This is a genomic window from Sphingomonas kyeonggiensis (genome assembly GCF_014196745.1).
Lineage (GTDB): Bacteria > Pseudomonadota > Alphaproteobacteria > Sphingomonadales > Sphingomonadaceae > Sphingomonas > Sphingomonas kyeonggiensis.
Genome location: NZ_JACIEH010000001.1, coordinates 1,867,081 through 1,924,751, shown reverse-complemented (window position 1 = coordinate 1,924,751; position 57,671 = coordinate 1,867,081). Strand labels below are relative to the sequence as shown.

Sequence of the window (57,671 nt, the reverse complement as noted above, 5' to 3'; positions counted from 1 at the left end):
CCGACCGATACCGGGAAGGCGCCGTTGCCACTGGCTGCCGCGGAACCGGCGAGTGCCAGCGTGCTCCCGCCGAACGAGCCCGCGCCACTTGCGGCGCCCGAAGCGGTACCCGAGACATCGGCCGTGCCCGGCACGGCATTGCGGGCGCGCGAGACGGTGTTGCCGGCTACGTCGCGGGTCCGCCCGACGGCATCGCCCGCGGTATCGCGGACGCGGTCGGTAGCGCCGCCGGCGCGATCACGGACATTGGAGACCGCATCGCGGGTGCGGCCGACGGTGCTGCCGGCGGTGTCGCGCACAGCGTCGGTACCGATCAGCTGCGCATCCGCGCTGCCGCCGGCATTGCCCGAAGCGGATCCGCTGCCGCCGATGGTGCGGTCGCCGATCCGCGAGCTGTTGGCCACGGTGGAGTCGAGCGCGCTGTCGTTCGATGCCTTCACATGACCCTTGCGGGTATCGACATTCTTTTCGGTGCGCGACGAGCCGCGCAGGCTGCCGGTGGTGTCGCTGGTGCTGGGCAGGCGCCGCATCGGGCTGTCGATCGTGCTGCCGAGCGTGCCCATGCCCGAGCCGCCGAGACCGCCGCCCAGGCCGCCACCGCCGCCCAGGCCGCCACCGCCGCCGAGGATCTGCGCCGAAGCCGGAGCCGCCGCGAGCGCGATGGCGAGGAAGACGCTGGTGCCGAGAAACTTGATCATTTCCATTCTCCCAAAAATGCACTGACATCAGGAGAACGGTGGCCGGATCGCGTTTAATCCCGGGGCGCCGGAAAAATTTCAGGCGCGCCATTTTCTATAGGAAAATCAGTCTATTGTGCGGGGGTTCGGCACGCTTCGCAGAGCACGCCGCGGCCATAGAGCCTGTCCGGACCGCGCGATCCGGCGTCGCGCGCCTGGCTGTCTACCCTGGCCATTGCGGCACGTAGCCCTGGGGAATCCGGCGCCGAGTAGAAGCGCGCGATCGTCGCCGCGACGAAGGGCGCTGCGAAGGAGGTTCCGCGCACGCGCATGGTGCGTCCGTTCGACGCCATCGCCAGCATGTCGGCGCCGGGGGCCGCATAGTCGAGATGGGTCGCGCGGCCGGACTCGATCAGCACCCGGCCACGGCCATCGATGCCGGTCACCGCGACCACGCCGGGATAGGAAGCCGGATAGGCCGGAGGCGCGGCGGGCCCGTTATTGCCCACCGCGGCGACGATCACCGTGCCGCGCGCCTGCGCCGCTGCGATCACCTTGCCCAGCACCGGGTTGGGCGGCCCGACCAGGCTGATCGTCACCACGCTCACCCGGTTCTGGACCATCCAGCCGATCGCCCGTGCGATCGCGGTCGCGTTGCCGCCGGCGGGATCGCTGCCATAGACATCGGCCGAAGCGATGCGGGCGCCGGGCAGTCCGCCACGCACCGTGCCCGCGCCCGCGATCAACGAGGCGACGGCGGTGCCATGGTCGTTGGCCCTGGGAGCACCGCTGGCGAAGCCGGATGCCAGCGCGGCGCCCCCCACGCCCCCGTCGATCACGCCGACCATGGGACCATTGCCGGGTGCGGGCGGTGCCGGCCGGCCGGGGACTGCGCCGCTCGGCATGTGGAGCTGGTCGGCGCTGACATCCTTGCCGCCTAGCTTGCGCAATTCCCGGATCGCCTGGCCGAGCGAACGGCCGCGCGGCACCGAGAGACGGACGAAACCGACGCCCAGCACATCCTCGCGGGCGATCACGCGATAGCCCTTCGCCATGGCCTTCTCGATCAGGGCTCCGTCGGGATCATCGACCGTCACTTCCCCGGCACGCGCGGGAAAGCCGTCCGGATCGAGCGCGATGCGATCGGGATTGTCGCGGACCAGCTGTGCTGCGGCGGTCTGGCGGATATCCTCGAGCCTTTGCGCGACATTGCCGGTCACCCGCTCGAGATCCTGGCCGACCCGGTCCAGCACCGGTCCCGGAGACAGGGGCAGGGACGGCAGCGTCGGCGCGAGCTGGGCATGCGCGGGCAGTGCCGTCGCCAGCGCAATCAGCCCGATCCAGTGCCATTTGCCGCGCATCGCGGTACCCTTCTTGCACAAAATGCAGTTCATGTGGATTAAACGCCGGACGCCATCCGTTTCATCCACGGACAAGAGGAATTGGGCTTGGCGGCTTTCGAGGATGACCTGCTGGCGCTGCTGCCGCGACTAAGGCGGTTCGCCCGTGCGCTTGCCCGCGATGCTGCCGATGCCGACGATCTGTGCCAGGTGGCGCTGGAAAAGGCGCTACTCGGGCGCGCGTCGTGGCAGCCCGGCACACGAATGGACAGTTGGATGTACCGGATCATGCGCAACAGCTGGATCGATACGACGCGCAGCCGGGCACGTGCGGCGCAGACCTTCGTCGATGCCGAAGCCGGGCTCGGCGTGGGTGCCGATGGCGGGGCCGAGGCGCGCATTGCGCTCAGCGAGGTCGACGTCGCCCTGCACACACTGCCGGACGAGCAGCGTGAAGCGGTGGCGCTCGTGCTGATCGAGGGGCTCGCCTACAAGGAAGCGGCGGAAATCCTCGATGTGCCGATGGGCACGCTCACCTCGCGGCTGGTACGCGGCCGACAGGCGCTGATGGCGCAATTGGGAGAGGCGGCATGAGCATCGATCCCGAAATGCTGATGGCCTACGCCGATGGCGAGCTGGGCCCGATCGAGGCCAAGCGTGTCGAGCGGGCCATTGCCGAGGATCCCGCGCTTGCCGAGGAGGTCGCCCGGCACCGCGCGCTGCGTACCCGGCTGGCCGGACATTTCGCGCCGGTGGCGGAAGAGCCGGTCCCGGACCGGCTGGCCGCCATGCTGCGTCCAAAGGTGATCGAGCTACCGGTGCGCAAGCGGGCCGCGAGCATTCCCACATGGACGCGGTGGGGTGCGGCGGTGGCAGCGTCGCTCGTACTGGGCCTCGCGATCGGCCATGGCCTGCAGGACGAGGGCATGGTGCGGACTGAGGCCGGGCAGCTCTATGCCGCCGGCGCGCTTGCCGATGCGCTCGACAGCCAGCTTGCCGCAAACCAGGGCGCGGTCCGAGTGGCGGTCACCTTCCGCAATGCCGAGGGGCGCTATTGCCGTGTCTTCACCGCCAGGGCAGCGGACGGCATCGCCTGCCACGATCCGCAGGGCTGGCTACTGCGGCAGACCCATGCGGCTGGGACTGCGGCAAGGACCGATTATGTGCAGGCGGGCTCCGCCGATGCGCGCGTGATGGCGGCCGCGCAGGAGATGATGGCAGGCGATCCGCTGGATGCGGATGCGGAAGCGAAAGCGCGCGCTTCCGGATGGAGATAGGCGGCCGGTTGCGGCGCGCGCGCAGAGATTCTCAGTTGAGTACGGCGGTGAAGAGGCCCTGGCCCGAACTCTGGCTGGAAACATTGAGGAAGAGATCGAAGCTGCCCTTCGTTGCATGCGAGACCTGGAAGGTCTTGCCGCCGACCGAAGCCACGGTCGCGTTCGTCTGGAACTTCGCGAGAAAGGGTTCATGCCGGGCGAGCGTGGAGGGGCGGGTGACGTCCGCGATCCGCTCCAGGCTGGACAGGACGGCTGAAACCTTCCCGGAATCCGTCGTGATCAGGAAGGAGGATCCGACCAGCTTGTCCCACTCGCTGGCCTCCGAGGCGATCAGCGGGCTGCTGGACGGGGTGGCGTTGGCCGTCGGCGTTACTGCGCCTCCGGTGCTCGATGTGGATCCGCCGCCACTGCACCCGGCGACTCCGGCACTGGCGGCAACCGCCAATCCTCCGGCAACAAAGCTACGACGCGAGCTGTAAGTCATGGTTTGCGCTTTTTCTGCGGCAGGCCGCAGCGCCACCACGCGCACGGCCTTTCCCCCGAAATGGTCCTTTAGCATTTCGTTTCGGTTTCTGCACGTTGTGAATCGCGAGAGGCCGGGCCGCATCGTACCGCATTGGCGCGGCGGTCGAGGCATGCCTATAGGGCTTCCGATAACGGGTGCCGCGCAGGGTAGGGAGTTCAACGATGACGTCAGATGCCGGTTCGGCGGTTCCGCAGCATCCGCCCGTTCCGCTCCGGCTCCGCGACTTCGAAGGACGGATAGGCTCGCCTTTCGACATCGCGTGCCAGGGGGAAGCCCAGCAACTGGTGCTGATGGCGGCACGGGAATTGCCCGGATCTCCACGCGAGGAGGGGGGATTTCGACTGGAGTTCCGCGGGCCGCCCGAGCCGAGATTGCCCCAGGCGATCTACCCCTTCCAGATCGACGGGGTGGCGCATGACATCTTCATCGTGCCCATAGGCTTCGCGATCGATGGCCTGCTCTATGAGGCGGTGTTCTTCTAGGCCGGAGACGAGGGGCGCGGCACGCCGTGCTCCATCAGGTCGTAGACGTCCTTGTCCTCGGCCACGACGAAGCCGAGCCGCTGATAGAGGCGCCGGGCCGGATTGAACTTCTCGACATGGATCGAGACGCCCTTGCCCAGGGTGGCGGCGTGGTCGATCACGTCGCGCAGGATCGCCTCGCCGATGCCCTGGCCGCGTGCCGCGGGCATCAGGGAAATATCCACGATACGGATTTCGAGCGGCCACGCGTCGAGATAGAGCCTTCCGATCGGTTCACCGCCCCGTTCGACGATCAACCGCTCGGCATCGGGATAATAGGTCTGATAGTGATGGTGCTGGGCGCGGTGCTGCTGCGTCAGAAAGGCCAGCTTCTGGTCTTCCGGCCACCCGGTTCGCGCCAGCTCTTCCGCGCGGGTCGAGGAATAGAGCGCCTCGATGAACTCGAAGTCTTCCGCCGCGAATGGACGATAGCCGATGCCGAAACGCGCGGCGGCGTGCAGGGGTGGGGGCATGGCGGCTATCGCGATGGTCAGGGGCGCGGCGGGAAGATGCCCTGCAGGCAGATGCAGAAATTCAGCGTCAGATAAGGCTGCATGTTGTTGTGGGACTGATCGCCGCCCACCGGCGCCAGGGCATTGGTAGACATCGGCACCAGGTTCGTGCCGGTCTGGGTCTGGTAGAGCGCGCCGCCGGCAGTGGTGCCGAGCGCCGCGTTGTTGGTGAGCGTTCCCTGAGTCGCGTTGTTCCCGGCCGCCTGCAGCGCGTGGGCGTGAGAGGGAATATCGGACTGGAGCAGGGTTACCCGATCCGAACCTCCCTGTTCGGCGAACACGCGCTGCGACAAGCCCGGGCCCTGGCCAGGGTGCATCGCTGCGCGGCCTTGCATGTCTGGCAGGGAGAAGGTCACTTTGCCGTCGCCACCATAGAAGGTGCCCAGCAGCGAGAAGAGCGCGGTGTTCTGCGAAATGGGCATCAGCTGGCCATTGCAGAACGCCCAGCTCCTGGGTGCGAAATTGAACGGAAAGATCCGGATCTCGGCGACGAAAGGGTCAGACATCTTGGCTTCCTGTCAATTCTGGCTCGGGAAGACGCCGAACAGCGAGATGATGTAGTTCACGCAGAGATAGGGCTGCATGTTGCTGTGCGGCTGGCTGCCGCCGATCGATGAGATCGAGTTCGGTGCCATCGCAAGGCTCGGCGTGTTGCCGGTGTAGAGCCGGGCGAGGGTCGAGCTGGCCAGCACATTGTTCTCGGGAGTCGATTGCGACCCATTGCCCGCCGATCCGAGCAGCGCATGCGTATGCGACGGGATCTGGCTCGGACTCAGCGTGACTTCCTCGGCACCGGCCTTGTCGGCGATCTGGTAGGTCATCAGACCGGTGCCCGTACCCATGTGCAGGGCGACCCGGCCCCGCAGGTCGGGCAGACCGAAGGTGCTCTGCCCGTCGCCACCGTAAGTGGTCCCGATCAGGTTGAAGAGTGTCTCATTCTCCGAGATGGGCAGGAGCTGCCCCTCGCAGAAACTCCATCCCAATGGCGCAAAGGTCCCTGCGAAAATGCGAAGCTCGCCGACATAAGGCATGGCAGTTCCTCAGTTCTGGGACGGGAAAATGCCCTGAAGGGCGATACAATAGACAAGCACCTGGAAAGGCATCCTGTTTTCATGTGCCTGGCTTCCGCCAATGCTGGACACCGTCGCGGGATTGAGCGTGACCGCCGTTGGGGCGAAGCTGGCGGAATAAGGGTTTCCGGCCTCGGCCGCGAGCACGCGCCCGACGCTGCTGACGTTGGCCCTGTTCGCGTCGCCTGCCACATAGGAGGCGTATAGCTGGTGCGTGTGGGTCGGCATTTCGCTGATCGAGAGCGTATGTGCCTCCTCACCGTCCCGCTGGCCCAGGAAATAGCCATCGCCGGAATGAATCGGCACGCGTCCCCGCAGATCGGGCAGGGCGAAGTTCACCCGGCCGTCGCCGCCATAGGTGGTGCCCAGCAGCGAGAACAGCGCCTGGTTCTGATTGATCGGCAGAAGCTGGCCGTTGCAGAGCGCCCAACCCTTTGGCGCGAAATTGAACGATATCAGCCGAATCTCGCCCATGAATGGATCTGACAACGCCCGTCTCCCCGAAATCCCTTGCGCGGCCTAACCGAAATGGATGGAACTGGCCATAGCCTAGCGTTTCGCTCCTGTTATAGATTGCGGGCCAGCGGTCCCATTCTGCGACTCTCCCTTGAGGCATCGGCGCCGCGGTGGTAGCCGTTGCCGAGGCGTCACGACCCGTATTCGAAGCATTGGCATTTCTGCCAGCTCCGGGCGTGCGCCGATCGGGGGAGAATGTCCGTGCAGAAGCTCAATCGTGGCCGTGGCCGCCTGCTGCTGTCCACCTGCCTTAGCGGCGTGGCGCTGGCCTGGGCGCCGGGCGCACAGGCCCAGGCGCAGGACAAGGCCCCGACTTGGAAGCCCCGCGCCGAAGTCGATGCGCGCGCCGCCGACGGCAGCAGCCAGGTCTCCTTCGAGCTCTTCGCTCCCGTCGCGCAGAACGACAGCAACCTGCTCTTCGTCGCTGGGCGGGTCGGCACCGACGAGCGCTATGACCGCAACGGATCGGTAACGATCGGCGGGCGCGGCAAGATCGGCGAGGACGTGGCGATCGGCGTCAACGCCGGTGTCGACTTCTACAAGACCGACATCACCTCGCGCGACCAGACCGCAGTCTCGTTCGGCCTCGAGGGCTTCACCTCGGTCTTCGACCTGCACGTCAATTATCGCCTGCCGGTGAACAACCGGCGCACGATCGGCTATCTCGATCCCAATTCCAGCCCGGCGGGGACGCTCTCGGTCGAGAACAACCGGCTGATCGAGCGCAAGCGCGGCTGGCGGCTGGAGGAAGTGCCGCTCGCCGGCGCCAATGCCGAGATCGGCGCGACTGCCGCGCTGAGCAAGGACCTCAGCCTGCGCGGCTCGCTCAGCGGCTTCGACTATCGCGACGATGCGGCGAGCAAGGCCTATCGCGGCGTGCGCGGCGGACTCGAGCTCGGTATCGAGGACCCGCTGGGCACCGGCGGGCGCTTCTCGGTCGGCGCCGAGCTGCAGAACGACAATCGCTGGGGCACCCAGGCGCGCGGCACCGTGCGCCTGTCGATCCCGATCGGCCGCGGCGCGCGCGATCGCAGCGCGGGCACCAGCGGCCTCGATCGCCAGATGGGCGAGCGCCTGCGCCGCGACTACGTCACGCCCTCGGGCACGCGCTACACCGACCTGACCAGCACCGGCTTCGCGATCGACGCGCGCACCGGCGTGGCGTTTGGCGGGGTCTATTTCACCAGCGGTTCCGGCACCGCCGGCGCCGCGGGCACCAGCACCGCCACGACCACGCTGGGCGACGCCGTCACCCGTGCGGGCGCGAACGGCATCGTCGTCGCGCTCGGCAATGCCGGCACCATCGCGAGCGGCGGGGTCACGCTCGCCACCAACCAGTATCTGGTCGGCGGCGCGAGCAGCGTCAGCGTGCGCCATTCGGACGGCTCGGTCAGCGGGTTCAGCTTCGGCGGCACCAATGGCACGATCACCGGCAGCAATGCCGGCGGCGCGGCGATCACGCTGGGCCAGGGATCGGTGGTGCGCGACGTGACCGTGCGCGGTGCGGGCTCGGGCATCCTGGCGAACGGCGTGGGCGGCTTCGCGCTCGAGCGCGTGGTGATCGAGAACACCGGCGCGGCGGGGCTGACGCTCACCAACACCACCGGATCGGTGGTGGTCGATGGCCTGACCGTGCGCGGAGGCGCGGGTGCGGGCGTGGTCATCAATGGCGGCAGCAACGTCACGCTGCGCAACTCGATCATCGGCGGTGGCGCGGGCGCGATCGACATCAACGATGCCGGCGGCAACCTGACGACTACGCTTTCCAGCCTGACCCTGTCGGCGACCGGCGGCACCGTGCTCGACATCGATGGATCTGGCGCCGGCACGGTTACCGTGGCGGGCCTGTCGGGCATCAACATCACCGGCGGCAATGGCGAGACCGGCGGTTTCGCGGCGCGCAACGTCACCTTCGATGCCAGCGCAACCGCGGGCATCCAGGCGGTCAATGCCGGCGCGATGCAGGTCGGCACCACCACGGCGCGCGTGGGCGGCGCCGGTGTCACCCTGACGGATGTCGACGGTGCGCTGAGCTTCGCCAATCTGAATATCGCCAACAATGGCGGCACCGGCCTGACGGTCAACAACACCAAGACCGGCACCTTCACGCTGAGCACGGCGGCCGGCACCACCGACACCACCGCGGGCGCGGCACTCAACCTCGATCCGCTGCTGATCGACCTGACCTTCTCCAGCGTGCGCTCGACCGGTGCGGCCGGCGCGGCGATCGTCCTCGACAATGTCCAGGGCGCGGGCACCGGCGGCAATGCGCTGACGATCGGCGCGCTAACGATACTCAATAGCGGCCAGCAGGGCCTGTTCATCACCGGCGGCTCCACCGGGCTGGTCACGATCGGTGGCGGTTCGATCACCAACAGCGGCGGCGCTTCCGTCCAGGTCGGCGAGGCCGGCGTTGCAGGCAGCGGCGGCACCATCGGGCTCAACTTCGGCGCGACGATCACCGATGCGGGCGCCGGACCTCTGGTCTCGCTGTTCAACACCGGCGGCGCGATCCGCTTCACCGGGGCGATCAGCGGCGCAGGGCCGATCACCATCGGCGGCACGGCCGCCGGATCGAGCGTGACTTTCGCGGGTGCGACGACGATCACCGGCTCCACCTCGCCGGCGCTTTCGATCGACAACACCGCAGGCGGCGTCGCCTTCACCGGCCTGCTCACCATCGCCAATCCGGCCGGCACGGGCATCGTGATCGGCAATGTTCCCGGCGGGGTGACCTTCGGCGATGTCGACATCACAGGCCTGGGGGCAGGTACCGGCGTCAACTTCACGGGCACGCACGGCAATGTGACCTTCGGCACGCTCGACATCACGGGCACCGGCGCGGCCGGATCGACCGGCATCGACCTGACCGGGGCGACCAATGCCGGCGCGATCACCATCGCCAATCCCAGCGTGATCCAGGGCGTCGACATCGGCGTGAACCTGACCAACGCCAACATCACGGGCAGCTTCCGCTACGGTGACGGCAATGCAGCCGACGGGCTGGAGAGCCGGATCACCGCCAACACGGTGATCGTGGTCGCGGGGATGAACGCCACGCACGGCACCTACGACTTCGCCGACGTCAATCTCGACGGCAACACCAACAACATCACCGGCGGCAGCTTCACTGCCTATTACGTGCTTGCGGGCGCGAGCGGTGCGGGCACGGCGAACGATCCGGGCAGCATCGCCGGCGCGGCGGCGTCGGGCGCGCAGTACATCGTGCTGCTCAACAACCCGAATGGCGGCCAGGACGTGATCGACACGTCCGGCCTGTCCGGCGGCGCACTGAGCCTCACTGCCGGCCAGTCGCTGGTCAGCTTCCTCAATTCCGATTTCTTCGCGGTGACCGGCGCGACCGTGCCGGCCAACCTGATCGTCTCGAACCTCGGGCCGACGGGGATCACCAATACCTATACCGGCTCGGGCGCGGCGGTGCTGACCAGCAGCACGGGCGGCTCGACGGTCGTCCTCGCCAACAATACGACGCTCGACGGGGTGATCATCCATAATGACACGGCCGGAACTGCCGTGGTGGGTGCCGGCGTGTCCAACGTCATCATCCGCAACTCGACCGTGTCGGGCAATGGCGGCGCGATCTCGATCTTCGACGGCATCAATGCCGCATCGGTGACGCTCACCAATGTCGACCTGTCGGCAAGCGGCGGCACTGTGCTGACGCTTAACGGTGGCGGCGGCGGCACGCTCAACGTCTCCGGCACCGATGTCAGCGTCACGGCGACGGGCGCGGCGCGGGGCGCAAGCCTGTTCGACGTGAACCTCGGCACGCTCGACATCAGCTCGATCACCACGGGAAGCTCGAGCGGCACTGCCGTTTCGCTCTCCGGCCTGACCGGAGGAACGCTGAACATCGGCAGCGTCACGGTTGGAGGTGCCCCGCTGGGCGGTGGCGTGGCGGTGACGAACAACGCCGCGACGCTGAATATCGGATCGGTGGCTGTCGCGAACACCGCGGGCGTCGGCCTGTTGGTGACGGACAACAGCGGATCGGTGACCGTCGGGCCGGTATCGGTCGCTAACAGCGGCAACGCAGGGGTTGCGCTCTGGAACAATAGCGGTGCCATCACCCTTGGCGCGACCACGGTCTCCGGCAGCGGCAGCGATGCAGTGTCGCTGTCCAACAACGGCGGAACGATCGGGCTGGGCACGCTGACGCTCTCGGGCTCGGCCGGCGCCGGGCTGTGGATCAACAACAACAGCGGCAGCGTGACCGCGGCGGGCGGATCGATCACCGGCGCGGGCAGCAGTGGCGTGGTGATCGGCGGCGTGGCCGCTTCCGGCAGCGTGACGATCGGCTCGATCGGCGTGACCGGCAGTAACGATTACGGGATTTCGATCCGCGACGTGGTCGGCACGGTGACCTTCACCGGCACCACCAGCATCGCGAACAGCTCGGGCATCGGGCTCGGCACCGGCAGCAGCGGCGCGATCAGCTTCGGCGATGTCGATATCACCGCGCTGGGTGCGGGGCTCGTCGGTCTCGACGCGCGCCAGGCTTCGGGCACGGTGACCTTCGGCACGCTCGACATCACCGGTACCTCGACCACGGGCACGCGCGGCATTGACCTGACCGGCGCGAGCTTCGCCGGCAACCTGATCGTCTCGGGCAGCAGCACGATCACCGGTGTCGGCACCGGCGTCGATCTGACCAATGCCGCGATCACCGGCACCTTCCGCTTCGGCGACGGCTCGAGCACCGATGCCAATGGCGCCGGTTCGACGATCAGCGCCACGACTCCCATCGTCATCGCCGGGCTCAACGCGCTTGTCGGCACCTATGACTTTGCCGATGTGAACCTGGCTGGCGACATCAGCACGCTGGCGACTTCGGCGAGCGTCTATTGGGTGCTGGCGGGTGCGAGCGGCGCGGGTTCCAAGACCGATCCGGGCAGTCTGGCCGGTGCGGCTGCATCGGGCGCCGACGTCATCATCCTGATCAACAATCCGGCCGGCGGCAACGACGTCCTCGATGCCAATGACGCGACCTATGGTACCGGCGGCACTTTCACGCTGATCAACGGCCAGCAGCTGCGTGGCTTCCTGAACGGCGACACGATCACCCTGCCGGGCGGTGCTCCGGCGAACATCCGCCTCTACGGCATCGCGCCGGGTCTCGTGACCAATCCGTTCGCCGGCTCGGGCGCGCCGACGCTGACCACCAGCGCGGGCGGTGCGAGCACCGTCGTTGTTACGCGCAACAACCTGATCGACGGCCTGGTGATCGCCAATGGCGGGATCGGCAGCGGCGTGTTCGGTTCGGGCGCCACCAACGTCACGATCCGCAACAGCTGGATCTCGGGAACGGACGGCGCGATCGACTTCGGCAGCAGCAACGCGGCGGCCCCTGCGAGCATTGCGCTCAGCAACCTGCGTCTCTGGGCCGGTAACGGCTCGACCGCACTGATGGCCTATGCCTCCGGCGGCGGTTCGACCACCATCAGCCAGCTTTCGAACATTACGATCGAGGGCGGACATGGCGAAGCGGGCGGCGCCTATTTCGGCGGCGCGACCTTCGATGCGGATACCACGACGGCCGGCTTCCAGGCCGTCGATGCTTCGCTGCAGATCGGCAGCGCCGTCACGCGGGTCGCCGGCGCGGGCCTCGATCTCTTCGGCGCCCTGGGTGCGCTGAACTTCACCAGTCTCGGCATCTACAACCAGGGTTCCACCGGCCTCCGCCTCGGCGCCTCGGCGCTCAGCCTGAGCAGTGCCGCCGGCACGATCGATACCGTCAACGGCACTAGCCTGGCGCTCAGCAACGCGGCGACCGATCTGGTGCTCGACCGCGTCGCACATGCGGGCACGAACAGCGGCATTCTGATCACCGACCTGACTGGGACGGGCACGGGTGGCCGGGCGCTGACGGTCGCCAATCTCGGCATCAGCTCGGCCTCGGGCAACGGCATCTGGATCGGCGGCGATAATAACGGCACGATCAGCTTCGGTGCGGCATCGAACATCAGCGGCACCGCCCTCACCGCGATCACGCTGAGCAGCGGCACCGGCACGCTCGACTTCCGCTATGACGGCAGCGTCAGCCAGTCGACCAATGTGGCGCTGCTCGACATCACCAACCACAGCGGCGCGGTCACCTTCGGCGCGACCAGCACCCTCTCGGCCACCAACGGCACCGGACTGCGGTTCACCAATGCCGACGGCAGCTATGCCTTCAACGGCACCGCCACGCTGAACGGCGGCGATGCGGGTATCGACATCCTCGGGGGTTCGGCCGGCAGCTTCACCTTCGGTGCCGGCACCACCATCACCAGCCCGAGCGGCCCTGCCTTCGCCATTTCCAGTTCGACGTCGAACGTGACCTATCTGGGCACGATCAATCAGGCGACGGCGATTTCGCTGGCGCTGGCCGTGTCGACCCATTCCGTGGGCACGCTGGACTTCAGCGGGGCTAACGTGAACGCTTCGGGTGGCCTGGGCCTGACGTTCAACGATGCGGACGGCACCTACAGCTTCGGCAATCTGAGTGTGACCGGCGGTGGTGGCGTGTCGATCACCAACGGTTCGGCCGGCAATTTCAGCTTCGGCGCCGGCACCAGCATCGCCAATGCGAGCGGGGCCGCGTTCAGCGTATCGAGCTCGACGGCGAACGTGAGCTATGCCGGCAGCATCACCCAGTCGGCCTTCGGGACGACGGCGCTGGACGTGGCAGCGCATTCCGCCGGTACGCTCGACTTCACCGGTGCGACCTTCAACGTCACCGGCGGCAACGGCCTGTCGTTCAACGACGCGGACGGGACCTACAATTTCGGGGCGATCACGCTGTCCGGCGGCGCGCGCCTGGCGATCCTTGGCGGCTCGGCCGGCAATTTCACCTTCGGCGACGTCGACATCACCGGCCTTGCGGCGAACACCACCGCGGCTGACCTGACGGGCGCGACCGGCAACGTCACCTTCGCCACGCTCGACATCAGCGGCGCCTCGACGACCGGCACGCGCGGCATCGACCTGACCGGCAGCACCGCTGCTGGCAATATCATCATCAGCGGCAGCAGCACGATCACCGGCGTCGGCATAGGCGTCGACCTCACCAACGCGGCGATCACCGGCAATTTCCGCTTCGGCGACGGCTCGAACACCGATGCCGACGGCGCGGCGTCGAGCATCACCGCGGTCAAGCCGCTGGTCATTGCGGGGCTGAATGGCGGCGTCGGCACCTATGATTTCCTCGACGTCAAACTGAACGGCGACACCACGAACCTGTCCGTCTCGGCCTATTTCGTGCAGGAAGGCGCCACCGGCATCGGTACCTGGAACGATCCGGGCTCGCTCGCCGGCGCCGAGGCGTCGGGCGCGACCTATATCGTGCTGCTCAACGATCCGACCGGCGGCAGTGACACGCTCGACGCGACGGCCGGCGCGGGCGGCTCGCTCGATCTCGCCGGCGGGCAGGCGCTGCTCGCCTTCCGCGATGTGGACCGGTTCACCGTTGGCGGCGGCGCGCCGATCAACGTGAAGCTCTTCGACGTCCAGACCGGCGAGATCGTCAACCCGTTCACCGGATCGGGTGCGCCGACGCTGACGGCAAGCGGTGCCAATGCCACCGTCACGCTGGCCGGCAACAACACCATCGACGGGGTGGTGATCGCTAACAGCGGCACCGGTGCCGGTGTGCTCGGCAACGGCGTGGCGGGCATCAACACCATCCGCAACAGCACCATCTCGGGTGGCGCCGCAGGCGCGATCCGCTTCTATGACAATGCGGCCAACACCGTGGTGGCGCTGCAGAACCTCACGCTCGCCGCGAACGGCGGCAACATCCTGGCGCTGGACGGCACGGGGGCGGGCACGCTGACCGTGTCGGCACTTTCCAATCTGACCGCGCTCCACACCACCGAGACCGGCGGCTTCGTCTTCGCCGATGTCGCTTTCGATGCCGATACGGCGACTGCGGGCGTGCAGGATGTCGCGGCCGGCGACCTGACGCTCGGCACCGTAGCCGCGCGGATCAACGGCACTGCGCTCAACTTCTCGAATGTCTCGGGCACGCTGAACTTCGGCAACCTGAACATCGCGAACGATGGCGGCACCGGCCTGATCGTCGCCAATTCCAAGGCGAACAACTTCGTCCTCGGCACGACCGGCGGCGCGGTCGACACCACCAACGGCACTGCGATCGACATCGATCCGCTGACCGTCAACATGACGCTGGGCTCGGTCAAGTCGAGCGGCGGCGTCTATGGCCTGTTGCTCGACCAGGTCCAGGGCAGCTTCACCGTGACCGGCACCGTGGACGTGAGCAACGCCAGCAACACCGCGATCGCGGTCCGCAACAACACCGGAGCAGCGTTCGCGGCCAAATTCCAGGGTGCCGTCACGGTCAACGGCACCACCGGCGCCGGCGTCGCGCTCACCAATAACACCGGCGCGACGATCGACTTCACCGGCGGTCTCGGGATCACGACCACGACCGGCCGGGGCTTCTTCGCCTCGGGCGGCGGCACGCTCAGCGTTACCGGCACCGGCAACACCATCACCACCGGCGATGCCACGGCGCTGGTGTTGGGCAACGTGACGGTCGCCAACGCGGGTGTTTCGTTCAACAACATCACCGCTGCGCCCGCCGCGGTGCAAGCCTTGGTGATCGGCGGGACCGCGCTCAACGGCGCGCTCAACATCGGCGGGCTCAACATTGGCGGCGGCAGCACCGGCGTTCTGTTGCAAAGCCTGAGCGGCTCCGGCGGCGTCAACTTCACCGGCACGCTCGATCTCGACACCACGGGAGTCGGCTTCGACCTGAACGGTGCGGTCGGCACGGTCAACATCGCCAATGCGTCGGGCTCCACGCTGACGATCGACGGCGCCTCGACCGGCATCCGCCTCAACGGCATGACCGGCGGCACGGTCAATGTCGGGAACAACGGGGGCCTCGCTTCGATCGGTGCCATCACCAGCTCGACCGTAGCGGCGATCGGTATCACCGGCACCTCCGGCGGCACGCTGAACTATGGCGGCACGATCAAAGCGGGCGCGGGCTCGGTGCTGTCCGTGTTCAGCAGCAGCATGCTGGCCACGCTTTCGGGGACGATCAACTCGACCACGACCGGGACCGCCTTCAGCTTCTTCGGTGCCGGTGGTATCTACACCATCTCCGGCTCGGTGAACCACACTGGCGGCACCGGCGTGGACGTCAATGCTACCAGCAACGGCAATGTCAGCTTCCTGAACGCGAGCAAGACGTTCAGCACGGGCGCCAACACCGCGATCAGCATGGCTGGCACCGGCACGCTGACGCTGCTCGGCGGTGGCCTCGGCATCACCACCACCAGCGGTACCGGCTTCAGCGCGACCGCAGGCACGGTTGCCGTCCTTGGTTCGGGCAACACGATCACCACGGATACTGGCCAGATCCTCCGCCTGAGCGGCGTGACCAGCGGTTCGGGCGGCATCACCTTCGATTCGCTCACCGCCGCGGGCACGGTCGCCAACAACGGCATCCTGCTGAGCGGACTCAGCGGCGCGGCCTTCAATGGCGGCATCGTCAACATCGGCGGTACCAGCGGTGCGGCCAATGACGGCATCAAGGTGGCCACCGGCACTGCGGCGATCACCTTCGGCGACACCACGATCGGCACGGCCGGCAGCAACGCCATCGAACTGCTCAACAGCAATTCGGCGGTGACCTTCGGCACGATGAACCTGGCCGGTGCGAATGGCAGCACCGTGGTCATCGCCGGTTCGGGCGGCCCGGTCACCCTGGGCACCGGCACCATCACCGCCACCGGCGCGGCCAATTATGCGGTTTCGCTCACCGGCGGCACCGCCGACGTTTCGGTGGGCTCGGCGCTCAACGGCACCAACCTGGTCCAGATCGTCGATCACGAGACCGGCACCGTCACCTTCAGCGGCGACATGGCGTCCACGGTGGGCGGCATCTCGGTCACCAACGTCAATTCGGGCCTGATCACCTTCACGGGCCAGACACTTGCGCTGAACGCCACCGCCTTCGGTGTCACGCTGGCCGGCAACAGCGGCGGCACGATCGACTTCAACCCGACCACCGGCGGCAGCGGCCTCGACATCGTCAGCACGGGTACGGGTTTCACCGCGGGCTCGGGCGGCACGGTTATCGTGCGCGGCAACGGCAATTCGATCAGCACCACCGGCACCGGCACGGCGCTCAGCCTGCAGAACGTGACCATCGGCCTCGAAGGCTTCACCTTCGGCGGCGTCAGCGCCAACGGCGCGACGACCGGCATCCTGCTCAACGGCGTCGGTACGGTGGCGCCTGCGATCGGCCTCGGCACGGTGAACCTGCAGGGCATCACTTCGCGCGGCATCGACGTCACCGGCATCCTGGGCGCGGGACTGTCGATCACCGATCTCGATATCGGCTTGAGCAGCAACAGCGCGGTCGCGCTCGACCTCAACGGCGCCACGGTCTCTTCCTCGATCATCATCGGCGACTTCGACGTCACCAATTCGGGTGGCGCGGGCACCAGCATCGGCGTCGACCTGCGCGGAACCACCGGCCATGCCAACATCCTGCTCGGCGGCCAGCTCGGGGCCTCCAGCTCGATCGCGGGCGTCGGCACCGGCATCTATCTCAATGCCGCGACCGACGCGCAGGTCACCTATGGTGACGGCGAGTCGGGCATCGATACGAGCTCGACCATCTCGGCGACCACCGCGATCAATGCGAGCGCTGCGCCGACCGTGGGAACCTACGACTTCCGCGACGTTGCCTTCTCCGGCAGCCCGGGCTCGGGCTTCGGCCTCAACAAGATCTACTTCGTCGATTCCGACGGCGCCGCCGGTGGTGGTGACGGCAGCGGCTCGGACGGGCTCAACCCGATGACACTGGCCGCAGCCGAGCTCGCCGCAGCGAACGAGGACATCATCGTCCTGATCAACAACGGCAGTGCGATCAGCGCAGCCGGTTCGAACGGCAACAATTCGCTGGTGCTCGCCCCCAACGCCCAGGTGCGCGGCTTCGGCAATGGTTCGGACGGCGGTGCAGGCACCGGCAGCGCGCCGATCGTCATCACGCTCACCGTGCCATCGACGATCCTGCTGTCGGGCGGCGGCTCGGTCAGCATCGCCGATCCCACCGTCACCGGCGGTGCGGCGACGCTCACCAGCTCGGCGGGCAGCAACGTGATCACCCTGGCCGCTTCGGGCAACCATCTGTCGGGCTTCATCCTGGATGGCGGCGGCGCAGCGTCGCGCGGCATCAAGGACAATGGCGCCGGCGCGAGCAACACGCTGCTCGACTATCTGACGGTGCGCAACTTCGGCACGATGGGCATCGAGATCACCCCATCGACCAGCACGACGATCGACCATGTCCTCTTCTCGGGCAATCCGGGCGGCGACGTGCTGCTCAACGCCGCGAACTCGGTGCTGACCAACATCACCAGCAACGGCGGCGATATCACGCTCAACAACGCCACCGGCACGACGACGCTGACCAACGTGGACCTGACCGGCGGCGCCGGCCTGATCTTTGCCAATGCAGCGGGCACGATCAACGCGACCAATGTCGACATCACCAATCCCCTGGCCGCAGGCCTGACGATCTCGGGCGGTACGGCGTCGTTCAACTTCGATTCGGACAGCTTGGTGAGGAAGAGCTCTGCGGGCGCATCGCTGAGCATCGGCGGCGGGCACACCGGCGGCACCTTCGTCTATGCCGGCACCCTCGACATCACCGGCGGCACCGGCCTGCAGTTCGACAATGCCGACGGTACCTACAACTTCACCGGCACGACGACGCTGGCCGGTGGCAATGCCGGAATCGATATCCTCAACGGTTCGGGCGGTACCTTCAGCTTCGGCACGAACACCGCGATCACCAGCCCGTCGGGCACTGCGTTCAACGTCTCGGACAGCACTGCGGCGATCACCTATAGCGGCAGCATCACCCAGGCGAACAACGCCGCGCTGGTCTCGTTCCTCAACCATTCGGGCGGGACGGTCACCTTCCAGACCGGCACGCTGAGCGCCACCAACGGCACCGGCCTGCAGTTCGACAATGCCGATGGGACCTACAACTTCACCGGCACGACGACACTGAACGGTGGGGACGCCGGTATCGACATCGTCAATGGCTCTGCAGGTACCTTCGGTTTCGGCACGGGCGCTTCGATCACCCATGCCGCGGCCGGCGACGCCTTTGTCCTCACCGACAGCAACGCCACCCTGACCTATTCGGGCAATATCGACGACAGCAACGGCCATGCCGTCCGCATCGACAATCACGATGCCGGCGACATCCTCTTCCAGACCGGCACGATCACGTCGAGCGGCGCCAACGCGCTGGGCATCAGCCTGAGCAACAGCAATGGCGGCACGATCAGGTTCACCGGCCAGACCACGCTGTCCACCCAGGCGAACAACGCACTGGTTCTGAGCGCCAATGCGGGCGGGACGATCGAGTTCAGCCCGACCGACAATTCCCAGGACCTGTTCATCACCACGACGAGTGGCACCGCCATCACCATGTCGGGCGGCGGTATCTTCAACGTGCTGCACAACAACAGCAACTTCAACCGGATCGCCACCGGCTCCGGCACCTTGTTCGACATCAGCAATGCAACCGCAGCGACGACGACGTTGAACCTGCGCTTCGTGGATGCCAGGAACACCGGCGGCGCATCGCCGACGAACGGCATCCTGATCAGCCGGACGGCGGGCACGCTCAATGGCTCGATCGACATCACTGCCGGCGCGATCACCGCGACCAACCGCGGCATCGATGTCGATGGCGGCAGCCTGTCGCTCACCTACAACGGCACCATTGCCACCAGCGGCACCACGGCACGCTCGGTGGAGGTCACGAACATGGCCGGTGGCACCGTAGCGCTGAACGGCAATCTTACCGACACGGCACTGGGCATCAACGTCTCGAACAACAGCAGCGGTTCGGTCGCGTTCTATGGTCCGACGATCGCGCTCACGCCGGTGGCCAACCAGACGGCGGTCACGCTCAGCAACAACGGCACCACGTCGATCAGCTTCTCCTCGGCTGCCGGAGGCAACGGCTTCGACATCGTCGCCTCGGGCACCGGCAAGGGCATCGACTTCACCGGCGGGGGCAATCTGCTCGTCTACGGTCCCGGCGCCTCCATCACGACCCAGAACGGCCAGATCCTCAACCTCGTCAACGGCAACGCCAACAGCGCGCTCGGCATCAACTTCGACTCACTGGCCAGCACCGGCTCGATTGCCGGCACCGCGATCAACATCAGCAATATCGACGGCGGTACGCTGAGCGCTGGTACCGTATCGATTACCGGCACCTCCGGCGCCACGGCGGACGGCATCTTCTATGGCGGCGGATCGACGATGAACGTCAGTCTCGGCACCGCGACCATCGGCAACATCGGTGGCGATGGCATCGAGATCAACGGCTCGGGCAACGGATCGTTCGCCGCCACCAGCATTTTGATCGGCAACATCGGTGGCAATGGTGTGGAGATCAACGGCTCCACCAACAGCGTGACGCTGTCCGGCGGCTCGATCAGCGGCGCTACCTATGGTGTCCATGTTCTGGGCGGCACCGGTGCGGTCAGCGTGGGCAGCTCGATCACCAAGACCGCCAGCGGCAATGTGGTGTTCGTGGACGGTCACTCCGGCGGCAACCTGACCTTCTCGGGCAACATCAGCGCCACGGGCGGGTTCGACAACGGCATCCTGGTGCAGAATGTCGCCTCGGGCAGCGTGATCTTCTCGGGCACCAAGACGCTCAGCACCGGCGCCTATACCGCGGTGCGGCTGCTCAACAATTCCGGCGCGATCAACTTCCTGAACGGCGGCCTGGCGATCACCACCACCGACGGTGCGGGCTTCCAATCCACGGCCGGGGTTCTCACCGGCACGGTCACGGTCGAAGGTGCGGGCAACACCATCTCCAGCGGCCTCGGCACCGCGCTCACGATCATCAACAACAATATCGGCGGGAACGGAGTCACCTTCCAGAGCATCTCGTCGAACGGTGCGGCCAACGGCATCCTGCTCAACAACACCGGTTCGTCGGGCGGCCTGCGCGTCACCGGCACGGGCACGGCAGGTTCGGGCGGCACGATCCGGAACTCGACGGGCGACGGCATCAGCCTGACCGGCACCGAGAATGTCCGCCTCGCCTATATGAACGTCAGGAACAACCGGGGTAACGGGATCGGCGGCTCGAACGTCAACGGCTTCCTGATCGACAATCTGACGATCGAAGAGAACGGCACCGACAACGGCACCGACGAGTCCGGCATCAATCTGGTCAATCTCCGCGGCTCGGATTCGTCCGGCACCCGGCCGACGGGCATCTTCAACTCGACCATCCGGAACAACAACGAGTTCGAGGTGCAGATCAGCAACTCGAGCGGCACGCTCACCAATTTCCAGGTGGTGAACTCAACCTTCTCCGCTAACGGCACAACGATCAACGGTGGCAGTGGCCCGCACGGCAATCTGTTCAACTTCCTGGGTACCGGCACGTCGGTGATGGGGATCAGCGTATCCGGCAGCAGCTTCACCGGTGCCGCGTCGGTTTTGGGCAGCGGGTTGTTCATCGACAGCTCGGGCACGAGCATGGACGCGAACATCGCCGGCTCGACGTTCACGAACAACAATAACGGCATCAACATCTCGACCGGGCCGGGCTCGACCGCGATGACCTACCGCATCGATGGCAACACCATCACCGGTTCGCGCTCGACCGCGATCAACGATTTCCAGAACGGCAACGCGCCCTTCACTCGCACGGTCAATGGCACGATCACCAACAATATCATCGGAACCGCCGGTGTCGCCCAATCGGGATCGACCAACGGCAACGGCATCTCCATCAGCAATGAAGGCGCGGTTACTGCCACCTATCTGATCAAGGGAAATACCATCCAGCAGATCGGCACGAGCGGAGGTCTCGGAGGCGCCGGCATTTCGGTCATCACCGGGCTCTTCGGCGTGCCGACGGGCGGAAAGACGACCAGTGTCACGATCCAGAACAACACGATCAGCAACATTCTGAACGACAGTGGCATAACCATAATCAACGCGCAGGATAATAGCGGCACGCAGCCGAAGATCGCGGTCAGCCTGTCCGGCAACGGTTTCGTCAACACCTACAACAACCAGAATATCTACCTCGAATCCTCGAACGGCGGCCAGGTTCTGGTCGAGCAGCTGGCGGCCAGCGCGAGCGCCAACGCCAACGAGCTCGACGACAAGAATGGCGGCAACGATCCCACCAAGATCGTTACGTCGGGGACGATCACCTACGGCCAGGCGATTCCTGACCTGCCGACCGCTCCGGTGCTGCCCTGATCTCGTAACAGTGCCCGCCGGCGGTGCGTCGGCGGGCATGGGCTGAAGTTCGTATCGCTGCTCTGCCAAAGCCACATTTGACGCGCGTCAATTGGGGATCGCCGGGATGCAGATAAATCAGGCGGGATGCGAAAGATCACATCACGACGTGTCTCTATCCGCCCTTCGATCTGCCCATGAACATTTCTGCCTTCGATGCCCTGGAAGACGATCACGCCGTGCAGCGCAACCTGTGTCACGACCTCGAGACCGTCGCCGACGGATTGCCGGCCTTGCCTCGATCCGAGGAGATCTTGCGGTTGTGCGAAGCGATCCAGCGTGTGACCGTCCTGCATTTCTCCCGGGCAGAACGCCTGTTTGCCGGATTGCCCCTGGCACATCGGCCGGGGCCGGCATTCCTCTCTGCACTGCACGAGATGCACCAGTTCGACCGGATGCATGGAGAAGACTTGGCGAGCGAACTGTGCCGCAGCATCGAGCCGGGTGCCGAGCGCGACGTGGGCAAGCTCTCCTACATGCTGCGCTGCTTCTTCGACGGTTGCCGTAGGGCGATCGCCCTCAAGGAAAGCGGGATCGAGATCGCCCGGCGCGGGCTCATGCCGGGTTGACGATCGCGCGCAGGCTGGCCTCACGCAGCACGGTGCAGCCGCGATCCCCCTTGGCAAAGGCGAGGATGCCCGTCGCCTTGAGCTGCGAGAGCTGGCGGCTGACGGTTTCGATCGTCAGCCCCAGATAATCGGCCATCTCGCCCCGGCTGATCGGGATGGCGATACGTCTGCCGCCGCCAGCTTCGGGGTGACCGGTCCGCTCGACCAGGTCGAGCAGGAAGCCGGCGATGCGCTCGCGGGCGTTGCGGCGGCCGAGCGCGAGCATCCGGCCGCGCGCGTCGCCGAGCGCCAGCAGGGTGCGGCGGAGCAGCATGCGCTCCATGCGCGGATGGTCCTCGAGCGTGCGCTCGAACGCGGCGCGGGGATAGATGCACAGGTCGGTCTCGCACAGCGCCGAGACGGTCAGCGTCGCATCCTCCTCGAACAGCTCGCCGACGAAATCGCCGGGGAAGAGCAGGCCGACGATCTGCTCGCGTCCATCGGTGGTGGAGGCAGTGACCTTGAGCATGCCCTCGACCACGGTGGCGCAATGATTGTTGCGATCGCCGGCCCAGTTGAACGCCTGGCCCGCGGGCAGGGTGCGGCGCCTGCCGATCGCGTGGAGCGCCGACAACTCGCTGTCCGCCATCGCCGCGCAGAGCGAGCTGCCCCGGGCCTTGCAGGAGAGGCAGCGAGCGGGGGCGCAGCTGGCATCGGTGCGATCCTGGAGCAGGCCTTCGGTGAGCATGACGGACGCTTTCGGCTGGAGGGGCTAAACGGCGCTGCTGAAGCGCGTTGCGCTCGCCGCGCGCCAGGGATCGAAGGTCGCCGCGATCGTGCGGGCATAGGGCAGAGCGGCCTTGCCGAGCAGCAGCCGGGTGCCGGCCCAGGCGATCAGGCCATGCGCTTCGAACGGCATCAGGCGGGCGCGGATATCGACCAGTTCGGGCACACCCGTGCATTCGGCCTCGCCGCGACAGAGCAGCGCCTCGATGATCGCCCCGCGGCGGCGGTCGCCGGCGCTGCGCCGGATGCCGCGCGCGGTGGCCAGCTGGCCATTGGCGATGCGCAGGTGATAGCGGCCGGCATTCTTCTCGTTCTGGAGCAGCGCGCCTGGAAAGGCGCTGATCGAGGAGGCCCCCAGGCCGATCAGGACCTCGGACTGGTCCTCGGTGAACCCCTGGAAGTTGCGGCGCAGCGTCCTGGCGCGCGTGGCACGGGCGATCGCGTCGTGCGGCACGGCGAAATGATCGAAGCCGACCGCGTCATAGCCGGCGCCGGTGAGCTTGCGATGCGCCTGCTGAGCCATGGCGAAGCGCGCCGCGGCGCCGGGGAGGCGGGTCGCGTCGATCCGGCGCTGGCGTGGGAGCAGGTGCGGGACATGGGCATAGCCGAACACCGCGAGCCGCTCCGGATGCATCGACAGGGCGATCTCCAGCGTCTCGTCGAGGTCCTCCGAGAACTGGCCGGGCAGGCCGTACATCAGGTCGAAATTGATCGACTCCACGCCGGCTACCCGCAGCCGGCCGGCGGTGCAGGCGATCTCCTCGGTCGGCTGGATGCGGCCGATCGCGCGCTGGATGTGCGGGGCGAAGGTCTGGACGCCCAGGCTGGCGCGGGTGACCTTGTTGCGGGCGAAGGTCTCGGCCCATTCCCAGCCGAAGCCGCGCGGATCGAGCTCGACCGAGACGGTAGCGCCGGTGCAGGCAAAGGCGTCGTGCAGGCGCCGCGTCAGCGCACTGAACTGCGCAGGAGCGAGCGCATTGGGACTGCCGCCGCCCCAGGCGATGCGGGCGATTCGGCCGCGCCCGTCCAGCTTCGCCGCGATCAGGTCCATCTCCTCCCCCAGCCGCTGGACATAGGCGGCGACGCGGGCGGTGCGGTTGGCCGCGCCGGTGTTGCAGCCGCAATACCAGCAGATCTCGTGGCAATAGGGGATATGGAGATAGAGCGAGACCGGCTCGTCCTCCCGCACCCGTGCGAGTGCATGCTCCATGTCGGCGGGGCCGACATCGTCGCCGAACTCCGCCGCGGTTGGGAAGCTCGTGTAGCGGGGCACCGGCGTGGCGAGCAGCTCAGGGTGATAATTCCACATGGCATTTCCCTGCGAGCCCGGCGGCCCGGGGGCTTTGATACCGATCAAATCGCGGTTTGCGTTGCTGCAATGCGGCGGGCCGGGCCGGCGCGCATCTCCTGGCGCGACAACACAGGAGGTATTCATGAAGACCCTGATCGCCCTGGCCGCCGCCGGCCTGATGGTCGCCATTCCCGCCAGCGCCCAGACGAACGACGAGACCGGCATCAGGGCGGGTGACGTGCTCGTCCGGCTGCGCACGATCCTGGTGGCGCCGAACGAGAAGTCGAACGGGATCAAGCCGACTTTCCCGGGCGAAAAGGTGAAGCTCGACAATGCCTTCATGCCCGAGATCGACGCGACCTACATGGTCACCGACGCTATCGGCTTCGAGCTGATCGCCTCGACCACGAAGCACGACTTCTCGGGCGTCACCGGCACCACCGGATCGATCGGCAAGCTCGGCTCGACCTGGGTGCTGCCGCCGACGCTGACCGCGCAATATCACTTCAATTCGCGCGGCAAGGTGCGGCCCTATCTCGGCGCGGGCGTGAACTACACCGTGTTCTGGGACGAGAAGGCATCGGCCGGGCTGCAGGGCGCGGTCGGCAAGACCAGGGTGCGCATGTCGGACAGTTTCGGCTGGGCGGCACAGGCGGGCATGGACGTCGACCTGACCCGCAAGGTCTTCCTCAATCTCGATGTGAAGTACATCGACATGCGCACCGATGTGCGGCTCGACACGACGGCGATCGGCACGCAGCGGACGCGGGTGAAGGTCAACCCGCTGGTGTTCGGCCTGGGGCTTGGCGTCCGGCTCTGAACCTTTGCAGGGAAGGGTCGGCGGCTATGTCGGCCCTTTCTGCCTCAGGCGTATTCCGGCATCCCTTCGAGCAGCTTGTCGAGCGTGACCGGATAGTCGCGCACGCGCACGCCGGTGGCGTTGTAGATGGCATTGGCCACCGCCGCGCCGACCCCGCAGATGCCGAGCTCGCCCACGCCCTTGGCCTTCATCGGCGAGGTGGTGGGATCGGTCTCGTCGAGGAAGATCACTTCCTGGTGGGGGATGTCGGCGTGCACCGGCACCTCGTACCCCGCCAGGTCGTGGTTGACGAAGAAGCCGAAGCGCTTGTCGACCGCAAGCTCCTCCATCAGCGCCGCGCCGGCGCCCATGGTCATCGCCCCGATCACCTGGCTGCGCGCCGAGACCGGATTGAGGATACGGCCGGCGGCGCACACCGCGAGCATGCGGCGGATGCGGATCTCGGCGGTGGCGGCATCGACGCCGACCTCGACGAAATGCGCACCGAAGGTCGATTGCTGGAACTTGCGACCCAGGTCGCCATATTCCATCACGTCCTCGGCGACGATCTCGCCCGTCTTCGCCGCATCGGCAAGCGGCACGCTGCGCTTGCCCGCGCGGACCTTGCCGCCGGCGAACACTGCGTCGTCCGAGTTGAAGCCGAGCTTCTGCGCCACCGCCTCACGCAGCTTGACGCAGGCGGCATAGACGCCGGCGGTGGCGCTGTTCGCACCCCATTGGCCGCCGGAGCCCGCCGATATCGGGAAGCTGGAATCGCCGAGCTTCACCACCACCTTGTCGAGCGGCACGCCCATCATCTCCGCGGCGGTCTGGGCGACGATCGTGTAGGTGCCGGTGCCGATATCGGTCATGTCGGTCTCGACCGTGACCACGCCATTGGCGCCGAGCCGCACGCGCGCGGCGGACTTCATGTTGATGTTGTTGCGGAAGGCGGCCGCCATGCCGATGCCGACCAGCCAGCGTCCGTCGCGCACCTGGCCCGGCCTGGCATTGCGCTCTGCCCAGCCGAACCTGTCCGCGCCGGTGCGCATGCACTCGATCAGCCGGCGCTGCGAGAAGGGACGCTCGGGCTTCTCGGGATCGACCTGGGTATCGTTCAGCGCGCGGAACTCGATCGGATCGAGGCCGAGCTTCTCGGCCATCTCGTCCATCGCGATTTCGAGCGCCATCATGCCAGGTGCCTCTCCCGGCGCGCGCATCGCATTCGCCTCGGGCAGGTTGAGCACTGCGAGCTTCTGGCCGATCAGGCGATTGGCGCCGGCATAGAGCAGGCGGGTCTGGGCGACCGAATTCTCGCCGCCGCCGCCGGGCAGGTCGCCGCACCATTCCTCATGCGCGATGGCGCTGATCCTGCCGTCCTGGCCGGTGCCGATACGGATGCGCTGGATTGTCGCCGGGCGGTGGGTGGTGTTGTTGAACATCAGCGGGCGGGGCAGGGCGACCTTGACCGCGCGGCCCACGGCCTTGGCGCCCAGCGCCGCCAGGATCGCATCGGCGCGGACGAACAGCTTGCCGCCGAAGCCGCCGCCGATGAACGGCGAGATCAGCCGGACATTCTCCTTGGGGATGCCGAGCGTCTTGGCGACATCGCCCTGGCCCCAGGCGATCATCTGGTTGGACGTCCAGAGCTGGAGCTTGTCGCCATTCCAGGCGGCGATCGAGGCGTGGGGCTCCATCATCGCATGGGCGTGATCGGGCGTGGTGTATTTCTGGTCGAACTGAACCGGCGACGCGGCGAAGGCGCCGTCGAAATCGCCGACCTTGGCGTTGTTGCCGCCCGCCTTGACCGCGCTGTCCACCGAGGCGGCGAGGTCATAGGCGGCCTTTTCTCGGGCATAGTCGACCCGGACCAGGGCCGCCGCGGCACGTGCCTGCTCGAAGGTTTCGGCGACGACCAGCGCGACGGCCTGGTGATAATGCTCGATATCCGGCCCGCCGAGCAGATTGGCGGTGTTGAAGCTGCCCTTGCCCAGCTTGCCGGCATTGTCGGCGGTGACGATCGCCAGCACGCCGGGCGCGGCCTTGGCGTCGCGCAGGTCGATGCCCGTGATGCGGCCCTTGGCGATCGCCGAGCCGACGACATAGCCATAGGCAGGATTGGTCACGATGTCGCGATGCTCATAGGCATAGCGGGCGGTGCCGGTGGTCTTGAGCGGCCCTTCGATACGGGGCGTGGGCTTGCCGACGATCTTGCCCTGATCGATCGGATTGGTGCCGGCGGGCGTGGTGAACTTCATGGCTCAGGCCCTCGCTTCGGCAATGGCGGCGGCGAGCGTGCGCTCGGCCAGCACCAGCTTGAACTTGTTCTGCTCGGTGGGCTTTGCCCCGGCAAAGGCGATGGCCGCAGCGGCTTTCGCCCCCTGCGCCAGTGCCGCCTCGGCTGCCTCTACCCGCCAGGGCTTGTGCGCCACCCCGCCGAACGCGACACGGCCGGAGCCGTCCTTCTGCAGGATCGCGCCTACCGAGACGAGCGCGAAGGCGTAGGAAGCACGGTCGCGCACCTTGTGGTAGATATGCGTGCCGCCGACCGGCCTGGGCAGCGTCACCGCGGTGATCAGCTCGCCGGCGGCGAGGCTGTTCTCGACATTGGGCGTGTCGCCGGGGAGCGTGTGGAACTCGGCGATCGGGATCGAGCGGGTTGCGCCGTCCGCGCGCACCGTTTCCACTACCGCGTCGAGCGCGCGCATCGCGATCGCCATGTCGCTGGGGTGGGTGGCGATGCACGCCTCGCTCGCGCCGATCACCGCCATGCCGCGGTTGACCCCGCCGATCGCGGCACAGCCGCTGCCGGGCTTGCGCTTGTTGCAGGGCTGGTTGGTGTCGTAGAAATAGGGGCAGCGGGTGCGCTGGAGCAGATTGCCCGCGGTCGTCGCCTTGTTGCGCAGCTGGCCCGATGCTCCCGCGACGAGCGCGCGGGAGAGCAGGGCATAATCCTTGCGCACGCGCTTGTCGGCGGCGAGATCGGTGTTGCGGACCAGCGCGCCGATGCGCAGCCCGCCTTCCGGCGTCGCCTCGATCCGATCGAGCCCGAGATGGTTGACGTCGACCAGGTGCGTCGGCGTCTCGATCTGCAGCTTCATCAGGTCGAGCAGGTTGGTGCCGCCGGCGATGAAGCGGGCGCCCTGGGTGCGGCCGACGATCGCGGCGGCCTCGGCGGGGCTGTGCGCCCGCTCATAGCTGAACGCCTTCATGCCTTCCTCCGTGCGGCGACTTCGCTGATCGCCTCGACGATGTTGGAATAGGCGCCGCAGCGGCAGATATTGCCGCTCATCCGCTCGCGGATCTCGTCGGCACTCATCGCCGGCTTGCCCGCGATGTCGCCGGTGACGTGGCTGGGGATGCCGGCGCGGATCTCGTCGAGCACCGCCACCGCCGAGCAGATCTGGCCGGGGGTGCAATAGCCGCACTGATAGCCGTCATGCTTGACGAAGGCGGCCTGCATCGGGTGGAGCTTCTCGGGCGTGCCCAGCCCCTCGACCGTGGTGATCGCATCGCCTTCGTGCATCACTGCGAGGCTGAGGCAGCTGTTGATCCGCCGCCCGTCGACGATCACCGTGCAGGCGCCGCACTGGCCGTGGTCGCAGCCCTTCTTGGTGCCGCCGAGCAGCAGATGCTCGCGCAGCGCATCGAGCAGCGTCGTGCGGGTGTCGAGCTCCAGCGCATGCGCCTTGCCGTTCACCTTGAGCGTGACGCTGGCCATCACCGGGGTGCCGGCGCCGGCAGAAGCTGCGGCCTGTGCTTCGGCGGAGGGCGCCGCGGCGGTGGCCGCCACCGAGGCCGCGCCGCCGATCAAGACGCCGCGCCGGGAAAGTTCGAAATCAGCTGGTCCGTGCATAGCGGCATCTGCTCCTCGTAACGCTGGTGCGTGCCCGACCTTGCGGGTTCTAGCGCGAACAACGATCCTCGCAAAGCTTGGCTTCATTGCCGGGGATAGGCCCATGCCGAGCTGGCCTGTCGGAGGAGACGTTGCCGGTATCGTGGACGACAGGCGCAAGGCCGCGATGACGGACCGGGCCGCGGCAAAAGCCCGCGTGCCTGCCGGAAGCGCGCGGACAAGGGTGGCAAGCCGGCGCCGTGAAGGGGCCCGGATTTCCCCGGCCCCCTTCGCTCGCGGTCTTCGCCCGGATTACTGGCCAGCCAGTTCCTCTTCCAGATCGACATTGCTGTCGTCGAGCTGGATGATGATCGCGGTGTAGCCGATCCGCAGCAGCTCGCCGAGGCGGGCGACGTTGTTGACCACCACTGCCGGGCGCTGGCCGTCCTGGCCGTTGCCCGCCGGCGCGATCAGGCCGAGCGCCAGGCCGACCGGCAGCTGGATCTCGCCATTGGCGGCGACGGTGCCGCCCGCGGGAACCACGAACCGATCGATGATGATCTGGCGGGCCTCGGTGGTGCCGCTGCCGATGATCGGCTGGTCGTTCACGATCAGCGTGCCGGTGTTGTTGGTGTGGATCTCGCTGAACACGCCGGTGACCGTGCCGCTGGGCGCGGTGATCGTGACGACATTGCCGTTCACCACCACGCTGATCGGGCGGATCGAGGTGAGGGTGATCGTCGATGGGCTGGTATAGCTGCCGGTGAGGTTGCCGTTGGTCTGGACGGTGACGCCGCCGGCGGCGGTCACGGTCGCGCCGATCGTACCGATCTGCGAGAGGATCGAGACGGTGCTGCCGCCGGTCACCGCCGAGGTGACCGCGCCGCTGGTGGTGGTCAGGCTCACCGAGCCGGCCGAGACGATCGGGCCGGTGATCGCGCCGCCGCTGTTCACTGCGACATTGCCCTGCGCGTTGATCGTGCGGCTGACGTTGCCGCCATAGCCGAGATTGACCGGGCCGCCGGCGATGAGCGAGCCGCTGCCCGAGCCGCCCGCGACGATCGTCACCGAACCGCCGGCGCGGATCGAGCCGCTCTCATTGCCTGCCACCTGGGCGTTGACGTTGCCCAGCGTGTCGAGCGTGTCGGCGGTGAACAGCTGCGAGCCGCTCAGTACCGACGTGTAGTTGCCCGCGAGCTTGACCGTCGCAGCCGAGAAGTTGCGGCCGGTAACGCTCAGCGCGCCGAGGCGGATCGAATCCGTACCGGCATTGCCCAGGCTCACGTCGCCGCTGTTCGCCGTCAGGCCGTTGCCGGCGGTGAAGGTGACGTTCTGCTGCGCGTTGGTGGTGCCGACCAGGGCCGGGACGATCGAGATCGCGCCGCCTGCGCCGCCGGGCAGGCTGGTGTTGAACACCGTGCTGCCCTGGGTCAGCCGCACCGTTGCGCCCGCGCCGCCGGTGAAGCCCAGGCTGTTGGCCGCATAGGTCGCGCCGTTCAGCACCGTCGTGCCGGCATTGACCGAAGTCGCCCCGAGGCGGCGGACCGCGCCGCTGTCGCCCAGCGCCACCGATCCGGTGCCCGCATTGAGCGCCAGGCTCTGGCTGCCGGCCACCGCGGCATCGACCGCGCCGAGCGAGATCGCGCCGTTGCCGCTGGTCACGCTGGTATTGCCGGCCAGGCTGGTGGCGCCGCTGATGGTGAAGGCGCCGCCGCCGGTGGTGTAGGCGCCGTTCAGGCTGGTCGCGCCGGTGTAGCTCTGGGCCCCACTGGTCGAGACGCCGAGCGTAGCGATGTTTGCGCCGGTCACCGAAAGGCTGGCCACCGACACCGCTCCGAGCGAAACGGATCCCGTACCGCTGTTGACGCCCAAGCTTGCGTTGCCGCCGACTGCGCCGAGGCTGACACTACCGCCGCTGGTCACCACCGAAGTCGCGCCGGCCGGCGTGGCGCTGCCGTTCACGACGAAGCTGCCGGCCGTGTAACCCCCGTTCAGCACGGTCGCACCGGTGTAGTTCTGGGCGCCGCTGGTCGAGACGCCGGCGGTGATGATCGCGGCGCCGGTGGCGGTGAGCGAGGCCAGGCCCGAAACGGTGCCGAGGGTCACGGTGCCGGTACCAGCATCGACGGCAAGAGCGTTCGGGCCGGCGATCGTGCCCAGCACGGCGTTGCCGCCCCCGGTAGTGATCGCCGTGGTCCCTGCGAGCGTCGCCGCGCCGTTTACGGTGAAGCTGCCCGCCGTGGCATAGTTGCCGCTCAGGCTGGTCGCGCCGGTATAGCTCTGCGCGCCGACGGTGGTGGCGCCGGCCGTGGCGATGTTCGCGCCGGTGACCGACAGCGAGGCGATGCCGCCGACCGCACCGAGCGTGACGTTACCGGTGCCGGCGCCGATGGTCAGGTCGCCAACGCCGCCGACCGTGCCGAGGCTGGCATTGCCGCCCGTGGTCGAGACCGTCACGGCGTTCACCGTGGTCGCCGCGCCGGTGACGGTGAAGTCGCCGCCAGCGGTGCTGTACGCGCCGTTGAGGCTGGTCGCGCCATTGTAGAGCTGCGCGCCGGTGCTGGCGACACCCGAGGTGGTGATCGTGGCGCCAGTGGCGGTGAGCGAGGCCAGATCCGAAGCGGCGCCGAGCGAGATGCTCCCGGCGGTTACGGTCAGCGCATTGCCGCCGCCCGTCACGGTGCCGAACGCGGCGCTGCCGCCGGCCGTGACCGTCGTGGTGCCGCCGAGCGTGGTGGCGCCGGCGCTGAAGCTGGCGGCGTCATAGACGCCGTTCAGCGTGGTCGAGCCGGTATAGCTCTGCGCGCCACTGGTCGAGGCGCCGGCAGTGGTGATCGAAGCGCCGGTCGCCGAAAGTGAAGTAAGGCCGTTGACCGCACCGAGCGTGAGGTTGCCCGCCGCCTCGATCGCGAGCGCCTGGGCACCGGTGATCGTGCCGAAGTTGACATTGCCGCCGGCCAGAACGCTGGTGTCCTCGGCTAGGTCGGCGGCGCCGTTGACGGTGATGTCACCGCCCGCGGTGTGCTCCCCGGCCAGGCTGATGCTGCCATTGTAGCTCTGCGATCCGCTGGTCACCGCGCCGTAATTGTTCACGACCCGGCCGGTGAGCGAGAGATCGGTCACGCCGGTCACCGAGCGGACCAGGACGGTGCCGTCGCTGCCCGCATTGACGGAGAAGCCGGTGCCGCCATTGCCGATGACCGAACCCAGCGCAACCGCGCCATCCGCGACGGTGATCGCAGTCGAGCCGCTCAGGATCGTGTCGCCGAGCACCGTGACGCCGATGCCGGTATAGGCGCCGTTCATGATGGTCTGCTGGCCGATATAGATCTGATCCGCCGTGGTCGATGCGCCGGCGGTGGTGATCCTCGTCCCGGTGACGGTGAGCGCTGCGATCCCGTTGACCGGGCCGAGCGTCACATTGCCGGTGCCGGCATTGGCGAGCAGGCTGCCGTTCGGACCGATGACGGTGCGGAGGCTGATATCGCCGCCCTGCGTCGCGACATTGGCGCCGCCGCCGGCGGCGACGGTCGAGGTGCCGGTGACGCTGAAGGCGCCGCCATTGGTGTTGTAGTTGCCGCGCAGGAGCGTCGCGCCGGTATAGCTCTGCGTGCCCGTGGTGTTGGCGCCATTGGTGAGGATGCCGCGCCCGGTCACGGATAGCGCGGTGAGACCGTTCACCGCGCCCAGCGTGACGTTGCCGGTGCCGGTGTTGACCGTAAGCGCCCGCGCGCCGTTGACGACGCCGAAGGTCGCATTGCCGCCCGAAGTGGTGACGCTGCTATCCCCGGCCAGCATGGTCGTGCCGGTGACGGTGAAGGTGCCGCCGGCATTGTAGCTGCCGTTGAGCCGGGCGGTGCCGGTATAGCTCTGGGCGCCGGTGCTGCCGACGCCCGCCGTCGCGATGCTGGCGCCGCTGGCAGCCAGCGAGCCGAGGCCCGTCGCGGTGCCCAGGGTGATGCTGCCGAAGCCGGCGGTGGTGGTCAGCGCGTTGCCCGCGCCGGAGATCGTGCCGAAGCCGATATTGCCGCCAAGGGTGCTGACTGCGGTCGCCCCGGCGAGCGTCGCCGCGCCGTTGACGGTGAAGCCCGCATTGTTGGTCGAATAGTTGCCGGCAAGCGAGGTCGCGCCGTTGTAGCTCTGGGCGCCGCTGCTGGCGACGCCGGAGGTGGCGATGGTCGCACCGGTCGCGGTGAGCGAGGCGACGCCCGAGACAGCGCCCAGCGTCACACCGCCGGTTCCGCCATTGACGGTGAGGGCGTTGCTGTTGCCGGTGACCGTGCCGAGCGTTGCCGCGCCACCGCCGGTGACGATGCTGGTCGCGCCGGTGAGCGTCGAGGCGCCCTGCACGGTCAGGCTGCCGCCATTGGTGCTGTAGTTGCCGCCGAGCGCGGTCGCGCCCGCATAGCTCTGGTTGCCGCTGGTGGCGACGCCCGCGGTCGAGATGCTCGAACCGATCGCAGAGAGGCTTGTCAGGCCGTTCACCGCGCCGCCGAACGAGACCGTGCCGGTGCCGGCATTCACTGCCAGGGCGTTGCCACCGCTGACCGCGCCGAAGCTGGCATTGCCCCCGTTCGTGGCCACGTTCGTGGCTCCCGAAACGCTGGCCGTGCCGTTGACCGTGAAATTGCCGCCGGCACTATAGGTGCCGTTGAGGCTGGTTGCGCCGTTATAGGTCTGCGCGCCGGTGCTGGTGACGCCCACGGTGGTGATGGTCGCGCCGGTGGCGGTGAAGCTACTGATGCCGGTGGCGTTGCCAAGCGTCACATTGCCCGTACCTGCATTCACGGTGAAGGCGCTGGAGAAGCCGAAGCTGGCGAAATTGCCGAAGCTGATATTGCCGCCCGTAGTGGTGACCGACATGGCCGAGCCGAGCATCGAAGTGCCGGTGACGGTAAAGGCGCCACCATTGGTGATGTAGGTGCCGGCGAGCGTGGACGAGCCGTTGAGGGTGAAGGCACCGCCATTGGTCGTGTAGGTGCCGGAGAACACCCCGCCGCCATTATAGGTCTGCGCACCATTGCTGGTGACGCCCGAGGTGTAGATCGTTCCACCGGTGCCGGTGAGCGTGCCGACGTTCGACACGCCGAGGAAGCTCAGCCGGCCGCCATGGGCGTTCGCGATCAGGGGGTAGCCGTTGCCGGTGATCGCGCCGAAGCCCACGTTGAAGCCGGTATCGCTGACATTGCCGTTGACGGTGAGATCGGCGGTCAGCTGGGTGGTGCCGCCGAAGGTCAGGCTGTTGCCCGCGGTGAAGCTGCCCCCCGCCGAGATCAGGCTGCCGCTATAGAGCTGCGCACCACTGGTCGAGGCGCCAACGGTCGCGATGCTGCTGCCATAGGCCGACAGGCTGGCGAGGCCGGTGGCGAGGCCGATCGTGATATTGCCGCTCCCCGAGGCGAGCGTGAGATCATTCGCTCCGGTGACCGTGCCCAGCACGATATTGGCGGCGCCGTTGCTCGTGTTGACCTGGGTGGCGCCCGCAAGCGTCGTCGCGCCGTTGACGGTGAAGGCTCCGCTCGCGCGGTAGGTGCCGTTCAGTGTCGTCGCGCCGGTATAGCTCTGCGCGCCATTGGTGGTGGCGCCGGCGGTGGCGATCGACGTACCGGTGGCGGAAAGCGAGGCGAGGCCGGTCACGGCGCCGAGCGAGACATTGCCCGCACCGGCATTGACGCTCAGCGCGCCCGTGCCACCGATCGCGCCCAGTGTCGCATTGCCGCCGCTGGTGGTCACGGTGGTGCTGCCATTCAGCGTGGTCGCGCCGTTCACGGCGAAGCTGGCGGCGTTGTAGGTGCCGCTCAGCGCAGTATTGCCGGTATAGCTCTGCGCACCGCTGGTGGTGACGCCGGCGGTGAGGATGCTGTTGCCGGTGGCGACCAGGCTGGCGAGGTTCGCCTGGCCGATCGAGACCGAGCTGGTGGCGTCCAGCGTCAGGCCATAAGTGGAGGTGATCGCGCCGATCGAGATGCTGTCGGCGACGAGGCTGGTGTCGCCGGTCAGGACCGGGCCGACCGCGAAGCTGAGTGTGCCGGTGGCGGTCACGTCGGTGCCGATATTGGTGCCGGCCGCGCCCGCGCCGAAGCTCAGGTCGTTGACCGTGATCGGGCCGGCGATGTCGAGCACGCGCAGTGCGTCGAGCGTGACGCTCTCGTTATAGGTGCCGCCCGCGATATGGACGGTGCCGCCCGCGACGACCGCGTCCAGGCCGCCCTGCAGGTCGAGCAGGGTGCGCTGGCTGCCCTGCGCGCCGGCCACGCCGGTGGTGTCGACATAGGCGCGGGTGCGGTTCGCGGCGCTGTAGCCCTGGTTGTAGACGGCCATGCCGCCATTCGCGACGGACAAGGCTAGCAGGCGGGCCTGTTCCGCGAGCGGAGTGTTCGGGCCCAGGGCGCCGTTCGACGCGTCCGTCGAGGTGCCGTTCCAGACGCCGTTCAGATAGGCGATGATGCCCCATTCGTTGCCGAATGCACCTTCGCTGTTGCCGGCGATGTTGAGGTTCGAGCCGTCGGTATACTGGACCGAGATGGCCGACTTGGTGTTGTCGATCAGGTTGCTGGTCAGCGACGCATTCGCGTTGCGGCCATCGATCAGGATGCCGTTGCGGACGTCGTGGATGTTGTTGCCGGTGACGGTGACGTTGTCCGCGCCATTGGCGATCACGATGCCGCGAGTGGTCGTCGGCCAGGCATAGGTGACATAGCTCTGGTCGGCCGGGCCGAAGATCTCGAAGCCCGAGACGGTGACGCCGTCGGCATCGATCACGATGCCGTTGCTGCCGTTGGAGCGGGCGTCGATCTTCGCGCCGGCGGCGCCGATCAGCGACACGCCGTTGGTGCTGATCGTGGTGTTCGCGCCATAGGTGCCGGCGGCGACATTGATCGTGCCGCCGATGCGCACGTCGCGTGCCGCCGCGCTGATCGTCAGCCCGGGTACGACGGTGAAGATGTTGCTGAAGCCGGTGCCGGTATAGTTCTCGAGCGAGGTGCTGTAGCCGAAGCCGAGGCTGAGCCCGAACGTCGTCGCATCCTGGAGCGTGGTGCGGAAATAGGTGAACTGCCCGCCATTGGCGCGGTGGGCGGTGTTGCGGACCGCATAGCCATAGCCGGTGAGGTTGAGCTGGCCGAAGCCTTGGCTGGTCGATTCCAGCTGCGCGAACAGCCCGTTGAATTCCTCGAAGTTGTTCGCGGAAGCGTCGATGTTGATGTTGGTGGTCTGGCCGTCATAGCCGCCGGCGCGGTTGGTCTGGTAGAGCGCGACGCCGCCCCAGTTGTTGCCGAGCGTATGGACGCCGGTCAGCGTGACGTTCGCGCTGTCGGTGATCTGGACGCCGGCGCCTTCGGTGTTCTGGCCGTCGGCGGTGAAGTTGGTGACGGTGACGCCCACGGCGCCGTTGATGTCGAGCTCGGCACGGCGCGAGCCCTTCACCGTCACGTCGCTGATCGTGACGTTGCTGATGCGCTGCGACGGCGCGTAGTTGATCGGGTTGGGCTGGACCTTGATGCCGTAATTGCCGCCCGAGAGCTGGCTGCCGAGCAGGGTGAAATTGCTGAGCGTGGTGTCGTCGGCGTAGACGCCGATCGTGCCGAGACCGCCGCCATCGTCGACGGTGCGGCCGTCGAGGATCGTGCCGGCCTGCGACTGGCCGACCAGCGCGATGCTGCGATCGATCTTGAGCTGCGAGCCGAGCACATAGGTGCCGTCGAGGATCCGCACCGTGTCGCCGTTCTGGGCGCGGGCGATCGACGCGTCGATCGTGCTGGTGATGCGGATGTCGGGATCGCCGCCCGCCGTGATCGTGGCGCGGGCATTGGTCGAGCTGCCCTCATAGGCGAGCACGCCGCCGCGCAGGAAGCTGTTGCCGTTGTTGCGGAACACGTCGTCCCAGGCGAAGGTGCTGCTCAGCAGGCCGACGGTGCGGACGGGGATGTCGACGTCGAAGCTGTTGCCGGTCACCGTCACCGCACCGGCATAGAGCTGCTGCCACGGCGTGTTGGGCATATAGCCCTGGATCTGGAAACCGCGCATGCCGGTGAGGCTGCTGGTCAGGCTGTTGTTCGCGAAGATCCGGTTCGAGGCGTCGGTGGTGCGGCCCGCGCCGCCGGCGACGACGACCATCGCGCTGGCATAGGTGCCGCCGTAGAACTTGTTGCCGGTGATCGTGAAGCTCTCGAGCCGGGTGCGCGAGGGATCGTTGAAGTCGTCGATATAGAGGTTGGCGGCGGTCTGGTTGCCGCGGTTGTCGATCACCGAGTTGCGCAGGGTGAAGGCGTTGCCGATCACCTCGACGGTCTTGTTGTCGCCTGCCGCGGCGGGCTTGAAGCCCAGGCCCTCGATGGTGACGCCGTTGCCCGAGATGAAGTGCTGCGCGCCGAAGCCCGCCTGGTAGCGCGACGTGACGAAGGCGGCGACATCGTCCGCATCGGTGATCGCATTGCCGGCGGCATCGACGCCGCGCAGGGTGATGTTGTCCTTGTAGAGGTACAAGCCGAAGCTCTGGCCGCCGGCATCGCCATAATAGCCGACGCCGCTCACGCCCTCGAGATAGTCGCCGGGACGGATGGTGACGACCGCGCCCGGTGCGGCCTCGTTGACTGCGGCCTGAATGTTGCGGCTGAAGCTGTGATAGCCGGTCGCCGAGCTGTTCGACCATGCGCCGGCGCCGATCAGCGTGTTGGCGGCGAGCAGGTCGGCGAAGCTGGCGGTGCCCATTGCCGCGTCGCTGACATAGAGACCATTGGCGGTGTAGGCGACGCCGGCCATGTCGAAGGCGTTGCCGACGATCGTCGCACCCGCGCCGCGCACGCGCAGCATCGCGCCGAAGCCGCCAGTGGTAGTGGCGAAGCTGTTGCCGGTGATGGTCGAGCCGGCGGAGTCGATGGTCACGCCGGTGTTGAGGCCGGAATCGCCGTTCACCACATTGTTGGTGAAGCTGATCCCGCCGCCCACGCCGCCGCCGCCGAGCGCGACGAGCTGGCGCGAGACGTTGGGCACGGTGAACTGGTCGCCGGTCGCCGGCGCGGCGCCGACATAGGTCTTGCCGCCGATGATGTTGCCGTCGACGACCAGCCCGGTGATCGCGTAGCCCCATTCGGAGACCAGGCCGAGATCGCCCGCGGCAAGGATGCGGTTATTGGTGATCCGCGAGCCGGTGTTGGTCTGCTGGAGATAGACCGCGGCGGTTTCGCTGCCCGGATTGCCGTTCTCGATGCCGTTGATCGTGAAGCCGCTGAGCGTGGTATTGCTTGAGCCCGCGGCCAGCGTCACCGTGCCGAGCGCGCCGACGCCGGAGATGCCGGTGATCGTCGTCAGGTCGCGGCCCGCGCCGGTCAGGCTGATGCCCGACTTGTTGATCAGGACGTTCTCGACATAGGTGCCGGCACCGACATTGATCGTCGCATTGGCGCGGGCATCGCGCACCGCGGCGCCGATGCCGAGGCCGGAGACCACGGTGAAGGCGTTTGTGCCGGCGCTGCCGTTCCAGCCTTCGATCGAGCTGCTGGTCGGCGTGCCGAGCGACAGGGCATAGCCGGTCGCGTCGCTCAGGCTGGTGCGGAAGAAGGTGAACTGGCTGCCGTCCGCGCGGAAGGCGGTGTTGCGGACGATATGGTCATAGCCGGCGATGTTCAGCGTGCCCGGATCGTTGATCGCCGAGCTGTCCTGCAGATACAGGCCGTTCGATTCCGAGAAGGCGTTGTTGCCCTCGATCGTGATGCCGGTGAGCTGCTGGTTGCTGCCGGTCGCGCCGTTCGCCTGGTAGAGCGCCAGGCCGCCCCAGGCATTGCCCGAGGTGCTGCTGTTCTTCACCAGCACATTGGCGCTGTCGGTGATCGCGATGCCGTTGCCGGCGAGCGCACCGGTGACGTTGACGTTGTCGATCGTCGCGCCGATCACCGAATTCAGGTCGAGCCCGGTCTTGCGCGAGCCGCTGATCGTGACGTTGCGGATCGCGAAATCGTCGATGCGCGCATTGCCGTTGGCGTCGCCCGCGCCGACCTCGACCTTGAGGCCATAGGTCGAGGTGGAGACGGCGCTGGGGGCGAGCAGGGTGAAGTCGCCCAGCGTCACATTGTCGGCATGGACGCGCATGCCGTAGACGCCCAGGCCCGAGGCATTGAAGATCGTGCCGGCCTCGCTAGCGCCGAGCAGCGTCAGGCTCTTCTGGATGAACAGCGTGTTGGAGAGGTTGTAGGTGCCGTCCGCGACATGGACGGTGCCGCCGGTGACCACGGCGTTGACGCCGGCCTGGACGCTGGCGAGCGTACCGAGCGGGCTGCCCTGGTTGCTGTCGCTGCCCGCGGTCGAGACATAGGCGGCGGTGCGGTTCGACGCCGACCAGCCTTGGTTCTGCACTTCCATGCCGCCATTGGCGGCGCGCAGCGCGAGCAGGCGCTGCTGCTCGGCGAGCGGCGTGTTGGCGCCGAGCGAACCCGCCGAAGTCAGGATCGTGACGCCGTCGCCCTGCAGGATGCCGTTCAGGTAGAGGTTGATGCCCCACTCATTGCCGTACTGGCCCTGGGTGTTGCCCGTCATGGTGACGTTCGAGCCGTCGGTATACTGGACCGAGATGGCCGACTTGGTGTTGTCGATCCTGTTGTCGAGCAGATAGGTGTTCACGTTCCGCCCGTCGACGATGATGCCGGTGCGGATGTCGTGGATGTTGTTGTTCAGCAGCTGGACGTTGTCGGCATAGCGATTGACGAAGATGCCGCGCGAATAGGTGCTGCCCCAGTTGAAGCTGGTATAGGCGCTGGTCGCCGGGCCCGAGATTTCGAGGTTCTGGATCCTCACCCAGTCACCCCAGATGTCGATCGCGTTCTCGATTCCGCTGGTCCAGCCAATCTTCGCGACACCCATTCCGTCGATCGTCACGTTATCGGCGTCGATGCGCACGCCCGAGCCGTAGGTGCCCGCGCCGAGGCTGATCGTGGTGCCGAAAGCGGTCGTGCCGATCACGCCCAGGGCGTCGTTGATGAAATTGCCCTGGCCGCGCGTGTCGCTGCCGTTGTTCGAGAGGTTGAGCTTCAGCGCGGTGGCCGTGCTGATCTTGCCGGTGCCGTAGATGTGCGGCGCAGTGATGTTGACCGTGCCCGAGGCACCGCTGAGGTTACCCGAGATGTTCACGCCCTGATCCGAACTGATCAGGATATTTCGGCTGACGCTGGCGCGATCGTTCGCAGCCACGGTGCCGCGCAGGTTCGCACTGCCGCCCACCGCCTCGAGCACGATGGTGCCGTTGTCGATCGTGACGGAATCGACGCTGAGCGTGCCGGTGTTGATCAGGTTGTCGACCGCGGCGCCGGCGCTCTTTGCCGACATCTGGATGCGGCCGCCTTCGGCGAAGATCTGGCCATTGTTCTCGACCAGCGCGCTGCTCGCCGGCACGCCGATGCTGAGCAGGCCGTCACCGGCCAGATCGAGCGTGAAGGCAGTGCCGCCGCCCAGCTGGACGCGGCCCGCACGCGCGGTGATCACGCCGCTGTTTCGCACCGTCGGCGCGACGAAGGCGGCAAGGCCCAGGCTGCCGGCGCTGATGTTGATGTTGCCGTTGACGACGATCGAGCCGGTGGTGGCGCCGGTAATCTCCATATTGCCGCCGGCGGTGAAGGCCGCCTGGTCAATGTCGCCGGTCGAGGCGATGAGGCTGCCGACATTGACGTTGGCGGTGCCGGAGAACAGCACGCCGTTCGGATTGAGGATCGCGATCCGCCCGTTCGCATTGAGCTGGCCGGCGATCTCCGACGGCGCGGCGCCGCTGACCACGCGGTTGACCGCGATCGAAGTGGTGGACGGCTGGACGAAGGTGACGCTCGCGCCCGATCCGATGTCGAAGCTGTTCCAGTTGATCACCGCACGATCGGTACCCTGGTTGATCGTCATGCTGGTGGGGGTGGGGGTACCGATCGTCGCCGAGCCGGCGACCACGTCACCGCCGGTCGGCAGCGCGGTCGAGGCGAGCTGGGCGCGGGCGGGGTTGGCGAGCATGATCGCCGCGAGGCCTGCGGAAAGCAGCAGCGTCGATCGCTTCAGACGACGACGGGTGCCCTTGCTTGAGGCAATGGCGGCCTTGGCACTGTGCAGCTTGCTCATATCCCTGATCCCCATTTGGCCGTTCGGGGTGGCCAGCCCGCATTTCTCAAGAACGAACGCGATCGACCGGATCGATCAGAACGACATGCCCACCGAGAAGAAGACCCGGCCGTCCTTGTCGCCGCGCGAAGCGACGGGCCGGTTGATCGGCTTGGCGAATTCCACCGAGCCGTTGATGCCTGCGCGCAGCCCTAGGCGGAGGCCGAAGCCGGCAGATTCGAGCGAGGCGCGGAGCGGCTCGCCCGGCAGCGGATCGTTCTGGGCGACCCTGCCGGCCTCGTAGAAGCCGTAGGGCTGGACCGTGCCGCCCTGAAAATTGCCTGCGTAGAAGACCTCCACCCGCCCGGCGACGCCCTTGTCGCCGGTGACCTCGGACGGATCATAGGCATGGGCGAACTGTTCGCCGCCCAGCCCGAACTCCTCGCTCGCGAGCAGGCTCTGCCCGCTATACTGCATCGCGCCGCTGGCCTGAAAATAGAGGCCGCCGCCCACGCCGTACGCGAACGACACTTCGGCGTTCACCCGGGTGAACACGCCCGAGCCGGTGGCGCGCGACTTGTCGGGGTCGCTGCGTACGGTGGCGCCCAGGAAATCGAGGCCCTGGGTGACCGAGGCACGGACGTTCAGGATCCCGCCCCAGGGCGCGGCATAGTTGCCGAACAGCTCGCCCTGCACGGTGCGGGTGGAATCGTCGAAGATCGGATCGATGACGACGTTACGCGAGCTGCTGTCGCGGCCGGTGAGCACCAGCCGGCCGAACAGGTTCGCCTCGCGGCTGCGCACGAACGGATAACGCGCGGCGATGCCATAGGTGGCGCTGCGGCCGTGCAGGTCGAGCAGGCGCAGCTCGTCACCCGGATGCGTCGCGGCATAGCTGCCGAACACCGTCAGGCGCAGGCCCGAATTGCCGACCGGCTGGTCCCAGGTCGCCGAGAGGAAGCCCAGCTCCTTATGGATCGGCGCACTCACCGCGGTGATCGAGATGCGCTCGCCGGCGCCGAGCATGTCGTTGAACGACAGCCCGCCATAGACCTGGACCGGACCGAGCCAGCGCGAGCCGCGATTGTCGATTGCGACAAAGCCTTCGATCCCCTTGCGTTCCACCGCCAGCGTGAGGTCGGCGGCGCCGACTTCGCTGGGGGAGGGGGTGAGCACCGCGCGGGCATCGACACCCTGCAGGTCGCGGGCGAGCAGCAGCGCGCGAGTCAGTGCCGCGCCGGAGGTGGGCCGTTCGGCCGCGACACCGGCCAGATAGCCGCGCAGATAGGGTTCATAGCCGCCGGCATCGCCCTCGATCTTCGTGGCGCCGATATGGCCCTCGACCACCTGCAGCGTCAGCACGCCGCCATCGATACGCTGCGGGCCGACCACGGCGCGCGAAAGGACGAAGCCGCGGCGACGATATTCGGCGGTCACCGCCTCGGCGAGCTTGAACACGTCGGCCAGCGGCATGTCGCGGTTGAGATAGGGGGCGGCGATCGCGTTGAGCGCGTCGATCGGCACCGCCGTCACGCCTTCGAAGCGGACTTCGCTCAGCCTGACCTGGATCGCGGATTCCGGCGCGCCCTGCTGGCGGGGCAGCTCGGGCACATCGACCGAGCGGGCATCGGGTGTCTTGTCTGCCGGGCGGAGACGCTCGTCGATGCGTCCCGGATTCACGGTCTGCTGGGCGTGTGCCGCCTGGAACGGCACGATTGCCGCGGCGGCAAAAACAAACAGCCAGCAACGCTTGGATTTCATAGCCCGGGTCCCCCTCCCAGTGACATGTAACCGATCGAGATGTGCCCGAATCGGTTGCAAGCGAGTCGGCTCTTACAATGGGTGGGGCGGACTCAGGAAGACGGACTCGGCGTTAACTATCGAGTATTTGCAATAATGCGTTGATCCATAACGGGACTATTATATTGTTTCCAGATTGTTTCTATTACGACTCTCGGTAATCGACAAAATCATTGGGGTCAGTACCGGGTTAAACCAATCGGTAACCATAAATACTAACCATATTCAGTGACTTATACTTAGCTTCTTGTTAGCCCGGCCTTAGGGGTGGGCGGCGTATCCCGGATCCTGGTTTCAACCGGGGGTTGGGGTTTTGCGTCGCGTATCTTCAACGCGGCTGGCGCTTGCCTGGGCGGCGCTGGCATCGGGGCAATCGCCGTCCGCTTTCGCGGCGGATGCGCCTGAGTCTCGGGAGCGTGCCGAGCTCGCGCTGCGCCTCGCCGATGCGCCGCGCTGGACCGACGTGCTGGCCCGCGAGGCTGCGGCGCCGGCCCGTCTTCCCCTCTATTGCAAGATGCCCGCCGACGAACTGCCGGCAGAATGCGGTGTCCAGGGCTGGCGCGCCGCCTTTGTCGGTCTGCGGCGACTGTCTGCCACCGACCAGATTGCTGGCGTCCAGGCCGTGGTCAACAAGCTCCCCTATGTCTCCGATCTCGCGAACTGGGGCATGGCCGATCGCTGGGAGACGCCCACCGAGATGTTCGCGCGGGGCGGCGACTGCGAGGACTTCGCGCTCACCAAATATTTCGCGCTGCGCGATCTCGGGCTGCCCGAGGCGACGATGCGCATCGCCGTGGTGTGGGACAACCAGGATGCCGAGCAGCATGCCGTGCTGTTCGCCGAGGCCGGCGGGAGCAGCTGGGTGCTCGACAACAAGTTCGCCGCGCCCGTGCCGGCGACCGATCTCGTGACCCGCTACCGGGTGATCTGGTCGGTCAACCGCGACGGCGCACGGCTGGCCGCTGCCGATACGAGCACAGGGGAGGGGCCGCACCTGCGTGTCGCGCGCGGGGGCAGGATGCTCGTGCTCCGCACCCGCCCGGTCCGCCGCGAGACGATCCTGCCGGCGGGCGGACCCAGGGCCGAGCTTGCAGTCGCCAGGCCGCAGCTGCCGGCGGGAATCGCGCACCTGGGCGCGGCACTGTTGCCCGTGCAGGTCGCCCCGCAGCGCGTTGGTAGCGCTTCCAAAAATCGCGAAGATGTGGTGCGGAACGAGCTGATTCTAGCCGGCGAAATTGCCGTTCGACACACTGCGGAAATGCAATTTATCTCCTGATTCCAGCTTTCTAACTGCAATCCCCATCTCGGATGTAACAAAATTGAGAACGTTCTTGAGAACGCTCTCAATTTATGCTCTAACCCTCGCATCGGAGCGTAAGACTCCACGGACATGAGGGGTGTTGGAACAGGCTGCCGCGCGCGCCACGAGGCGTCGTCGGCTTGATCTGTCGCTGAAACCGACAGCGTTGTCGGTAAAAGCTCCCCCTGGTTGGATCGGATAAACAGGCACGCCCCCGGGTGTGCACGGTGCCTTTGTGTGCGCCGAAGGGGAGAGACGAATGCTGTTCCGTTTGCGGCACGTGGCGCGTTCCATGGCGTTGCTCGCCACAACCGCGCTAGCCGGGCCGATTTCGGGTGCGCATGCGCAGGACCCGGTCGCGCCTGCCGCATCGAACGATTCCGCCGCTCGCCCCTGGGTCGATCCCAAGCTCCCGGCCGCCGCCCGTGCGGAAATGCTGCTCTCGGCGATGACGCTCGAGGAGAAGCTGGCGCTCGTCTACACGTGGTTCCCGCCGCTCGCGAAGGATCCGGCGGCGCCCACCGACATGATCCCTTCGGCCGGGCAGCAGCCGGCGATCCCGCGGCTGGGCATCCCGGCGCTGCGCGAGACCGATGCCAGCCTCGGCGTCGCCAACCAGGTCGAGCAGCGCAAGGGCGATACCGCGACTGCGCTCCCCTCGGGCCTGGCGCTCGCCGCCAGCTTCGATCCCAAGCTCGCTTATGAAAGCGGTGCGATGATCGGCGGCGAGGCGCGGGCCAAGCGCTTCAACGTCATGCTCGCCGGCGGCGTCAATCTGACCCGCGATCCCTGGGGTGGCCGCAACTTCGAGTATCTGGGCGAGGATCCGCTGCTCGCCGGCACGCTCGCGGGCGAGTCGATCAAGGGCATCCAGTCGAACCACATCATCTCGACGATCAAGCATTTCGCGCTGAACGCGCAGGAGACCGGCCGCTTCGTGATGGACGCGCGGATCGGCGAGGCGGCGTTGCGCGAAAGCGACCTGCTCGCCTTCCAGATCGCGATCGAGCGCGGCAAGCCGGGTTCGGTGATGTGCGCGTACATGTCGGTGAACGGCGACTTCGCCTGCGAGAACGCCTTCCTGCTCAACACGGTGCTCAAGCAGGACTGGGCCTATCCGGGCTTCGTCATGTCCGACTGGGGGGCGGTCCACTCGACGGTGAAGGCCGCACGCAACGGGCTAGACCAGCAATCGGGCGGCGAGCTCGACACGCACATGTTCTTCCGCGGCGACCTGAAGAAGGCGGTGGAGAGCGGTGAGCTGCCGATGGCGCGGCTCGACGACATGACCCGCCGCATCCTGAACGGCATGTTCGCCGCCGGTGTGATGGACGCGCCGGTGGTCGAGGCGCCCCAGCCGATCGACACCGCGAAGAACGCCGAAGTCGCGCAGCGCGCCGCCGAGGCGGGCATCGTGCTGCTCAAGAACGAGAAGAACCTCCTGCCGCTGGCCAAGACCGCCAAGCGCATCGTGCTGATCGGCGGCCATGCCGATATCGGCGTGCTCTCGGGCGGCGGCTCGTCGCAGGTGCGTTCTACCGGCGGCATTCCGCTCGAGATTCCCCTCAAGAACGGCCCGGCCGCGTCCTTTGTGCGCGTGACCTGGCATGCTTCCTCGCCGCTGGCGGCGATCCGTGCGCTGGCCCCCAAGGCGCGCGTCGATTTCGTGGATGGCAGCGACCCCGACGCTGCCGCCGCTGCGGCGAGGAACGCGGACCTGGCGATCGTCTGGGCCACCCAGTGGACCACCGAGGCCGAGGATCCCGAGACGATCGATCTCCAGGGCAACCAGAACGCTGTGATCGCCGCGGTCGCAGCCGCCAATCCGAAGACCGCCGTGGTGCTCAACACCGGCGGGCCGGTGCTGATGCCCTGGCTCAAGCAGGTGCCGGCGGTGCTCGCCGCCTGGTATCCGGGCCAGCGCGGCGGCGAAGCGGTGGCGCGGGTGCTGTTCGGAGAGGTCAACCCCTCGGGCCGGCTGCCGATCACCTTTCCGGCCTCGATCGACCAGGCGCCGCGGCCCGGCGTGCCCGGCTTCGAGCAGATCAAGGCCTCGCCCGATCGCGGGCAGGACGTGCGGGCGATCAAGCCCTTCGAGGTCGAGTATCGTGAGGGTTCGGACGTCGGCTATCGCTGGTATGCCCGCCAGGGCGCGCGGCCGGCTTTCCCGTTCGGCTTCGGCCTCAGCTACACGCGCTTCGACTACACCAATCTCAAGGTGGAAGGCGGCGCCGCGCTCAAGGTGAGCTTCGACGTCACCAATCGCGGCAAGCGCGAGGGTGCCGACGTGCCCCAATTCTACGTGACCCCGGCCACGGGCGCCCGCCCGCTGCGCCTCGCGGGCTTCGAGCGGGTGACGCTCAAGCCCGGCGAGACCCGCCGGATCACCCTCGTCGCCGAGCCACGCATCGTGGCGGACTACGACACCGCCCGGCCGGGCTGGCGCGTCGCGGCGGGAACCTATCGTGTCGCGATCGCGCGGGATGCCGGCCAACCGGTGCTCACGGGCGCGGCGGATTTGCAGGAGCGCCGGCTGGCGCCCTGACAGGACAGCACCGGGTGAGGCGCGCGTAGATGCGTCGGGGTGCAGAACAGTGGGAGGACGAAGGGAATGAAGGGAATATCCAGTGTGATGGCCGGCTTGCTGGCGTCGACCGCCTTGGTCGCGCCGGCATGGGCCCAGGACACGGCGACGGCCGTGCCGCAGGATGCGGGAGCCGGGGTCGCCGATCAGGGTGAAGAGATCGTCGTTACCGGCATCCGCGCCTCGCAGGCCAAGTCGGTCGACATCAAGCGCAACGCGACGTCGATCGTCGACGCGATCTCCTCGGAAGACATCGGCAAGCTGCCGGACGTGACGATCGTCGATGCGCTGCAGCGCATCTCGGGCGTCCAGATCCAGCGCAGCGCGGGCGAAGGCTCGACGGTCAACATCCGCGGCCTGCCGCAGGTGATCACCCTGCTCAACGGCGAGCAGTATCTGAGCCCGGGCAATCTCGGCACCGCGCAGCCCAACCTGAACGACATCCCGGCGCAGCTGATGAACGCCGTGGTCGTCTACAAGTCGCAGGACACCCACAACGCGCTGTCGGGCATCTCGGGCACGATCGATCTGCGGACGCGGCGTCCTTTCGATATGAAGGAGGGATTCGTATTCTCGGGGCAGGGTGAGTATGCGCGGGGTGGAAACACCAAGCACAACGACTATCTGTTCAGCGGCCTGGCCAGCTGGCGCAACGACCGCATCGGCGCGATGGTCGGCGCGACCTATAGCCGCAACCGCCTGGGCAACAGCTATGCCGGCATCGGCGGCGGCGTGTTCGGCAACAACGACTGGGGCGGCTCGGGCGCCAACTGGATCTCGCCGCACGGCTATGAGTTCTTCAACCGCGAAGTCGAGCGCACCCGCTTCGGCATCAACGGTGCCCTCCAGTTCAAGATCGACGAGGACTGGACCGTCACCGGCGAGGTGTTCCACACCGAGCTGACCGAGCACAACCGCGCCGCCGGCATCAACATCTCGAACCGCTGGAACGGCCTGGGCTGGACCACGCCGACCGATTCGAGCAACTCGGGCCAGACCGCCGGCAACGGCCAGCCCTGGCTCGACGTCAACCAGTATGATCTCAATGTCTGGTGGTTCAACTCGTTCTCGGTCAACCGGACCGCGAAGGAGCACTCGACCAACTACAATCTGCAGATCGACTACGACAAGGACAACTTCAAGTTCAGCGCCCGCGCGCTGAAGTCCAACGCCAACATGCGCAGCATGAACGGCCAGGTGCAGGGCGACCTGAGCAACTGGCAGTACGGCGCCAATCGCGCCTTCGGCCTGTTCCGCAACCCGGCCGACCGCACCCGCGGCCCGTTCTACCCGGCGAACATCGCGTCGCAGTACCCCGCGTCGCAATATTCGAACGGCGTGGTCGGCTCGCGCGGCGGCCGCTACATCAACCCGAACCCGCTGGGCTATGGCCAGGACCCGCAGCTCCATCTCGACCTGCGCGGCTCGAACCCGGCGATCAGCGGCTTCGACACCCCGATCTCGGGCGGCCTGGGCGCCGGCAAGACGCTCAAGGACTATATGGCCAATCTCGACAGCTATGCCGTCGCGGCCTTCTCGTCCGAGGGCAACCAGGAGAACAGCGCGAACCTGGGCGTCTTCCGCGCCGACGGCAGCTATGAGTTCGACGAGGGAGGCCTGTTCGGCCTGCTCAACCGTGTCGATGTCGGCGTGCGCCGTTCGGACCGCCAGACGCAGATCCGCAACTTCCACCTCTTCTCGAACTTCTATGGCGGCAACGGCGCCGCGGTTCCGGAAGGCTGTCTCGCGCAGTGGAAGGCGATCGACGTGGTGATGGACAATGCCCAGTGCTCGGCGGGCGAGTTCGTCTCCAACCCGGCGTACAATGCGGCGAACCCGATCGCGACGGCACCGTCGAGCTGCGGCGCGGCGACCGTGGCCAACACCCCGACCTGCTTCCAGGGCTATACCGTCAACCGTCCGACCAAGCTCAATGCCTATACCCCGGTCTATTTCCAGACCAACTGGGGCGGCGTGGTCAACGGCATGCCGGGCCTCTGGGTGGTCGATCCCAAGGCGTTCGACGATGTGAAGGCGTTCCAGGACAAGGTGTTCGGTCCGTCGACCGAAGTCACCATCCCGGGCAACACCTACGACGTCGACCTGGTCGAGGAGAGCGCATATCTGGCGACCGCCTGGTCGACCGGTGCGTTCAAGGCCAATCTCGGCCTGCGCGTGGTCAACACCAAGCTGACCGTGAAGCAGAACCTCACCGGCGACACGCGCGCTTATGGTGACACCAACCTGGACGTGGGCGACGTGGTCTCGCGCCGCTCGTATCTGGACTGGCTGCCTACGGTGACGCTGTCGTACGACTTCAGCCGCCAGTTCCGCGTCCGTGCGGCCTTCGCCAAGACGATGATCCCGCTGGATCTCGGCAACTATGGCGGCGGCCTGACCATCTCGACCGCGGACTCGCCCTGCTCGGGCACCCCGGCTCCCACGGACGCGCCCTGCGGCGTGCGCCAGGTGACCGGCGCCAGCTCGAGCGGCAACCCGAACCTCAACCCGTGGCGTTCGAACAACTACGACGTCAGCCTGGAATATTATCTGGGCCGGGCCTCGCTGTTCAACGTCGGCGCGTTCAAGCTGGACATCAACAGCTTCGTCCAGAACCGGACGACGCCGTGCGCCGGCCGCTTCCCGGACGGTGACGGCGTGGTGCGCCGCTGCGTGCCGATCTCCCAGCCCGAACAGGGTACGGGCGGTTCGCTGCAGGGCGTGGAAGTGGGTGCGAAGATCGCGTTCAGCGACTTCATCGGCAGCGGCTTCTTCCGCAACTTCGGTATCGACGCCAACTACACCTATTCGGACAGCAAGCAGAACACCCGTGCCTTGAACGGCGAGCGTTTCCCGTTCCCGGATAACTCGAAGAGCCAGGTGAACCTGGTCGGCTGGTACCAGGACGATCACATCCAGTTGCGCGTGGCGTACAATTACCGCACGCCGCGCCTGTCCTCCACCTTTGGCGGCATCGCGATCTACCAGGATACCGCCCAGTATGTGGACGCGAACCTGACCTACAACATCAACGATGCCTTCGCCTTCTACGTGAACGGCTCGAACATCTTCGGTGAGCGCGAGCGCTATTACTTCCAGTTCGACGAGGACTCGAAGCAGTATCACTCGCAGAACCGCTTCGAGCCGCGTTACTCGGCGGGCGTCCGCGTCCGCTTCTAAGAGCCAACCCTCCTGGGCCGGCAGTCTCTCATGGGCTGTCGGCCCATTTTTCCGGAGGGCGCGCGGGCGGTTTCGCTTGCGATACCGTTACCAAGACGATCAGATACCATCATGAAGGACGGGGGTATGGCCAGCGACGCGATCGAGCGTGTCGTCATCGTCGGCGGGGGCACTGCCGGCTGGATGGCGGCGGCGGCGCTCGGTGCCTATCTCGCGGGAACGGGCACCCGGATCACCTTGATCGAAAGCTCGGAAATCGGGACGATCGGCGTCGGCGAGGCGACGATCCCCACCATCCGCCGCTTCTATGCGCAACTCGGCATGGGCGATGCCGAAGTGATGCGTGCCTGCGAGGCGACCGCCAAGCTGGGCATCCGCTTCGTCGACTGGAAGCCGGGCACCAGCTTCGTCCACCCGTTCGGCCGCTTCGGGCAGGACCTGCGCGGCATCGATTTCCACCATTTCTGGTTGAAGGCGCGCGCTGCCGGCCACGCCGCGCCGCTCGATGAATATTCGCTCGGCGCGATGCTCGCGCGCGAAGGCCATGCCAGCGTGCCCTTGCCCAATCCGCCGAGCCAGCTCTCGGTGTTCGACTGGGCGCTCCATTTCGACGCCGCGCTGTTCGCCGCGCACATGCGCTCCTATGCCGAGCGCAGCGGCGTCACCCGGATCGACGCGAAGATCACCGACGTCTCGCTGCACGGCGAGACCGGCTTCATCGAGAGCGTGACGCTGGGCAGCGGCGAGAAGGTCGCGGGCGACTTGTTCATCGACTGCTCGGGTTTCCGCGGCCTGCTGATCGGCGAGGCGCTGGGTGTCGGCTATCAGGACTGGTCGCACTGGCTGCTGTGCGACGGGGCCTTCGCGGTGCAGAGCGAGCGGGTGGGGGAACCGCCCAGCTGCACCACCGTCACCGCGCGTAGCGCCGGCTGGCAATGGCGCATCCCGCTGCGTTCCCGGGAAGGCAATGGCATCGTCTTTTCGAGCAATTTCCAGAGCGACGAGGATGCGCGGGCGGAATTGCTCGCCCATGTCCCCGGCAAGCCGACGATGGAGCCGCGCCGCCTGCGCTTCACGCCTGGCCGCCGCGAGGTCGCCTGGGCGAAGAACTGCGTTTCGCTGGGCCTTGCCTCGGGCTTTCTCGAACCGTTGGAATCGACCAGCATCGCGCTGATCGAGACGGGCATCGAGCGGCTCAAGCAGCTGTTTCCGGACAAGAATTTCGATCCTGCGGCGATCGCCGAATACAATACGCAGTGCGCCGAGGAGATGGAGCGCGTCCGCGATTTCATCATCCTGCACTACAATCTGAGCACCCGCGAAGGGCCGTTCTGGCAGGCCTGCCGGGAGATGAGCCTGCCCGACACGCTGACCGCCAAGCTCGACTTGTGGCGCGCGCGCGGCGCGTTCATCCGCTATCGCTGGGAGATGTTCCACCCCGCCTCCTGGCTCGCCATCTATGGCGGGTATGAGCATCTGCCCGAGCGGATCGATCCCGGCGTCGCCGCGGTCGACGTGCCCGAGCTTGCCCGCGCGCTGGAGCAGATGCGGGCCGCGGTCGCGCGCACCGTATCGGACACGCCGACCCATAGTGAATTCCTCGCGACGGTTGATGCCGCCACCGAGCCCCTGAGGACGCCCGCATGAAAAACCCCGACGCGCTGCGCAAGGTCTGCATCGTCGGTGGCGGCACCGCCGGCTGGATTGCCGCCGCGGTGATGGCGCATCACATGAAGGGCAAGCTCTTCGAGATCGAACTGGTCGAGAGCGACGATATCGGCACGATCGGGGTGGGGGAGAGCACCATCCCGCCCTTCATGGAGCTGATCGCCAAGCTCGACATCAACGAGCAGGATTTCATCCGCGAGGTGCAGGCCAGCTTCAAGCTGGGGATCGAGTTCAAGGACTGGTACAAGAAGGGCGAGCGCTATTTCCATCCGTTCGGCGATGTCGGCCAGCGGATCGAGCTGAGCGACTTCTACCAGGTCTGGCGCAAGGCCACGCTGAACGGCCACGACTTCCCGCTCCAGGACTTCGCGCCTGCCAGCGTGATGGCGCGGGAGGGGCGGTTCATGCTGCCGTTCAAGGCGCAGCGCACCCCGATCGCCGGCGCCTCCTATGCGCTGCACGTCGATGCCAAGCGCGTCGCCCAATTCCTGCGCGGCCATGCCGAGGCGCGGGGAGTGAAGCGGACCGAGGGCATCGTGACCGATGTCGCGCTCGACGATCGCGGCTTCGTCTCGACGCTGACGCTGAAGGACGGGCGCACGGTCGATGCGGACTTCTTCATCGATTGCTCGGGCTTCCGGGCGCTGCTGATCGAGAAGACGCTCGGCACCAGCTTCACCGACTGGTCCAATTATCTGTTCTGCGACCGGGCCATCGCCGCGCAGACCGAAAATGTCGGCCCGCCGCGCCCCTATACGCTGGCCGAGGCGCAGGATGCCGGCTGGCGCTGGCGCATTCCGCTGCAGCACCGCACCGGCAACGGCCATGTCTATTCCTCCGAGTTCATGAGCGACGAGGAGGCGACGCGCATCCTGCTGGAGAAGGTGGAGGGCGATGTGGTCGCCGGGCCGATGGTGGTGCCGTTCCGCACCGGGGTGCGCGAGCAGATCTGGCACAGGAACGTGTTGTCGCTCGGCCTTGCCTCTGGGTTCATCGAGCCGCTCGAGAGCACCGCGATCCACCTGATCTATCGCGGCATGGACTTCTTCTTCCGCTTCCTGCCCGATCGCCACTGCGATCCGGCGCTGGCGGACGAGTATAACCGGCGCATGGTGGCGGACTATGTCGAGATCCGCGACTTCATCGTGCTCCACTATTGCACCACCGCCCGCGACGACACGCCCTTCTGGCGCAAGGTGCGCGACATGGAATGGCCGGACAGCCTGAAGGAACGGGTGGAGCTGTTCCGTGCCAATGGCTCGCTGCGCGAAGGGCTGGACGAGCTGTTCCGCTCGGTCAGCTGGTTCTCGGTACTCGACGGCATGGGCATCCGCCCGCGCACCTATCACCCGCTGGTCGACCGGATCGACGAGGCGACGCTCTATGCCGGGCTCGACCAGGCGCGCGCGCAGCTCGCCGGGTTCGTCCAGCAGCTGCCGACGCAGCAGCAGTTCATCGACGCGCATTGCCGCGCCGACAAGGTCGATCTTGCGCGGTCCGCCCGATCCGCCATGGCTGCCGGGGCCTGATGCAGAAGAAACGTGCGATCACGATCAAGGACGTGGCGGCCGAGGCGGGAGTCTCGCTGCAGACGGTGAGCCGCGTCATCAACAAGGGGCCGAACGTCACCCAGGGCGTGCAGGAGCGGGTGAAGGCGGCGATCGACAAGCTGGGCTATGTCCCGAGCCTCGCCGCGCGGCGGCTGGGCGGCTCGCGTTCCTATCTGGTCCTCGCCTTCAACGACGAGCGGCCGACGCTCGAGGGCTGGCAGTCGCGGCGCGGCAACGACTGGGTCGACCAGATGCTCTATGGCGGCATGCTCAAATGCGCCGAGCATGGCTATCGCATGCTGTTCGAGCTGGTGGATTCGCATTCGGACCAGCTCGAGGCGCAGGTGCAGGCGGCGCTTTCGGCGTTGCACCCGGACGGCGTGATCCTCACCCCGCCGCACAGCGACGACACGCGGATCACCGACCTGCTCCACCGCAACGGGCTGATCTTCGCGCGGCTGGGTTCGCACCGCGAGGGCGAGGGCTTCGCCGTGTACATGGACGACGAGGCGGCGGCGCGCCGGGCGACCGAGCATCTGCTCGATCTCGGCCACACCCGCATCGCCTATGTCCAGGGCCATCCCGAATATGCGATGAGCCCGGACCGGCTGCGCGGCTTCACCAGCGCGATCGAGGCGCGCGGGCTCGAGGTCGAGCCCGCCTATCTCCAGCCGGGCGACTTCACCTATGAGGCCGGCGTCGACGCGCTCAATGTGCTGGCCCGGCTCGACGTGCCGCCGACCGCGGTGCTGGCGAGCAGCGACGAGATGGCGCTGGGCGTGCTCCATGCCGCCGGGCCGCTCGGCCTGTCGGTGCCGGGCGATCTCTCGGTGGTGAGCTTCGATGATACGCCGACGGTGCGGATGAGCGTGCCTGCGCTCACCGCGATCCGCCAGCCGATCGCGGCGATGACCGCGCGGGCGGCCGAGCTGCTCATCCAGGGCAAGGCGCGCGGCGAGGTGGCGAACGACCATCACCTGCTGCCCTTCGACTTCGTCGTCCGTGAATCGACCGCGCCGCCGCGGGCGGGCGGGGCACGGCGTTGACTTGGTTCCCGTTGGGAACGATGCTCCGGCGTCCATGCAGTTCACTTCGCCAGGCCGCGGCTTCATCCTGCTCTACGCGCTGGCCTATGCGGGCATGTTCGTCAGCTTCATGCCGTTCGTCATGGTGCTGCTGCCGCTGAAGGCGGCGCAGGCGGGCGGGGGCCATGCGGTGCAGCTGCTCAGCGCTGGCGCATTGGGCGGGGCGGCGGTGGCGAGCCTCACCAACATCCTGTTCGGCGCGCTGAGCGACCGGACGCTGCGCAGGCGGGGCACGCGGCGGCCCTGGATTGCGGCGGGGCTGGGGGTGCTCAGCGCCTCCTACGGCCTGCTGCTCGTCGCCGCGGATCCGGTGAGCCTGCTGCTCGCGGTCACCTGCATCCAGATCGGCATCAACATGATGTTCGCGCCGGTCGCCGCGGTGATGGCCGATGCGATACCCGATGCGCAGAAGGGCATGGTCGCGGGCCTGACCGGAGTCGCGCATCCGATCGGCGCGCTCGCGGCGGTGCTGATCACCCTTCCCGGGCTGGGCGGGGACGCGGTGCGCTATGCCTTGCTGTGCCTGTTGTTCACCGCGCTGACCGTGCCGTTCCTGTTCCTGGCGCGCGAGAACCCCGTGCCGCTGCCCCCGCCGCCGGCGCCGCAGCTGGGGCGCCGGCGCTTCGATTTCGTCCTCGCCTGGGCCTCGCGCATCCTGTTCCAGGTCGCGGGCAACGGCCTGGCGACCTATGGCTTCTTCTACTTCCTCGCGGTGCTCGACCGGGAGGACATCAGCAAGACCAGCGTCGAGGCCAACCCGATCGTCGCGACGATGACCGGATCGACGATCGTCGCGGTGCTGCTCACCCTGCTGGCGGGCCGGCTCTCGGACCGGATGATGCGCCGCAAGCCGTTCCTGGCCGCGGGCGCGGTGGGGATGACGGCGGGGCTCTGCGTGATGGCGTTCGCCGGGAGCTGGGGCATGGCCGCGATCGGCCATGCGCTGGCGCTGTCGGGGCTATGCGTGTTCCTGGCGATCCATTCGGCGATCGCGATGCAGCTGCTGCCGTCGCCCGAGCATCGCGGCCGCGACCTGGGCATCCTCAACCTCACCAATACCCTTCCGGCAATGGTCGCGCCGCTGCTGGCGCTGGCGCTCGCGCCGGAGAAGACCGGCTACATGCTGTGGCTGCTGATCCTCGCGCTCGGCACGCTTGCGGGCGGCGCGGTATCGCTCTGCATCCGGACACAGGACTAGCGCCGGGCGAGCAAAAGACGGGCGGGCCCTTCGACCCGCCCGATCCGGAACTCAGTGAACCGGCTCGCCGGCGCTCGAATTGCGGTCGACCTTGGCGGTCATGCCGGTCGCGTCGGCATCGTCCTGGGTCTGCTCGTCGGGCGAGAGATCGGGCGCGGTCGGCGCGGTCGTGTCGGCGGTGGTGGCGTTGGTCGTCGCCGGCGCCTCGACCGGCTGGTCGATCGTGACGTTCGAGAAGCTCTCCGGCTCGCCGATGTTCGCGACGACGGTCTCGTTGGTCGTCTCTTCGGTCTTGTTGCCACCGCAGGCGGCGAGCGACAGGCCGGCGACGGCGATCAGCAGGATATTGCGGGTCTTCATTCCTATTTCCCCTTGTTTCAGCGTGCGGAAACCGCCGCCGCGGTGATCGCGGAGCGCTTTTCGATCTTTGCGGCGAGATCCTTGTCCCAGCCATAGGGATCGCCGCGGAAGTTCATCGTGCCGTTCGCATTGGCGAAGGCGGTCCAGTAGAGCAGGTACACCGAGACCTGGTCCTGCGGCTGCAGGCTCACCCGCAGCGTGTCGCCCTTGGAGAGCGCGGCGTTGATCTGCTCGGGCTGCCAGTTCGGATCGTTGCGCAGCAGCAGCTGGGCCAGCGGGCCCGGCTTCTCCAGGCGGACGCAGCCATGGCTGGCCAGGCGGCTGAAGCTGGCGAAGGTCGACTGCGACGGCGTATCGTGCAGGTACACGGCATAGTTGTTCGGGAAATCGAACTTGTAGCGGCCGAGCGCGCTGCGCGGGCCGGGCTGCTGCTGCAGGCGGCGGTTCGCGCCGGTGCCGATGATCTTGTAGCCCTGCGCCTTCAGCGCCGCCTCGCCCTTGGGCCACAGCTCCTTCTGGGCGATGCCGGTCGGCACGTTCCAGGGCGGATTGAGCACGATCGAATGGATCTTCGACTGGAGCATCGGCGTCTCGTTGCCGGGCCGCCCAGTGACGGCCTTCATCGACGCGATCGGGGCATCGCCCTCGAACACGGTGAGCACCGCGGCGGCGATGTTCACCTGGATGCGCTTGGCCGGCAGCTCGCTCGGCAGCCAGCGCCAGCGCTCCATGTTCGCCATGATCTGGCCGACACGGTCCTGCGCCGGCACGTTGAGCGCGCCGAGCGTGCCCGACGACACCACGCCGGTGGGGTTGAGGCCGTAGCGGCGCTGGGCGCGGATCACCGCTTCCTTCAGATCGGCGTCGAACTTGTCGCCGGTGGCGGCGACCTGCGTATCCTCGACCGCCAGACGCTTGCGCAGCGCCGCGACGCGCGCGCCGCTGGCGCCGATGGCGAGATCCGCGCCAGCGGGGAGCGTCTGCCAGCCGCCCTTGGCGACGATCTGGCGATAGGTGGCCAGGCCCTTCTGGAGCGTGTCATAGCCGGCCCAGGGCGGCGGCAGGTCGCGCAGCCAGGCGCCGACGCGGTTCTGCTTCACCGCCTCGGCAAAGGCGGGCAGGGGATCATAGGCCGCGGGCTTCAGCCCCCAGTTCGGATCGAAATCGGCTTCGGCCAGCCGGCCGGAATGGACGGCGCGGGCATAATCGAGCGCGGCGCGGACCAGCGTGTCATTGTCCTTGAAGCTCGGTACCGGATCGCCGACGCGGCGCAGGCCCTGGGCGAAGCCGGCCTCGTTCAGGATCGGCGCGAGTTCGGCGGCCTGGGCCGGGGTCAGCGTGGGCAGCACGACCGGCGCATTGGGGACGAACGGCGGCACCGGCACGACTTGAAGCGTGGGAGTGGATTGTGGTGCGGGCGCGACCTGTTGCGCGACGACAGGCGCCGCTATGCCGGCAACCGCCGCAGTCCATATCGCCCGACGGGCGAAGCGGCCCGAAAACACATTGTTCACTCGCAAATCTCCCTCACGGCCGCCCCGTTACGCCGGACGGCCTGAATCGCAGCCTGCTATTAAGCCAAAGGGGGCGCATGTGGCGAGCGTCGAATTTAGGGGATTCATCGACGTAACTTGACAGTGGCAACGTTGTCGGACCAGTTTCCCTCCAACGCCCGCCGTGGCAAGGAGCGGGCGACGTCCGCAGGGAGAGGTTTCTTGGCATCTACACGTTCCACACAGACGACGCTGGCGTTCGCCGCCGTCACAACCCTGTTCTTTGCCTGGGGTTTCATCACCTCGCTGGTCGACCCGCTGGTCGCCGCGGTGAAGGGCATCTTCACGCT

At 67.3% G+C, this 57,671-nt stretch carries 30 protein-coding genes (2 of these 30 only partly in view); 14 read left to right on the top strand and 16 right to left on the bottom strand.

The annotated features are described in order from the left end of the window. A protein-coding gene (locus GGR46_RS08965) for a hypothetical protein (RefSeq protein WP_183996546.1) crosses the window boundary here: on the bottom strand, window positions 1-698 show its 5' portion. 199 nt of this gene lie to the left of the window's left edge; only the first 698 of its 897 coding nucleotides appear in the window; its start codon is at window positions 696-698; its stop codon lies off the left edge, out of view. A 110-nt stretch (window positions 699-808) separates the two neighbouring features. Then, a complete protein-coding gene (locus GGR46_RS08960) occupies window positions 809-2,071 on the bottom strand; it encodes a S8 family serine peptidase (protein WP_183996544.1) in 1,263 nt (420 codons plus the stop codon). Window positions 2,072-2,125: 54 nt separating this feature from the next. Between GGR46_RS08960 and GGR46_RS08955 the strand changes: the two genes are divergently transcribed. After that, a complete protein-coding gene (locus GGR46_RS08955) occupies window positions 2,126-2,611 on the top strand; it encodes an RNA polymerase sigma factor (RefSeq protein WP_183996542.1) in 486 nt (161 codons plus the stop codon). Next, entirely contained in the window at window positions 2,608-3,294 is a 687-nt protein-coding gene (locus tag GGR46_RS08950) for an anti-sigma factor family protein (protein WP_221262596.1), read from the top strand. The genes GGR46_RS08955 and GGR46_RS08950 overlap by 4 nt, the downstream gene beginning before the upstream one ends. Before the next feature lie 31 nt (window positions 3,295-3,325). Here the strand turns inward: GGR46_RS08950 and GGR46_RS08945 are convergent, their stop codons facing one another. Then, on the bottom strand, window positions 3,326-3,853 hold the full coding sequence (locus tag GGR46_RS08945) for a DUF6916 family protein (RefSeq protein ID WP_183996540.1): 528 nt from the start codon (window positions 3,851-3,853) through the stop codon (window positions 3,326-3,328). 128 nt (window positions 3,854-3,981) lie between these two features. Between GGR46_RS08945 and GGR46_RS08940 the strand changes: the two genes are divergently transcribed. After that, complete coding sequence (locus GGR46_RS08940; RefSeq protein ID WP_183996538.1) at window positions 3,982-4,302, top strand: DUF6916 family protein; 321 nt, start codon at window positions 3,982-3,984, stop codon at window positions 4,300-4,302. On the opposite strand, the gene GGR46_RS08935 is transcribed toward GGR46_RS08940, so the two are convergent. The 4 genes from GGR46_RS08935 to GGR46_RS08920 are packed head-to-tail and all read right to left on the bottom strand — an operon-like array spanning window position 4,299 to window position 6,397. Next, entirely contained in the window at window positions 4,299-4,814 is a 516-nt protein-coding gene (locus GGR46_RS08935; RefSeq protein WP_183996536.1) for a GNAT family N-acetyltransferase, read from the bottom strand. The genes GGR46_RS08940 and GGR46_RS08935 overlap by 4 nt on opposite strands. A 17-nt stretch (window positions 4,815-4,831) precedes the next feature. Next, on the bottom strand, window positions 4,832-5,359 hold the full coding sequence (locus GGR46_RS08930) for a phage tail protein (RefSeq protein ID WP_183996534.1): 528 nt from the start codon (window positions 5,357-5,359) through the stop codon (window positions 4,832-4,834). A 12-nt stretch (window positions 5,360-5,371) separates the two neighbouring features. Continuing rightward, on the bottom strand, window positions 5,372-5,884 hold the full coding sequence (locus GGR46_RS08925) for a phage tail protein (protein WP_183996531.1): 513 nt from the start codon (window positions 5,882-5,884) through the stop codon (window positions 5,372-5,374). Between the two features lie 9 nt (window positions 5,885-5,893). Next, window positions 5,894-6,397, bottom strand: a complete 504-nt coding sequence (locus tag GGR46_RS08920; protein ID WP_221262595.1) for a phage tail protein — start codon at window positions 6,395-6,397, stop codon at window positions 5,894-5,896. A 243-nt stretch (window positions 6,398-6,640) separates the two neighbouring features. On the opposite strand from GGR46_RS08920, the gene GGR46_RS08915 reads away from it, so the two are divergent. Further along, on the top strand, window positions 6,641-21,739 hold the full coding sequence (locus tag GGR46_RS08915) for a right-handed parallel beta-helix repeat-containing protein (RefSeq protein WP_183996527.1): 15,099 nt from the start codon (window positions 6,641-6,643) through the stop codon (window positions 21,737-21,739). A gap of 176 nt (window positions 21,740-21,915) precedes the next feature. Continuing rightward, window positions 21,916-22,347, top strand: coding sequence for a hemerythrin domain-containing protein (locus tag GGR46_RS08910; RefSeq protein ID WP_183996525.1), 432 nt, complete (start codon window positions 21,916-21,918; stop codon window positions 22,345-22,347). Here the strand turns inward: GGR46_RS08910 and GGR46_RS08905 are convergent. Together GGR46_RS08905 and hemN are read right to left on the bottom strand one after the other, a co-directional pair. After that, window positions 22,334-23,074, bottom strand: a complete 741-nt coding sequence (locus GGR46_RS08905; protein ID WP_183996523.1) for a Crp/Fnr family transcriptional regulator — start codon at window positions 23,072-23,074, stop codon at window positions 22,334-22,336. The two genes, GGR46_RS08910 and GGR46_RS08905, sit on opposite strands and share 14 nt — an antisense overlap. Before the next feature lie 24 nt (window positions 23,075-23,098). After that, window positions 23,099-24,421, bottom strand: a complete 1,323-nt coding sequence (gene hemN, locus GGR46_RS08900) for an oxygen-independent coproporphyrinogen III oxidase (RefSeq protein ID WP_183996521.1) — start codon at window positions 24,419-24,421, stop codon at window positions 23,099-23,101. A 124-nt stretch (window positions 24,422-24,545) separates the two neighbouring features. Here hemN and GGR46_RS08895 point away from each other — a divergent pair, with 124 nt between their 5' ends. Beyond that, the gene (locus GGR46_RS08895; protein ID WP_183996519.1) at window positions 24,546-25,223 is read left to right on the top strand and encodes an OmpW/AlkL family protein; all 678 of its coding nucleotides are present in this window, start codon (window positions 24,546-24,548) and stop codon (window positions 25,221-25,223) included. Between the two features lie 44 nt (window positions 25,224-25,267). Here GGR46_RS08895 and paoC read toward each other — a convergent pair whose 3' ends face one another. The 5 genes from paoC to GGR46_RS08870 form a co-directional block, all read right to left on the bottom strand. Further along, complete coding sequence (paoC, locus tag GGR46_RS08890) at window positions 25,268-27,460, bottom strand: aldehyde oxidoreductase molybdenum-binding subunit PaoC (protein ID WP_183996517.1); 2,193 nt, start codon at window positions 27,458-27,460, stop codon at window positions 25,268-25,270. Window positions 27,461-27,463: 3 nt separating this feature from the next. Beyond that, on the bottom strand, window positions 27,464-28,414 hold the full coding sequence (locus GGR46_RS08885) for an FAD binding domain-containing protein (RefSeq protein ID WP_183996515.1): 951 nt from the start codon (window positions 28,412-28,414) through the stop codon (window positions 27,464-27,466). Then, window positions 28,411-29,058 carry an aldehyde dehydrogenase iron-sulfur subunit PaoA gene (paoA, locus tag GGR46_RS08880; protein WP_183996513.1) on the bottom strand — a complete coding sequence of 216 codons (648 nt, stop codon included), beginning with the start codon at window positions 29,056-29,058 and terminating at the stop codon, window positions 28,411-28,413. Before paoA ends, GGR46_RS08885 begins: the two co-directional genes overlap by 4 nt. Before the next feature lie 291 nt (window positions 29,059-29,349). Beyond that, window positions 29,350-41,124 (bottom strand): beta strand repeat-containing protein, encoded by an 11,775-nt coding sequence (locus GGR46_RS08875; RefSeq protein ID WP_183996511.1) that lies wholly within the window; start codon window positions 41,122-41,124, stop codon window positions 29,350-29,352. 75 nt (window positions 41,125-41,199) lie between these two features. Beyond that, on the bottom strand, window positions 41,200-42,864 hold the full coding sequence (locus GGR46_RS08870; RefSeq protein WP_183996509.1) for a ShlB/FhaC/HecB family hemolysin secretion/activation protein: 1,665 nt from the start codon (window positions 42,862-42,864) through the stop codon (window positions 41,200-41,202). A gap of 352 nt (window positions 42,865-43,216) precedes the next feature. Here GGR46_RS08870 and GGR46_RS08865 point away from each other — a divergent pair, with 352 nt between their 5' ends. The 7 genes from GGR46_RS08865 to GGR46_RS08835 all read left to right on the top strand — a co-directional run bounded on the left by GGR46_RS08865 (window position 43,217) and on the right by GGR46_RS08835 (window position 55,468). Beyond that, window positions 43,217-44,179, top strand: coding sequence for a transglutaminase-like cysteine peptidase (locus GGR46_RS08865; protein WP_183996507.1), 963 nt, complete (start codon window positions 43,217-43,219; stop codon window positions 44,177-44,179). 283 nt (window positions 44,180-44,462) lie between these two features. Further along, the gene (locus GGR46_RS08860) at window positions 44,463-46,748 is read left to right on the top strand and encodes a beta-glucosidase (RefSeq protein ID WP_183996505.1); all 2,286 of its coding nucleotides are present in this window, start codon (window positions 44,463-44,465) and stop codon (window positions 46,746-46,748) included. Window positions 46,749-46,835: 87 nt separating this feature from the next. Continuing rightward, on the top strand, window positions 46,836-49,967 hold the full coding sequence (locus tag GGR46_RS08855) for a TonB-dependent receptor (RefSeq protein ID WP_221262594.1): 3,132 nt from the start codon (window positions 46,836-46,838) through the stop codon (window positions 49,965-49,967). A 111-nt stretch (window positions 49,968-50,078) separates the two neighbouring features. Continuing rightward, window positions 50,079-51,614: a tryptophan halogenase family protein gene (locus GGR46_RS08850; protein ID WP_221262593.1), complete on the top strand. Its 1,536-nt coding sequence runs from the start codon at window positions 50,079-50,081 to the stop codon at window positions 51,612-51,614. Then, on the top strand, window positions 51,611-53,164 hold the full coding sequence (locus GGR46_RS08845; protein WP_183996501.1) for a tryptophan halogenase family protein: 1,554 nt from the start codon (window positions 51,611-51,613) through the stop codon (window positions 53,162-53,164). The genes GGR46_RS08850 and GGR46_RS08845 overlap by 4 nt, the downstream gene beginning before the upstream one ends. Beyond that, on the top strand, window positions 53,164-54,231 hold the full coding sequence (locus GGR46_RS08840) for a LacI family DNA-binding transcriptional regulator (RefSeq protein ID WP_183996499.1): 1,068 nt from the start codon (window positions 53,164-53,166) through the stop codon (window positions 54,229-54,231). The genes GGR46_RS08845 and GGR46_RS08840 overlap by 1 nt, the downstream gene beginning before the upstream one ends. A 34-nt stretch (window positions 54,232-54,265) precedes the next feature. Continuing rightward, entirely contained in the window at window positions 54,266-55,468 is a 1,203-nt protein-coding gene (locus tag GGR46_RS08835) for an MFS transporter (protein WP_183996497.1), read from the top strand. A gap of 51 nt (window positions 55,469-55,519) precedes the next feature. Here the strand turns inward: GGR46_RS08835 and GGR46_RS08830 are convergent, their stop codons facing one another. Continuing rightward, window positions 55,520-55,828 carry a hypothetical protein gene (locus GGR46_RS08830; RefSeq protein ID WP_183996495.1) on the bottom strand — a complete coding sequence of 103 codons (309 nt, stop codon included), beginning with the start codon at window positions 55,826-55,828 and terminating at the stop codon, window positions 55,520-55,522. Window positions 55,829-55,845: 17 nt separating this feature from the next. Further along, window positions 55,846-57,342 (bottom strand): L,D-transpeptidase family protein, encoded by a 1,497-nt coding sequence (locus GGR46_RS08825; protein WP_484592904.1) that lies wholly within the window; start codon window positions 57,340-57,342, stop codon window positions 55,846-55,848. A 201-nt stretch (window positions 57,343-57,543) separates the two neighbouring features. Between GGR46_RS08825 and GGR46_RS08820 the strand changes: the two genes are divergently transcribed. Then, on the top strand, window positions 57,544-57,671 hold the 5' end (the start) of the coding sequence (locus tag GGR46_RS08820) for an MFS transporter (protein WP_183996493.1). The gene runs 1,207 nt beyond the window's last position; 128 of the gene's 1,335 nt are visible here — the first part of the coding sequence; it begins with the start codon at window positions 57,544-57,546; its stop codon lies off the right edge, out of view.

Coding starts and splice junctions, on each gene's coding strand:
- paoC (WP_183996517.1), bottom strand. CDS start 27,460: ATGAAGTTCACCACGCCCGCCGGCACCAATCCGATCGATCAGGGCAAG.
- GGR46_RS08945 (WP_183996540.1), bottom strand. CDS start 3,853: ATGCTAAAGGACCATTTCGGGGGAAAGGCCGTGCGCGTGGTGGCGCTG.
- GGR46_RS08925 (WP_183996531.1), bottom strand. CDS start 5,884: ATGCCTTATGTCGGCGAGCTTCGCATTTTCGCAGGGACCTTTGCGCCA.
- GGR46_RS08855 (WP_221262594.1), top strand. CDS start 46,836: ATGGCCGGCTTGCTGGCGTCGACCGCCTTGGTCGCGCCGGCATGGGCC.
- GGR46_RS08935 (WP_183996536.1), bottom strand. CDS start 4,814: ATGCCCCCACCCCTGCACGCCGCCGCGCGTTTCGGCATCGGCTATCGT.
- GGR46_RS08930 (WP_183996534.1), bottom strand. CDS start 5,359: ATGTCTGACCCTTTCGTCGCCGAGATCCGGATCTTTCCGTTCAATTTC.
- paoA (WP_183996513.1), bottom strand. CDS start 29,058: ATGCACGGACCAGCTGATTTCGAACTTTCCCGGCGCGGCGTCTTGATC.
- hemN (WP_183996521.1), bottom strand. CDS start 24,421: ATGTGGAATTATCACCCTGAGCTGCTCGCCACGCCGGTGCCCCGCTAC.
- GGR46_RS08905 (WP_183996523.1), bottom strand. CDS start 23,074: ATGCTCACCGAAGGCCTGCTCCAGGATCGCACCGATGCCAGCTGCGCC.
- GGR46_RS08860 (WP_183996505.1), top strand. CDS start 44,463: ATGCTGTTCCGTTTGCGGCACGTGGCGCGTTCCATGGCGTTGCTCGCC.
- GGR46_RS08850 (WP_221262593.1), top strand. CDS start 50,079: ATGAAGGACGGGGGTATGGCCAGCGACGCGATCGAGCGTGTCGTCATC.
- GGR46_RS08830 (WP_183996495.1), bottom strand. CDS start 55,828: ATGAAGACCCGCAATATCCTGCTGATCGCCGTCGCCGGCCTGTCGCTC.
- GGR46_RS08895 (WP_183996519.1), top strand. CDS start 24,546: ATGAAGACCCTGATCGCCCTGGCCGCCGCCGGCCTGATGGTCGCCATT.
- GGR46_RS08840 (WP_183996499.1), top strand. CDS start 53,164: ATGCAGAAGAAACGTGCGATCACGATCAAGGACGTGGCGGCCGAGGCG.
- GGR46_RS08835 (WP_183996497.1), top strand. CDS start 54,266: ATGCAGTTCACTTCGCCAGGCCGCGGCTTCATCCTGCTCTACGCGCTG.
- GGR46_RS08870 (WP_183996509.1), bottom strand. CDS start 42,864: ATGAAATCCAAGCGTTGCTGGCTGTTTGTTTTTGCCGCCGCGGCAATC.
- GGR46_RS08920 (WP_221262595.1), bottom strand. CDS start 6,397: ATGGGCGAGATTCGGCTGATATCGTTCAATTTCGCGCCAAAGGGTTGG.
- GGR46_RS08940 (WP_183996538.1), top strand. CDS start 3,982: ATGACGTCAGATGCCGGTTCGGCGGTTCCGCAGCATCCGCCCGTTCCG.
- GGR46_RS08875 (WP_183996511.1), bottom strand. CDS start 41,124: ATGAGCAAGCTGCACAGTGCCAAGGCCGCCATTGCCTCAAGCAAGGGC.
- GGR46_RS08960 (WP_183996544.1), bottom strand. CDS start 2,071: ATGAACTGCATTTTGTGCAAGAAGGGTACCGCGATGCGCGGCAAATGG.
- GGR46_RS08845 (WP_183996501.1), top strand. CDS start 51,611: ATGAAAAACCCCGACGCGCTGCGCAAGGTCTGCATCGTCGGTGGCGGC.
- GGR46_RS08950 (WP_221262596.1), top strand. CDS start 2,608: ATGAGCATCGATCCCGAAATGCTGATGGCCTACGCCGATGGCGAGCTG.
- GGR46_RS08910 (WP_183996525.1), top strand. CDS start 21,916: ATGAACATTTCTGCCTTCGATGCCCTGGAAGACGATCACGCCGTGCAG.
- GGR46_RS08885 (WP_183996515.1), bottom strand. CDS start 28,414: ATGAAGGCGTTCAGCTATGAGCGGGCGCACAGCCCCGCCGAGGCCGCC.